Genomic DNA, 56971 nt, shown 5'->3' on the forward strand with positions numbered 1-56971 from the left:
ACCCCTCCGAGATCCGCATGAGTGGCTCCGGTGAAGCCTACGACTTCCTGATGCAGAAGCGTCAGAAGCAGTTCAAGACCATCATCATCGATCCGCGCTACACCGATTCCGCCGTGGGCAAAGAGGACCAGTGGATCGCCATCCGTCCCGGTACCGATGCCGCCCTGTTTGAGGCACTGGCCTTCGAGTGGATCACCAAAGGCCGCGTCAACCAGGCGTTCCTGGACAGCTACTGCGTCGGCTATGACGAGAAGACCATGCCCGCCGGCGTAGGCTATGAAGAGAGCTACAAAGCCTACATCCTGGACAACACCACCATTGGTGATCTAACCCCGGGTGCCAATGCCAAAACGCCGGCCTGGGCCTCCGCCATCACCGGCATCGAAGAGCACATCATCGTGGAACTGGCCCGTGAACTGGCCGACGCCAAAGCGCCCTTCATCCAGATTGCCGCTTCCCTGAACCGTCAGGCCGCCGGTGAAAACAACACCCGGGCCGGTTACATGCTGCCCATCCTGCTGGGCCAACTGGGTCTGCCGGGCACCAACTGCGGTGGCCTGTGTAAGGGTTCCTACCTGACCGCGCCCTTCATGCCCACCGGCTCCAACCCGGTGAAGAAGGCGATCTCCTTCTTCACCTTCACCCAGGCCATCGAAGACGGTGAGAACATGACCGTACTGGCCGACGGTGTTCAAGGTGTGGATCTGGACGAGAACGGCGATGGCAAGCTGGGCAACAGCATCAAGGCGATCATCAACTACGGCGGTAACGCCCTGATCAACCAGCACTCCGACGTCAACAAGACCACCAAGATTATTGCCGATGAGAGCAAGTGCGAATTCATCCTGGTGGTGGATAACTGGATGACCCCGAGCGCCAAGTTCGCCGACATCCTGCTGCCTGATGTTTCCTGGCTGGAGTCCGAAGACCTGATCTACCAGAGCTACTCCGCCGGCGACACCGCCACCCTGGTACAGATGAGCTCCAGTGTTGGCCCCATGTTCGAAGCCCGCCCAATCTATGAGGTGTGTGTCGATCTGGCCAAGCGCATGGGCGTGGAAGCGGAGTTTACCGAGGGTAAGTCACGGGAGGACTGGCTGAACCAGTTCTACGCAGAAGCCAAGGCGGCGACGCCGGATCTGCCGGAGAAAGAGGTGATGCTGACGCAGGGTATCCACCGCAAGTATCTGCCCAACGGCAGCTACATCGTGCTGGAAGATTTCCGCAAGGACCCGGTAGCCAACCCCCTGGGCACCCCGTCCGGTAAGATTGAGATCTACTCCTCTCGTCTGGCCGAGAAAGCCAAGACCTGGCAGCTCAAAGAGGGAGACGTCATCTCCGCCCTGCCCAAGTATGTCCCTACCTGGGAAGGCTATGAGGACACCGAAACCAAGAAGACCTACCCGCTGCAGTTGTTCGGCTACCACACCAAGGGCCGTGCTCACTCCAGCTACCACAACGTCCCCTGGCTGCGCGAAGCGGTACAGGACGCCGTATGGATGAACCCCATCGACGCCAACAAACGCGGGCTGCAGACCGGCGACAAGGTTCACGTATTCAACGATCGCGGCACCATCGAGGTAGAGGTGAAGGTGACCCCACGGATCATGGTTGGCGTGGCGGCTGTGGGCCAGGGTGCCTGGTTCCAGGGCGGCAACGTCGATAAGGGCGGCTGTGTCAACGTACTGACCACCCACCGCACCACCGCGATCACCAAGGGTAACCCCCAGCACACCAACCTGGTTGAAATCCGTAAGGCTTGATAGGAGTTTACAATGAGTACTAATGTTCAATACGGCTTTCACGTCGACACCAGCAAGTGCACCGGTTGCAAAACCTGCCAGATCGCCTGTAAAGACCGCTCCGACCTGCCGGTAGGGGTCAATTGGCGCCGGGTGTACGAATATGGCGGAGGCACCTGGAGTGAGTCAGCCGACGGAACCGTCAGCCAGAATGTGTTCGCCTACTACACCTCTCTGGGCTGCAACCACTGCTCCGAGCCGGTGTGTACCAAGGCCTGCCCTACCGGCGCCATGCACAAACGCCGCGAGGACGGGTTGGTTATGGTGGATGCGACAATTTGCATCGGCTGCGAAAGCTGTGCCCGCGCCTGCCCGTACGATGCCCCTCAGATTGACAGTGCCAAGGGCGTCATGACCAAGTGCGACGGCTGTGCCGATCGCATCAAAGCCGGCAAGCTGCCCAGCTGTGTGGAGTCCTGCCCCATGCGCGCACTGGACTTTGGCCCGATGGAAGAGCTCAAAGCCAAGTATCCGGCCGCCCTGGCCCCCAACTTTGCGCCCATGCCGTCCAGCGACGTCACTTCGCCCAACCTGCTGATCACGCCTAACCGACTGACTCGCCCCAGTGGCAGCAGTGAGGGTGAGGTACTAAATTCAGCCGAAGTGTAAAACGTCAGACCCCAAGGAGGGGAGCCTCGGCTCCCCTTTTTTCCATACAAACAAAGTGAGATAAGGCGATGCTGAATCAGGAACAACTGAGCTGCTACCAGGCACAGGCCAATGTCCTCTACCACGCGCTCTACTTTGAGCCCAGCGAATTTCTCTTGGGGCAGTTCAGAGAAAATGATGTAGCCCAAAGCTGGCCGGAGACGGGCGAGCACTCTCAACGCAGCCGGGGCCTGGCGCTGCTGGAGCAGGCTCTGAAGGAGCCTGACGAAACACTCCTGCCGATGCTGAAGAAAGACTACACCCAGCTTTTTTTGGGGCCAGGTGAACTTACCGCAATCCCCTGGGGATCACCCTACCTTCATGAAAAACGCCTGTTGTGCGGCCCCTCTACCGAGGCCTTTGCCGCATTCTGCCAACACCATGGCATTCAGGTCTCCACCCAAAGCAAAGAGCCCATCGACCACATTGGGCTGATGCTGTCGGTTCTGGGCAGCCTGTTGGCTGAGGAGCTCAAACAGGAAAATGGTGTACCGCTAAAAGTCGCCGAAGACCTGCTGCGAGATCACCTGTTACCCTGGAGCGACCGTTTCTGCGAGCTTATGCTGGCGGGTGCCACCACGCCCTATTATCAAGGTATCGCCCTGCTTATCTCTAGCCTGCTCGATGGACTGACGCAGGAGCTGGATATCTCTCCCCTTTCCCTGCAGCTCTTCCAATAGAGTGCGTTATTGCTGACCGGGTCGTCCGTTTCCCGGTCAGCCTTTTTGTCTAAGCCAACAAGCAAACGCCTGGACACTGGCCTCACACAGTAGGGAGAGCTGTTCCCGCGACGCTTCCCCCCAATCACCGGAGAGCTCCAGCTCGGCGCAGGCCTGGGCCAGGGCGCTCATACCCACCGCCCCTGCGCCGCCCTTCAGGCGGTGAATGGCCCCTTTCCACTGCTCATCTTCACAGGCAAGTAACTGCTCGGCATCCGTTTGGAATCGGTTACACATGGTTGCCAGGGTCTCACCACCCAGTACAGACAGGTCCTGCTCCAGTTGTTTCCGGTTGAGCAGTTCGTGATGACCCTGCTCTTCCCTGGCAAGGCACACTTTAGACTGACCACAGAGCACCGAGGCCAGCTCTTCCAACTTAAGGGGTTTGGCAATAAAGCCATCAAATCCACTGGCAATGAATGCCTCAACCTGTTCGGTGAAGGCATGGGCGGTCATTGCCAGGCAGGGAAGCGTCCGCTCATACTCGAGATGGTGGTGCTCCACCAACTGAGGCCTAAGCAGTTCGCCGCTGATGTCCGGCAGGTTGATGTCCACCAGGGCCAGATCGAATGGCCCCTGCTCCAGGGCTTCCAGAGCCTCCCTGCCGTCTGACGCCAACAGATACCGTTGCCCCAATTTCTCGAGAAATCCACCGATCACCAGTTGGTTGGTGGGATTGTCCTCCACCACCAACAGGTACCCGGCTGGTGGCATCTCTATCTGACTTACCCCCCTCTGAGGCGCCTCACAGGGAAGCAGATCCACCAACAACGTAAAGATGGCACCCTGACCGGTCTGACTGTCGACGGTCAGGGTGCCCCCCATGGCCTCGGCCAGTCGGCGGCTGATTGAGAGACCCAGGCCGGTACCGCCAGGGGTGTGGTGTGCGTCGGCCTGCCGAAAAGGTTCAAAGATCGCTTCCTGACGGCCAGGCTCAATGCCGGGCCCGGTGTCCAGCACCTGGAAACACACCTGGCCTGCCTTGATGGCCAGGGACAGATCGACGCGGCCATGGGAGGTGAACTTCACTGCATTTGAAGCCAGGTTCATCATGATCTGTCGGACCTTAGCGCGATCGCACAGATAGGCTGCAGCCAGGTCATTCTCCACGTTTAACTCAAGCGTCAGCCCTTTGCCCAGGGCAACGGGGCCCAAAGTATCCACCACCTCTTCGGCCAAACTGATGAGATCGTACGGTGCCGCCGCCAGCTCCAACTCGCCCGCTTCAATCTTGGAGTAATCCAACACATCGTTGATCACCTCCAGCAACGATTCGCCGGAACGCTGAATCACCGCCAACTGACCTTTCTGTTTGGTGGTCAGGTTTTCCGATTCCATCAGCTGCGCCATGCCCAGGATGCCGTTCATTGGGGTACGGATCTCATGGCTGATGGTGGCCAGGAAGCTGCTCTTCGCCCGGCTGGCATCCTCGGCATCCTCGGTAGCCTTGGCGGAGACTTTGAGTTGCTCCGCCAGCTTACGGTTCACCAGCGACAACTCAACGGTGCGCTCGGAAACCGTCTGCTCCAGCACTTTATGCTGGTGCCTGAGCTCGGCTTCCGCTTTACGCCGGGCAATGACGTTCTCCTTAAAGGTTTGGATGGCACCGGCCAGGCGACTCAGTTCATCCTCACCCTTGGGTGTCACCTCGACGTTCACCCTACCTTCAGACAGAGACAGCAGTGCACTGGTGTAGTAGTTGATGCGCACCACCACATCCTTCAGCACCACCTGCCACACCAACAGCAGGCCGACCCCCAGTGCCAGAAGACCGAGCACCACCAGGGTGATCTGGGACCAGCGAAACGCTTCATCCGCCTGCTTTCCGGCATCGCTGATGGCGTTGTTGGCTCTAAGCAGCAGGTCGTCCATTCGACTATTAAGCCGGGCAAACTCCTGCTCTACCTGGCCGCTCAACGCCACCAGCCTTGGCGCAAACGTAAGCTGCTGACGCCGAAATTCATAGAGTTCAAGCCCTTCAGCCAGTCGGGTCATCATCGACTCCATCGCCTTGCGGCGCTCAGGATCCCTGACCTCCTGAATCATCAATGGCAGGTAACGACTCAAAACCTCAAACTTTTCCCCAAGCGCGTCAACCGACGGCTGATCGGTTGCCTGGGGCAACAGCACCAACTGCTGGCGAAGACGAACCAGGTTGTACTTGAGTTCACTCATGCGCCGCAGCTGAAGAAGGTCCACTTCGATGAGATCGTCGGCGTGGCGCACTCGCTCCGGCCCGCTCTCATAGAGTCCGATGCTTCGGGCAACGATGGCGGTTTCGGCGTTGGCCAGCTGAGAGTCCACCAGGTCGGCCATATCCAGGGCAACCTGATTGATCCGTTCCAGCCCCTGATTGAAATTGTGCTCCTGGGCCAGCCTTTCACCCACCAGCTGCACCTGCTCCGACAACAGCGCCTCGATCCGTTCACTGGTGGACAACAGGGGGGCACTCACCTGGCTGTTGGGGCCGAACTGATCAAACTCGCCAATATGACGGTTCAGGGCATCCATATCGGTTTTCAATCGCTGCTCGGTACGAATCAGTTCGGCGGGATCGTCCACCTGGGTCAGGAACTGACCGGTAAGCACAATGCGCCCCCCCAACTCGGCCAGGGTTCGACTCTGGTTAAACAGCGGCACCGCCCGCTGCGCCAGGGCGTCATGGCCGGTTTTAAGTTCGGACAGGGAAAGCCACCCGACCAGAGAGGAGAGCACGGACAATGAAGCCAGCGCCAGGAAGGCCAGCAGCAACTTGGCAGTGAGTGAGCGACTAGGCAAAAATCGATTGAGTTTCAAGGCGACAGCAGCATCTCTGATACACTAACTACAGTGTACCCCAAATCAGGTAATGGCCTGTGTTAACCCCATCTCGTGCCGCACTATTTGCCACACTGTTTGTTGCCGCCCAGCAAGGACAGGCTGCCCCCTTCAAAGTGTGCGCTCTCTACCCCCACCTGAAAGACAGCTACTGGATCAGCGTCAACCAGGGCATGGTAGAGCGGGCCAGGGAGTATGGGATGGCGCTAAAGGTGATGGAAGCTGGCGGGTACGCCAACCAGGATACTCAGGTGGAGCAGTTCTACAAGTGCCAAGCCTGGGGCGCCGACCTGGTACTGCTGGGCAGCGTCAGTTATCAAATTGATTCAAGAATCAAAAGCCAGTTGAATAAGACCCCCACTGTGGCGGTCATCAACCAGGTGGAGCCGGATTCGGTGATCGCCACTGTCGGTGTGTCCTGGTATGAAATGGGCAAAAACCTCGGTTTGTATATCAACAACCGCTTTAAGCCTCACAGCCGAGTAAAGACCCTGATCATGTACGGTCCTCGCGGGCGAGGTGGCAACCAGTTTATCAACAAAGGAGTGGGTGACGCCGTCGAGCCAGACCGGCTGCAGGTTGTGGGCGAGCTATACGGTAGCAACAGTGCGGCCGTACAGAGACAGTTGCTTAAAGACTACCTGGCAACCAACCCGGTGCCCGAACTGATCATCGGCGGCGCAGTCTCGACGGAGGTGGCGGTCAACGAACTTCGCCAACCCCTGGCAGAGGGGAAAACCAAGCTCCTGAGCAGCTACCTGACCCACGGCGTCTACCGGGCCCTGCTCAGGGGCAAAATCCTGATGGCCAACTCGGATCAGATGCGGCTTCAGGGCAAGATGTCCATCGACGCGGCTCACCGCTGGCAGCAGGGCGAAACCCTGCCCAAGGTGTTGGGACCCAGTATCATCAGTCTGACCCCGGGCTACCATCTTGATCTGGTGGACGACAGCCTCTCCAGTCCCGGCTTTATGCCGGTCTACGAAGTGACCGCCGACCCGAACAGATAACCTTCACCGTGAACGGTAACGAACAGCGTCGGATACCCCTCCCCCTGCTCCATCTTGGCCCGCAGGCGCCTGACCAGCACATCCACAGTGCGGTCGTTAGGCGCATCGACACGGTGAGAGATCAGATTCAGCAACCGTTCCCTCGGCAGCACCTGTTGTGGGTGAGACACAAAGGCGTGCAGCAACTCAAACTCCGCCTTGGTCAACTTGACCTGCTCACCGCCCCGCCACAACTGACGACTGGCGGTTGAGAAGCGCCATCCGGCAAAATGACACTCGCTGTCGTCACCCAGCGGCTGATCAGGCCCTTTCACCAGACTCATGCGCCACAACAGGTTTTTAACCCTCACCAACAGTTCGCGCATCTCCACCGGTTTGGTGACATAGTCATCGGCCCCCATCTCCAGGCCAACAATTTTATCCACCGAGTCGCATCGCCCGGTCACCAGGATGATGCCGACATTGGACTCGGATCGAAGCATACGGGTGAGCATCATGCCGTCTTCGTCAGGCAGGTTCACGTCCAGCAACAACAGTTCATACTGATTGGCGGCCATCCGCTCCCGCATCTGCGCGGCACTGTCGGCGGTATCCACGATATACCCGGCCTGCTTGAAGTAACCAGCGTGGCGCAGCTGGGTGACCGGGTCATCCTCCACCACCAGAATGCGTTGTCCTGTCTGATTCATCTGTGGGTCCAATGTAATAATCCTGTAAAGGATCTTTATCGCTGGCGGAGGCAGATTCAAGTGGTATGAGCAGAAAGTGGGAGTTGCGGCATAATCGTTTGGTCACAAAAAAGCCGGCCACAAGGGCCGGCTAAGGTTTTCAGCAATGATGATTGTTATGCGCCACTGTCTACCAGGATGGGGTCAACGGTGACTGTTTCGGTTGCTACTGAAATCAAGCTCTTAACACTTTGAGGCTCGGCAGACCACGCAAAGTTGTCTGGAGTCAGAGTGTAACTGCCCTTGGTTTCGCCCTCTACGATGGCGATGTTGCAGGTCTCGCCAGCGCAGTCAAACACCTTGGCTTCGTGACCTGGCAGACCCATCTTATCGGACATATGCTTCCACTCCGCAGGAGCCTGCATGCCCACATACTTCAGGGACACAGTCGCAGTGTCTGCCGCCAGACCGGTGATGGCAGTGCCTTCATCGGTCGCCAGGGTAAAGGTCACCACACCACTGGTGTCGTCTACTGCTACGCCAGCAACCGCAATGGTAGTGGCATCGCCGATGGCAACGGTCTCTTCCTTGGGTGGCTCAACTGGCGGCTTTTCAACATCATTGTTGTTGTCGTCACTGCCACAACCCACCAGGGCGAGGTTAGCCAGAGCTAACGCGATTAATGTTCTTTTCATAAGGATTCTCCTATCGCTATGGCCAACACTTACAGGGTGCCGTGACAGGTATCACATTCCATGTGGGACATCACGGAAGCGGCGCCCATTGGGCTTTCACCCTTGGTGTGGCAGCCCAGACATGCGCTGGTCTCTTCGGTTTCACCTGGGAAGCCAGACAGGTCGGCACCTTCCAGTTCGGCGTTCAGAATTACGGCAATCTGATAGGCCATGGAAGCGGACAGCAGAGTACAGCGAGGTCCCTTGGCGGTAATTGGGATGCCAGCAGCGTCGGACCAACGGGTCAGAGAGGCGTGACACAGCAGGCTGTGGGCTTCGGTCTGAACGCCAACCTTCTCTTCAAAGGTAGCGGCAGTTTCGCCCATGGCGGTCAGGAAGGCTTCGTCGTTGAATGGCAGAGGAGTCTGCTCATAGAAAGCGGAAACCATAGACAGGGTCTTAGGACCTACCTTCTTACCTTCGCTGTCGGTGCTGATCTTCACCCACTTGTAGAACATGCCGGCAGCGTTGTTGTTACCACACACGGTACCCTGGCCGAAGATACCGCCGGAGCCGTATACGGACAGTGCAGTTGGGATGGCAGCCCACTTGGCCTGATCTGGGCCTTCTACGTTGGCCAGAGCGGTTACCAGTGCGTGGAACACCTGGTACATACAACCCTTATCTTTAACATCACCAGCGTAGGCGATCTTGGCCACTTCCATGGGGTCCAGCTTCACATACTGCAGGTTGTTGAAGTCGGCTGGGGTGGGAACCCAAGTCTCGTCAGCGGCGTTAGCAAAAGAAGGTACCAGGGTCGCGCCAGCGGCTACGGTGGTGATACCAATAATGTTTTTCAGTGCGTTTCTACGGTCCATACTCATCATCATTACCTCTTGGTAGGTTTCAGTTGTGTGGCCCTCTTTAGTGGCCTCGGTATCAACTTTAGAAATCTACGCCCCTTGATAATGTGAGCCGGCTCCCGGTAATCTAGGCACTTAAGAACAAACTAATATTTCGACTGCCAAAACTTAAGCCCCCATTCGAACAACATGGAACACCAGCGTTCGCGCCACATGCAAATTAATACACTGCTTATTAGTGGTAATTGGCGATTACCTCCTGAGGAATAAGAGTAATGGATGTGACATCGATCACAGGCAGTCATGATTCACCTTGTTGACCGCGCTAACAGTTTGGAACCAAATCACCAGTGAGCGGAATAGAAAGGGAGTCTGATCACGGTCCTTGTTAAACTTGGTACCTACAATGACTTAAGCAATTGTTTAAATAGATATAGATATCCCCTATGGATTTAGGACAGTACAGATTCATTCCAGATCAGGGTTGCCTGCAACATCTGGAGTCTGGCGAAACCAAGCTGCTGACTCGCAGCGAGCTGCTGGTGTTGACTCAGTTGATTGGAAGCCCTGGGGTGACCCTCAGCAAGCATCAGCTCAGCTGCGGTGACAGCGACGCTCCCCTGATCAGCGAGTCCGCTGTGGTCAAGGCGATCTTCACCATAAGACACACCCTGGGCGAACCCGCGGCCAGCAGCATCCACACTGTACCCAAAGAGGGCTATCAGTTTGTCCCCATGGGCCAGCGCGAATCCGCCCCCGTCAAATCGGAAGGAAAACGCCTGACTCCCAAGGTTGTGCGGAGCATGCAGATACTCAGCGTGGTCGCCGTTTTGCTGGTGTCCATTCCCCTGCTCTACCAGACGCTGAGCCATCATTATCAGACGCCGCCACTGTCTACCTCTGTCCAGGAGGTGCATAACGACTTTGGCCAGGTGATTCAGGTTGAGATTGTCACGAGTTCTCAATCCAATATCGGTGCCATGCAGAAGTACGCGGATTTACTGACCAACCAGTTTTCCGGTTGCGTCTACTCTCCCTGGAAAAAAGTAAAACTGGCCCTCTCCCATGATCAGCAGATGCTCAATATCACCATGTTTGGTGCGGGCAAGAGTCATGACATTAGAAACATGAAGATCAGTGACTTTCGGGCAACGCCTGAGTTCATTAATCCCAGTTGGCTAAAGCAGGTATCAATTTGTGAATAAATCCCATTTCAGACTGATCAATCTGTTCGTACTGCTGCTGCTTGTCGCCGTACTGGTGTCCAATAAACTGGGGACGGGAATGAGCGCCGATTTGACTCTGAACTGCAGAAACGAACTCTACGATCGCACCGCCAATGAGGACGCCAAGCACTATCTGATTGCGGATTTTGTCCTGAAGGATGATCAGGCCAGTATCAGCTATCGTTACTTTGACCGGGATGGTGATGCCAACTCATTGATCTCAATGAGTGGTCATATTATCGATGGTTCTGCCAAGGACAACATCTTTGAAATGGCCATCGATGAGGTGAAAACCGAGTATTATCAGCCCGACGCCGAACCGGTGCCTCATATGCAGTACCTGAACTCATTTGCCAAGAGTAACCTGGCCAATGTTGGGGCTCACAACCTGACACTGAGATTACTGGAACGACACGACGACGAGGGCTACGCCGCAGTCTTCTTTCAACCCTCTAACGCCGTATGCGGTTGTCGGATAGTCGACTGATCTACTTCAGGGTGGGTATAAGTAAAATAAACAACAACATCAAAGCGAACGAAAAAAGGTACAGGCAAAAAAACTGCAAAGCGTTCATCGTGAGCCTCCTTGCCAAAACAATGATGAGGGCCGTGTCTCACGGCCGGCCCATAAGTATAGACCAAAGTCTAAAATCGCAAGTCTGTCACACTCATCTGACCGAAAGCGGCCACTGTTCAGTGGCCGTTTTTCTGCCCATCACACTGCACTTGATCCTGGCTCGGTCCACCTGCAGTCCGAACTCCCACCAAAGTTCAGACACAAAAAAGCGACCCGATAGGTAGCCGTTTATCTGTATATGGAGGCGCGTCCCGGAGTCGAGGGGGTGGGCAAAGATACGGTCCACGGATTTGCAATCCCCTTCGCCTTAGCGAGCCCAATACCAAAAAAGCGGCAACCCTGAGGTTACCGCTTTCTCGTTCAATATGGAGGCGAGCCCCGGAGTCGAGGGGGTGGGCAAAGATACGGTCCACGGATTTGCAATCCCCTTCGCCTTAGCGAGCCCAATACGAAAAAAGCGGCAACCCTGAGGTTACCGCTTTCTCGTTCAATATGGAGGCGCGTCCCGGAGTCGAACCGAGGTCCACGGATTTGCAATCCGCTGCATAGCCACTCTGCCAACGCGCCAAATTCGACCTGTCGTCGAACGCAGCGCATTAAATCAAAACCGGCCCCGAGGTTCAAGGCAATTAGGGAAATTTAGGACAATAAATTTGAACTCAGACAGATATGCGCCATTATTCAACTATATATGACTAATCTGCGGTCAACATTATGAACGTCGTCGCCATGGGCGGAGGGCACGGCCTGAGCCGGGTTTTGCAAGCACTCTCCCCCTACCCCTTGAATCTGTCCGCCATCATCGCCACTACCGACAATGGCGGTTCAACCGGGCGCCTGAGACAGAGTTTCGGTGGCATCGCCTTTGGAGACATCAGGAACTGCCTCAGCAGCCTGGTGGGCGCAGATCATCTGGGCAGGCTCCTGCTGGATTACAGATTCGACGACCAATCCGATCTGAACGGGCACAACCTGGGCAATCTGATGCTGCAGGCGCTGGACAGCCTCTGCGTGCGCCCCAGTGATGCGGTCGAACTGTTGTGCCGGCTGCTGGAGGTCCCCCATGCCCTGATTCCCATGTCAGAGCTGCCCACTCAGTTGAAGGCCGGCTATCGGGACGGCAGCACCAGATTGGGCGAAGTGGAGATTGATGCCGCCTCCACCCTGCCCGCTGAGCTCACACTTCACCCCAAAGTATTGGCCTGCGACGAAGCGGTAGCCCAGCTTGAGCAAGCCGACCTGGTGGTGATTGGACCCGGCAGCATCATTACCAGCCTGGCACCACCTCTATTGGTGGCGGATATACAGCAGACATTGACGAAACGCCAGGTTCCTGTGGTGATGATCGCAAACCTGGCACCGGAGTCCGGTGCCGTGGGAGAGCGCTCGCCAAAGCAACAGAAGGAGCTGTTGCAGACACTGACCGGCATCAAGGTGGACCTGTTGCTGTGCAACGGAGAGTCAGCTGACCCGGACAGTCACACCCAATATCACCCTCTGGCGCCCATGGACTCGCCGTATCACAGCCCGGTGCTGCTTGGCCAAGCCCTGTATGAGATCATTCAGGCTGAATCCAGGCCGTCCAGGTAACCCTGGTACCGGTTGCGGGTCTCAACCAGGCAGGCCACCAGTTCAGGCAACTGCTCCTTGACCAGGTCATCCCCCCCTTTTGCGCGGAGCTCGATGGCAGCAGCCAGTTCGGCCAAGGCCTCTGCACCGAAGGTCAGGGCCGACCCTTTTATGCTGTGGGCCAACTCCTGATACTGATACAACAGACAGGCTTCCTCGACCTGGGTCTTGCGGTATCCCATCTCATCAATAAACACTGTTATCAGCTCCCCCAGCAGATCCTCGCCAGCATCGCAGGCCAGGTTTCGTATGGAGTTTTCATTAAGAATCACTGCCATCATCGCTCCTTGTTTCGGCAATTTCTGCTCCTGAACCACAGTTTGGCATCATCGATGCAAGAATTTTCGCTGTCGTTCCACTCTTGCAGGACAATGGCCTATGCTCCCAACCATCAAACTGGTCCTGGATGGCCGAAATTACGGCGGTATCGAGGCACATGTCTGCCAGCTCTACCACAGGTTGACACTGTCGGGTCGTAAGGTTGAAGTGCTCCTTATCTCATCCTACCCAGAGTCTAGTTTCATTTTGCAACTCAAGATGCAAAAAGTTGCTTTTGTTGAACTAATTGGCTCCAGTTACCAGAAGCTCTCCCAACTGAAGCACCACCACCGCCATGGCATACTCCATGCCCATGGCTACAAGGCATCGATACTGTGCCGCTTGGCGACCCTGGGAAGCGGCCGCCCCTGTGTCACCACCTTCCACAACGGCGATCCGGGTAAGGGCAAACTGGCCTTCTATCTGTGGATGGACCAACTCACATCGCCCCTAAGCCTTAATTTGGCGGTCTCTCGAGCCATTCAGGCCAGAGTGGGCGACAATTGCCGGCTGATCCGAAACTGGGTCAGTCAGCCGACCGCCCTTAAATCCGGATTTGGCCGCCCTTTCTCTCTGGGCTTTGCCGGACGTCTCTGTGCCGATAAGGGGTTTGATCGTTATGTTGCCCTCGCTCGTTCCCTGCCTCAGTATCACTGGCACAGTTTCGGCGATGGCGAATTGGCTCACCTTGTCGAAGGCGGTGGCGTCATTCATCATGGCCAGGTCAACGACCTGCCCCGACGACTGGTGGACCTGGACGCCCTGGTGCTGCCCTCCAGGTACGAAGGACTGCCAATGGTGGCGCTGGAAGCCATGGCGTGCGGCGTTCCGGTGATAGCGTTCGATGTGGGCGACTTGTCTCAGTTGGTGGACAACCAGGTGGGCAGACTGGTCGATGCCGGCGATATGAAAGCCATGGCACAGTCCATCACTGAGATGGCAGCACAGCCGTTGCCCCGACTGCGCACATTGAGTGCCAACGCCAGGACTCGCATCGCCCGCCACTGGAGTGGCCGCAGCAGCCTGGCCCTGTGTCTGAGGCTCTATCGTCAGTGTGGGGCGGACACCGGCAAAATAACGGACGCACCCAGGTCAACCATCAGAGATAAGCAGGCCTGACTATGCCTGCTGCCACACCTGCATCTTGCGATAGATGGTGGAGGGGCTCACCTCCAACAGGTTTGCCGCCTGAGTGATGTTGCCGTTACACCGCTCGATGGCCTCCTCGATGGCCTGGCGTTCAATGTCCGCCAGTGACTGGGGCTCGGGCACCGCAGCGGCAACATCCGGGGTATCTGTCGTGCCAGCCTGCTGATTGGGACGGGCCCACTGAAATTGGGCGGCCCCTTCTGCGCCATCGTCACAGGCAATCCGGTTAAGCGGTGGCGGCAGATCTTCGCTGGCCACCTTACCGCCCGGGTGCATCACCGCCAACTGACGCATCAGATTCTGCAACTGCCGGACATTACCTGGCCAGCCAAATTTGCTCATGATCCACTCCGCCTGCCGACTGAAGCCAACGAAGCGTTTGCCCTCTTCGGCGCCATAGCTTTGCAGGAAGCGTTTTGCCAGCAACAGAATATCGTCGCCACGCTGTCTCAATGGGGGCAGGTGGATGGGTAAAACGTGGAGGCGGTAGTAAAGGTCCTCACGGAAACGGCCCTCCTCCACCTCTTTCCAGGGATCGCGGTTGCTGGCGCAGACGATGCGCACATCCACCTTGATGCGTTCATCGCTGCCGACAGGCTGAATGGTGGCGGTTTGCAGGAACCGCAGCAGTTTTGCCTGAAGATCCAACTCCATCTCGCAGATCTCATCCAGGAACAGGGTGCCACCGTTCGCGGCCATCACTGCCCCCTGGCGCTCTTTCTGAGCGCCGGTAAAGGCCCCTTTCACATGCCCGAACAGCTCACTCTCTACCAACTCCTTTGGTATGGCCGCACAGTTCAGGGGAATAAAAGGACTCTCCCGACGTGCCGACTCCTGGTGCAATGCCTCGGCACACAACTCCTTGCCCGTCCCACTTTCGCCCAGTACAAACACCGTGGCCCGGCTGCGGGCACTGCGCTCTATCATCTGATAAACCGCCTGCATCGAGGTGCTGGCCCCCACGAACTGATGGAAGCTGGCTCTGGCCTGGCGGTTTTCCAGCTGGTCAACCAGGCGGTTGAGGGCGTAGTAATTCAGGGCGTTGTGCACAGTAACCTGCAGGCGCCGAGCTTCCACCGGTTTGGTAACAAAGTCATAGGCGCCGAGTCGCATCGCTTCCACGGCGGTTTCAACGGAGCTGTTGGCGGTGATCACGATCACCGGAACCGTACAACCACTGTTGTGCAGCATCCTGAGCAGGTCGATACCGTCCTGGTCGGGAAGGTGAAGATCGAGAAGGACCAGAGAGGGTAACTGCTTGACCAGGCTCTCTTTGGCCTGGGCGAAGGTGGTGACATGTTCCACCCGGACACTGCTCTCTTTCAGATAGGCTTGGTACACCCGAGCCAGAGACTCGGTGTCTTCAATCAGCAATACACGATGTTGCAAATCCGCCATGGCAAAGCTCCCTCTATGCCTACACAGATAAAATTGTAGGTGACTCAAGGACGCTTTTACTAGGAAGTGACTAAAAAATATTGATTAATTTACCTCCGCGAGGTTCAACAAGGACTTAGCTCCAACGGCCATTGAGAAAGCGGCTTTCCCTCAACCAGATCTGCAGGCGACCAAACCAGGATTTGTGGGACAACCAGCAGAGGCGCCGCGACAGTGAGCTCGCCAGTTCTCGTCCCAATGCGGGCAACGCGCTGCGATTAAGAATCACCCCCATCAGCACGACCCCCTGGTGATTCAATCGAATCTTCAGCCGCTCAAGCTTCTCTTCGTCGTCCCGGCCGCCATCCACCACCAGCAGCACGCCCTGGCAACCGGATATAGCCAGAATGCCCCGCTCATCCAGGGCCGAGCCGGCGTGCACCACCACAGTGCTGAACTCTTGCTGCCACCGAAGCAACGCCTGAACCAGGCTGTTGAGCTGCAGCGGCCTGTCCTGCTGTGGCGCCCCCAGATAGGCCAAACCACTCCGGTCGCCGATGGCAGTGTGAGCGCTGATATCATCCAGGCTCCAGGCGGCAGGCGATTGCTCCGCCAGCCCCACCATCAGCGTGGTCCCCCCCAGTGACTGAAGCCGCGCCGCAAGGGCCTTGCTGACCCAGGCGGCGCTGCCCCCGCCAAGATCGGCCACGGCCAGGCTGGAGACCGCTTTGCGTTCCAGCATGGTGGTCAGGCCCGAAAACGGGTCACGGGTCACAATCATATGGCACCTCCCAGGGCAATAAGCGCAACGATGCTCAACGCATCCCTGACCCCATTGATGAACACGTGCCAGTTTGACTGCTCCTCATTGGGCACGTAAACGGTGTCACCGGGGCGCAACACCGGGATCTGCGCATAGTTGGGTCTCATGACAAACTCCTTGAGATCAAACACCCTGGCCTGAGGTTCACAACAGCTGTGCTGAACGACGATGATCTTCTCGATGTAGGCGTTCTCCTTCGGACCTCCGGCCTCAGCCAGCAGATCCAGCAGGTTCATGGTGTCATCGAAGCTGTAACGTCCCGGCTTGTTGACCGCCCCCATCAGGCGAACCACCTGCTCAGCAGGCTTCTCCAGCCACTGCCTGTCTCTCTGAGGCAGGAAGATGGTGTCCCCCGGCAGCACCTTGGGCAAGACGCTTTCGTCGCCGGTTTCGAAGTAACGCGCCAGGTTTAGCTGAGTCACCCTGGCCTGGCTGCCGTCTCTGTGGGTGATCCGAATCTGACCCAGGTCGGCCTCATCGGTGGGGCCGTCCGCCGCGGCGAGGATGTCCAGGAAACTCAGCTGGGCGGTGAAGGCATAACGCCCGGGAGACTCTACCTGGCCAAAGACATAGATGGAGCTCTCCGGCCCCTGACGGATCCAGGAGGATTTGTTGTCCGTGGGGTCCCAGGGCAGTTCGTTGACTATGACGGTATCCCCTGCCTCCAGATCCGGCAGCGCGGCGTAGCTGCCCCCCTGCTTGATGAACTTGTCCAGGTCGAACAGGCGCTTTTCGCCACTCTCCTTGAGAATCTCAATCTCGGCCAGATTCGCATGCTGCTTAGGGCCCTCCGCATGGGCAAACAGGTCCAGGAAGGACATGGCATCATCCCACTCATACCGGCCCGGTTTGTTCATGGCGCCGACAATTTTGATCGCCCGATCCGACGGGATCTTCAGCCAGGACTTCTCATTCACGTCGGTTTTCTCGGGGACAAAGATGACATCTCCAGGCTCAATGGCAGGCAGCGGGGTCGTTTGTCGGCTCTCGGTGTAAGAGAGCAGATCCACCTCGACCACACTCTGGTTTTGGCGTAACAGGCGGATGTTGCGCGTCTCGGCGAAGCGTGTCGGTCCTCCCGCATTGGCCAACAGGTCCAGGAAGGTCACCTGATCGCCGGTTTCGTAGGCTCCCGGCTGCTGGACCTCACCCATCACATAGACGGTTCTTTGGGTGTTGGACACGACGTCGACCTGAATGGGGACATACACCAGGGTTCCCGGCCCCACCGGCGGCAACGTCTGGGACTCCCCTTCATCCAGGTAGCTTTTCAGGTCAAACAGGTAAGGCACATTGTCGGTGATCACCCGGATATGGCTGACGTCGCCATAGCGGGTCACCCCTTCGGCCCGCATCAGGGCATCCACCAGATTCATCTCGCCCTTAATGGAGAAGGTTCCGGGATTTCGTACTTCGCCAAACAGGGTGATTGCTTCCCGTTTGCCGGCGCCATCTCCCCCCGCGATCAGCGAGCGGGCATCAAAATTCACTTCCACATTGCCGGTGAGCGGCGAAGCCGGGACGAACAGCCTGTCCTCGCTCCTCAGTGCTGGCAGCAGGGTGTCATCCCCGCTGTCCAGATACGCCTTGTAGTCGAAGGGTATGATCTGTTCCTGTCGCTGCACCTGAAGGCGGTCCAACTGGGCACCGGGACGCAGGCCGCCCGCGGCCTCAATCGCCATCTGCACATTTCCGTCTGCCGGCAGTAACACCTCTCCCGGAGCATCCACATAGCCCAGCACCCGAATCAGCAGTTGCGGGGCTTCCAGTTCGAGGTCAAACTGATCCAGGTTGATGTAGACACTGGAGAGCGCCAGTTTCACCGTGGCCTTTGCCTGCTCCAGGGTCTTACCACGCAGGGCCACCCTGCCCGCCTCTGGCAATCGGATCTTTCCCTGATTATCCAGTTGGAAAGGCTGGTCAAAGTCTGGCTCGCCAGGCAACAGCACCATCAGGCTGTCCCCGGGCTTCAGCCGCCGCTCCTCTTCGGCCTGAAGAGGCAGCATCACCAGCACCAACACTAGCAGGCAGAGGTATCTCATCACTCTCTCCTCGACGCATCGTCCCAGTGGCGCAGGGCCACCTGTTCGGAGTCATCCTCATTGGTGGACAGCACCAGAGTGACCCTGCGGTTGGCAAGCCGCCCGGTCGGGGTGGTGTTGTCCCCAACAGGCTGGGATTCTCCTCTGGTCTCCAGGGTCAGCTGATGCTGGCGTACCCCCTGCTTCAGCAGAAACTCGGAGACCGACTGGGCACGGTGGGCGGCCAGGGTGTGGTTGTACTCCTCACTGCCTCGATGATCCGCATGTCCGGTGATCGTCAGGTGCCAGTGAGGGTGTGCCATCAGCTCGGTGGCCAGGTACGCCAACCGCTGTTGAAACTCCGGCAACAGCTCCGCCTGATCATCGGCAAACTGCTCGGAAAAGAGCAGCCGGCTTACCTGGCTGTTACCGAGCTGGCTCAGGGAAGAGGCGGCGACGGGTGACGGGCGATGTGCCTGACAGCCAAGCTTGGCGGTCACATAATTGAGTCGAACCCCGAGGCGATGAACCTGATCCTCAACAACCAACATGGTCTCCGCGGCATCGGCCAACAACCCGTCCGCCAGTTCACCTCTGACCCGGGCCAACAGCAGCTCTGCCTGCATCTGGCGGGCGGGCAAGCAGGCCATGGAACCGCGCAGGCGCAGCAGATCCAGGCCCATCTGCGCCTCCACCGTGCGCTGCCTCAACTGCTGCTGCTCCTGCTGGAAGGCCGGCGAGTTGAGGTAGCTCTCCCAGGGCGTTTTCTCATCGGCCATGCCGCCCTGCCCCTGCTCGGGCCACTGAGCACAGCCACTGAGCAACACAACGACCAACAGCCCTCTCATGCGGCCACCTCACCACCAACGAACGGAATGGCGCGATCCACCCTGAGCATAGTCAGAATGCGCTTAGGTTGGCCGTGTACCCCATGCAGCTGGAGGACACGTTGCTGGCTCTTGAGGCGCTTAAACAGGTAGATGATGGCGCCAATGCCGGAGGAATCGATGAATTCGGTCCGGGACAGATCGACCACCACCAGTTGGCTGCTGTCCTCCAGCAGGTTTTCAAAGCTCTCTTTGATGGGAGCGATGTGGTCGATGTCGAACTGTTGGGGGGCCGCCACTTTGGTGGGTGCCAGTGTCTGATCGAGTTGAATAGCCATGATCACTCTCCCAATAAACGTAAGGGCCGGAACTGTTCCGGCCCTTAGGCTTCAGCAAAGAGAATGCCAACCGTAATAAACATTAATATTCATGCACTTAGTTAAAGCCTCAGAGAGTTCAATGCGTTTTGCAATAACCGTTTTGCAAAATAAGGGGGGCTCCCCCCCTCGTTTTTCCCTGGCGCAGCGCAGCCACAACAGGCCGTTAATGCCCTTTGGCGCCCAGGACCACCATCACGGTTCTCCTGAGGACCTGCCACTCCATGGCGAAGTAAGTGGCGGGCGCCGACAACGCCGCGCCATAGGCATGGTCATAGAGAAGCTTCTGTTTGACGTCCTCCAGGTTGGTGTCACCAGACTGGTGTACCTGCGCCAAGCCGGTTATGCCAGGTTGCAGTTCAAACGTACGCTCCAGGTAGAAGGGTAACTGAGCGTCCAACTCGCCACAGATCCGGGGGTGCTCCGGGCGTGGCCCCACCAGGGAAAGTTCGCCGCTGAGCACCTGAAACAGCTGAGGAAGCTCATCAAGACGCGTGGCCCGGATGAAGCGACCCACCCTGGTCACCCGGCAGTCCCCTTTGGAGGCCCAGCGGGCGCCCTGTTGCTCTGCATCCTGAACCATGGATCGAAACTTGGTCACATAACACAGCTCCGTTCTGTCATCGTATCGGGCCCCAATCCTGAGTTGCCGATAGAATACCGGGCCTGGAGAGTCCAACTTGATCACCAGAGCCACCAGGGGAAACAGTGGCAGGGTCAGCAGCAGCAAGGCACCACCCACCAACAGGTCGACACCACGCTTGAACACGCGAACCATGAGAGGCTGGAATCCACCCTCCACAGTGCTCCATCCGACACGGGTCCCGGTCAATCGGCACCAACACCCCAGTAGAGCCCCGCTAAGGGCGGTCATCACCATGCCGATCCGACTCTTGGGCTTTATCAGGGCGAACGCCACCATGGCCAGTGCCAAGGCCAGCATCGGCCACAGCAAAGGAGCGGTGGCGGGAAACTGGGCGGGCAGCAACAGGGTTAATCCCCCCCAGAGAGGCATCAAAAGGGGCACGAAGGCTCTGAGCCCCTTGCCTGAAAGACCGGCGACGCGCGCCGAAAAGGGCAATATCGGCAAGGTTTTCACCAACGAACCCAGCTGCTGCAGGTTGCCTGCGGCAATGCGCATCCTCTGTGCGAACAGCCGTTCTGACGATCGGGGCGCCACATCTACTGCCCGCATTCTCTGGTCATAACCGCTGCGGTATCCCTGCCTCAACACCCCCATCACCAATTCAAAGTCATCGTTGATGCAATCCGCCTTCAGCTCGGTAATGCACTCACTGCGCAGCAGCAACAAAGCGCCGGGACCGCCCATCACCGCGCCCAGGCTCGCTTCCCCGGCCCGGCAGCGATTCAGCCCCGCCCAATGCCGGGCAAGACGACTGTCGGTACCATGGGTGTACCGGCCAGCCAGGGCCCCCAGATGGGGGTCGCAAAAACGCTGCTCGGCCAGTTGCAGGGTGTCCCGGCCGAGCAGTGCGCTGCAATCGCTTAACAGCACCAGTTCTCCAGGGCGTCCTTTCAGGCGGGCCAGAGCCTGATTCAACCGGTGAACCTTACCCCGATTGTCGGCAAACTCCCGGCTGTGCAGGCGCATCCCGGCCTGGGCAAACCTTGGCTGGAACTGATGAACCACAGAAGCGCTGTTGTCCCGGCAACCGTCAAGCAACACCTCCACCTCGACTTGACATAAGGGTTTGGCGAATCTGATCAGGTTGTTCAGTTTGAAGCCCAGTTCCCGTGCTTCGTTATAGCAGGGGATCACCAGGGTGATGCGATCCACCCTTTGACTCTGCAAATGGGTAAACGCCCCGGTCTTACGGGCGGCCAGCCACCCCATCCACCTGGGGTAGAGCACCAGGTTGATCACCAGCAGAGAGGTAACCACAATCCAGAGAATTAACACCATCATGCTTTCTCCTCCAGCAGGGTCAGATACTGCTGCGCCATGGTGGTATCGCTGCCATGGCTCAGCACAAATCTCCGCAGCACTCCCCGGCTCTGTCGGCTCAACGACAACAACCGGCGTACCGGCCTGAGCCACTCCTCCACCTTGTCTCCGCCGACTATGCACCCCATTTTGGTACATACCATATCGCGACAGTTTCCGACATTGGTGGCGACAACAGGCACCTCACAGGCCTGAGCCTCCAGCAGGGACATGGGCGCCCCTTCATGGTGGCTGGCCAGACAAAAGAGGTCCAGGGCCGGATACCACAGCTCCATCCTCTCAACCTGCCCAAGGAAATGACACCGCTTAGCGACCCCCAAATTCTCGGCCATGGTCTGGAGATTCTCCCGCTCACTGCCCTGCCCGGCAATCACCAGATGCACCTCCTCGGGCAGCCGGGTCAACAAAGTGAGAAGCCTATCGACCCCCTTCACCGGCTCCAGACGACAGGCTGTACCCATCAGCAGCGCCCGCCCTGGCAGGCCAAACTGCCTTCTCGCAGCCTGCTGGTCAGACGGCAGGAAACGCGAGGCGGCAACCCCATTGGGGATCACCTTTTCAATTCTGCACCCCTGCTGCTCATAGGCCCGGGCCACGGCCCGGGCATCGGCCACCATCGCCGGGCGAAACAGGGTTTCGGCTAGGCGAGTCAGTTGCCGCTGACGACCAAGGGTCAGGCTCCAACCATCATGGTGAGTATGAACATGCTCAATACCCAGGCCGATGGCCGCCGCACCGCCGTAGATCAGGGGGCCAATGTGATGGCTGTGCAAGTGAGTCACCTTGTACTGCTTCAGGTAGCGACGCAGTGATTTCACCAGCTCGCTGTCGACACCAGCCCCCTTATTCAGGGCGCTGAAGCGCTTGAGCTGCAACAGCCTGGGCCACTGCTCCATCAGGGTGTCGGCTTCCCCTTCCAGGGAGAGATAGTGCACCTCGAAGTGCTCCTCCAGACGCTCACCCAGCGTCAGAGCCATGGTTTCCAGCCCGCCAACGGCCATTTTTTGCACCAATTGAACCAATACCGGCTTGTTCATCTTTCACCCTCCACAAGGTACTCCGCCAGCACTGGTGCCCCGCTCAGGGCCTCGATCTGCTCGCGTCGATAGATTCGCCTGTCCAACAACAGCCCCAGAACCGCCAGGGCCACCCCAACGCCTGCGCCACCGAACAGCCCCAGAACACCCATGAGCCACCAGGGCATACCAATGGCAGCGGAAGGGTAATTGGGCCGATCGATCACCCTCACCTTCTCTGGTGCTTCAAACCGGCCCAGTTGACCGGTTACGCGCGCCTTTTCGTAGCGCTCCAACAGCTCGCTGTAGAGGGCCCGTTTGCCCTCGGCCAGCCGCTCCAGCTCCGCTAACTGCTGTTCCACTTCGGCACTGCGGCCCATCCGTTCGAGGATGGAGGCCTTATGAGCTTCCAGCACCGTCAATTCTCCCTCCAGGGTCACCACCAGGTTGCTGGAGGCCTGCAGCGATTGAAGTTGAGACACCAGCAGAGGGGCCTGGTTGTCCCCCTCTTCCGGCTTGAAGGTGGTGGCCAGGTGCCAAAGTTCCTCCAGGTGCCGGTCCTCTTCCGACGCGGTTTCCTGGAGCAGTCGCTGCTTCTCCTGCTGAAGCTGATCCAAGCGCGCCTTCACCCCTTTCACTTTGGAGTGACGGTCGGTGTAACGACTCTTGAGCAGCGCCAGTTGCGCCCGGGTGGAGACGATCTGCTTCTCAATCTCACTGACGATGGGGTTGGCCATCTTCAGCTGGCTCTTCAGTTGGCCCCATTGCGCCCGGGCGCCCTCCAGCTCAACCAGTTTGCTGCGGATTTGTGCCTCGGCTTCGAGGAGGGCCATGTTGTTGGCCCCAAGCAGATTGGGAAGCAGGTTGGCGTGCTCCTGCTTGAAGCTTGCCAACTCCCCCTCCACCTTAGCCAGGCTCCTCTCCTGCTGGGACAGTTGCTCAGAGAGGAAGCGCTCTGAGTTGTCCACCGCACGCTGCCCCGGGTCCATCAGCCTCTGTTGAAAGCTCTCGCTGATCAGGCTCAGCAGGTGCTGGGCCTGTTCCGGGGTATCCCAGAGCAGCCGTATGGTGACCAGGGAGTCGCCACTGAGATGCAGGTGGGTCGCAGAAGCCAACCTGCGATAGACCATCTCCTTTTGACTGTCCGCCATGGTGTCCGAGGTCAATCCGGCTTCTCCGGCAACTTCGGCCATGACATAACGGCTGTGCAACAGGGCGCGAAGGCCGTCCAGCCGCTCTTTCAAACGTACCGAGACGGAGAGGTCCTTCAAAAACGGGTTGGACAGGGCCGACTCCTGCAACAGCAATGAGGTTTGACTCTGGTACTTGGCCTTACCAGAAAAGGCATGCAGAGCCAGCACCAGTCCGGTGACCAGGGCCGGAATCACCACCAGGTAGCGCTTCTGCCACAGCTGACAGAGCAGTCGATAGGCAAAGATCAATGCCTGTTCAATAGGCATAGGAGGCTCCAAGCCGGACCTGGTCCGGGGTCGCCGAAGGCAGATAGCTGCCCTCCACCCTGCCCTGGTAACCCATGGCGCGCAGGGCATCCTCCAGTTCCGCCAACCTCTGCTCCGCCACAAAGGCCGAATACCAGGCCGGTGCTTCAGGCAGGGGCCCGAGTACCACACTCATCTTCTGGGCGCGAAACAGCTCATTGGGAAGCTGCCCTTGCAGCCACAGGAGCACTCGGCCGTCCTGTGGCCAGGTCAGTGTGGTCTGAGGGGCCGTTGAGGGTTGTGACAGTGCCCCGTCAGGGGCGGTGGACGCGCACCCGCCGAGGAGTAACAGCAGCACTAAGGGTATCCATTTCATCGGTCTCTCCCGCTGGGCCAGATATCAATGGTCTGCACACCCCGTGCCACTATTATTTAGTCAATTACTTCAACATGTTAAACTGAACCCTATCTAGCCCCTTGCAAACTGCAACAGTCGCAAAAGCTGATCGCCACGGTCTTTCCACCCCTGGCCGATGACTGACATTCGCTGCTCGACCCGAGAGGCAGGATGGATCAGTCGCATCAACACCTGTCCCAGGAACGCCTCCCTGCCCGAGGTGACATCCACCCCAGCCTGCTCCATGGCCGCATCGAACCGGGTGGAGACCACACTGCACCCTGCTGCCAGATATTCTCGCATCTTCAACGGATTACAGGCCTTTATCTGAGGGCAGTCCCTGAAAGGCAGCAGGGCAACATCGAAGTGCTGTGCGTAGGCAGCGAGCCGCTGATGGCTCCTGGGACCCAGCCAATGAACGTTGGGCCGTTGCAACAAGTCACCGGGACAGGCCAGATTAGGGCCAATGAGCACCAGGTTGCATTCAGGCATCAGATCCGCCAGTTCAGCCAGAAGTTCAAAGTCCAGCCAGGGCGCCAGTGCCCCATAGAATCCAACAACCGGCCCGGAGGGAAGATCGGCCGGACGCTCCTGAGGCCTGGAAAAGTGGGTCAGATCCACCCCATGGGGCAGCAGATGACAGGAGTCAGGGCCCAATTTCTGCTGCAGGGCCTGGGAGGCGCAGCACACCAGGTGGGCCTTCTTGAGCAGGCGCCGCTCCAGTGGCGCCACCTTGGAATGATCGACGCCGGAGAGGGCATCAAAGTCATCACCGCAGTAGTAGATCACCTGGCTCTCAGGAAACAGGTCCAGGTACTCCACGGCACTGGGCAGCGCGCACCAGACGTAATCAAACGGGCCGTGTTCGGCCAGTTGAGACTTCAGCACCTGACGATTCAACGACTGTATCCAAGCTTGGCTGGCCAGGGGCCAGAGCTTTGGCGCAATGACGGTAAAGGGCGCCTGCTGGCCTTTGTGTGCGCCGGACGCAAGCCCCTTACTCAATAGCCGGCCAACATCGCTCCATCGAGGTTGTCGCAGACCGATGGAGTTTACCCAGGTGATCTCCACCTGGTGCTGGATCGCCAGGGCCAGGTGCTGGCTGCTTGAGGGGTGGCGGCCCCAGTCTTCACCAAATATCAGCATCCTTGGTTTCATACTGTCTCCTCCAATGGACGAATGACCCGGGCAGGATTGCCCCCTGCCAGCACCCCTTCGGGGAGATCCCGAGTCACCACAGAGCCCGCCGCCACGACAGTGCCGCGCCCTATGGTGACGCCGGCCATCACCATGACGCCAGTGCCCAGCCAGACGTCGCGCTCCAGCACTATCGCCCTCGCCTGGTCCGGACGCTCCGCCTCTCCTGCCGCTCTGGCGTCCGCCTCCAGAGGGTGACCCGCATAGCCCGCCAGCAGCACCCTCGGCGCCAACCGGACATTGTCTCCCAGGACCACACGGGTGCCGCAGGCAATGGTGTTCTGCCACCCTATGTCCACGTTGTCCCCCACCTTGAGGCTTGACCCGGGACGGCCACACAGGGTGGACACACCGCTGACCCGACACCCCCTGCCCAACTCAACCGCCACGGGGCCCAGTATCTGAGGTTGACCCGAATAGAGAAAAATCCCCTCGCCGCCCCGGATCTTGCTCCTGAAAATCGGGGTCCACAGCATAATGCGCCCCATTTCGCGACACACCATTCCGGTTAGGGTCAAGATCCAGTCCAGGGGGCGGTAGAGCAGCGCCAGAGGCGGCACCTGAAAACCCCGGACTCTGTGATACCAGGGGCGCAACTTCTGTTTAAGCGCAGGTGTAAGAAGCATGACTTCCTCCTCGGGAAGGCTCAGGAGCCCTCAGGTAGATTCGACTGCCAGCCCAGACCAGGGCTGCCATGACGTAGAGAGGCCAGGTAAAGGCCTGGGTCAGAAAGGTGGCACTGACGGCAAAGCCGATGAGCCCCGAATAGAGCGCTGACGCCCAACTGAGTGCCTCGGCGTCCCCCCCTGTGGCCAGGGTCCGGTGCAGGCGTCGGGCGCGCCGTATCAGACCCAACACAAAGCCCACAAAAACCATCAATCCCAGGACGCCTGCTTCGGCCAGCACCTGGAACCAGCTGCTGTGCACCGCATGATTACGACCATCCCAATGGGATGAGTGGAAGAAGTAGTTGGAATAGAAGTTATCCAGGCCCACGCCAAACAGCGGGTGTGACACCCCCATGGAGATGGCAGCCTGCCAGGCATAGAGCCTGCCCATGGCGGACTCATCGATGCCACTCTCCCCGGCTCCGCCGCTCTGGCGGTCACTGATCCCGGCCAGACTCATCAAAACCAGCAGAGCCACAGGCGCGAGCAGCCAGGCCCACTTTGGCAGCCGATAGCGAAGCAACATGCTGCAACCGGTGATGGCACACAGCCCCAGCAAACCACCCCGGCTCTGGGTCGCCAGCAGCGCAAAGATCAACGCGGTCAGAGTCGCGATGGCCGGCCATCTCCCCGGCAGGGGCGCCAGTGCCCGGTTGAGGGCAAAACTCATGGGCAGCAGCAGCACCAGGGCCAGATCATTGGGGTCACCCAGCATGGAGCCCCAACTGCGGCCAATGGTGACCCGTGTGCCCTCAACCGTCTCCAACCCATGAGCACTGTTGTACAGCGCCACCGAAGCCACCAGGGCACCGGAGGCGATGATCAGCCAGCCAGCCGTGGCCAACTGCCGGCGGTCCTGAAGCAGCCAGGAGATCGCCAGGCACATCAGCACCACCTTCACCCAGTTTCCACTCCAATAGCCAAATGCCAGGCCAAAGTTGGTCGCCAACAGCATCCCCACGGAGGTCACCGCAAACAGAGCAAGCAGCAACCAGGCTTCGCGGTACAGCAGCATTTTGGCGGATTTGACCACCAGCAATTGCCAGATTAAGACCGCAAGGGACGCCATCGCCAGCAATTGAGGCAGTCGAAGTGACACCAACCTGGGGTCCAACTCATGGAGGCGAAAGGTCGACAAGATCACAAAGGCCAGACAGAAGATCACCGGAACGCGGGCCATCACCAGCATCCCCAAAGCGGCGGCCCAGCCCAGGGCCAGGACCCGCGGTTCTGCCGTTGCCAGCAAAGAAACCGGGATGGCGCACGCCAGCGCAAGCAAGACTCGGTTCATTTTGTCCCTTCCGCCAGAGCGAAGACACGGCCGGTTCCGGATCGCCGGATGAGAATGAGCAGGCTCAAGACGACCACCAGTCCCAACCACAGTGGGGAGCCGACCAATCCCGCCAGCAGAGGCAACAGCGTTGCCACCAGCACGGGGTAAGCGTAAGGCAACTTCATCAAGTGCTGACTAATCAACAGCGTCATCAAAAATTTGGCCACCATCAGCCCGGTGATCAGCCCCACCAGCCCCTGGGCTCCCCAGGCCTGAATCACCAAGGGGATCAGCACCAACGCCGGTACCACCAGCACCAGGTTCAGGCACAGCGGCAGATTCCCCGTGCTGCGGTGATACAGCCCCAGGTTCATCATTGCGGACAGCTGGCGAAACAGTGTCGCAGCCAACAGCCAGGGAAGGATCTCTATGGCCGAATGAAACTCCGGGTCAAACAGGATGACAATCAGAGGGGGCAGTATCAGCGCAGCGAGGGCGATCATCAGCATCAGGCCAACACACGCCAGAGCCACCCAGCGGGCAATCTCATCCCACTGTTGTTGACTGGCCAGCACGTGTCGTTTCGGGCCCCACCAAAGCATGAAAGGTTCCATGGCGTAGGCCGGCAGCAAGCTCAGCTGGGCCATCAGCGCGTAAGCGCCAAGCTGTTCAAGAGAGAGTACCTGGGCCAGCCAGGGGCGTTCATAGCCATTCAGGACAAAGGTGGCCGCCAGAGAGAGCGCCAGGGGAAGACTGTACGCCAGTATCGGCCTGATACTGGGTATTGGACGCAACACCAGGCGCCCCCAGAATCCACCCGCCTCCAGCCCCAGGGCGATGAGGGTGGCCAGGGCGCCGGCGGCCATCATGCCCCCAGGTCCCAGGCCGGTGAGCAGGGCAAACAGGGTCAGGGCCAGATGACACCCGGAATGTAAGGCGATCAGGGCCAGATATCGACCGGACCGGTTGGCCACCCTCAGCAGAACCAGCCGCAATCCCAACAGGGCGCCCAGGGCCAGGTTCACCAACAACCACTGCACCCAGCTCCAACGCAGGTCTCCGGGCATGGAGGTGGACAGCGCCCAAGCCAGCAACGGCGAGATCAGCAACAGAATCACCGCCCAGCGGGCCCCCAGCACAGCCCCCTGATGGCAATTCACACGGCGATAAGCGTAGCGCTGCAGATACTCGGGCAGACCCAGGGCCGCGATGATGCTCCCCAGATTGGCCAGGGCCACCAGCAGCGCCAGCTGACCATACCCCTGGGCCCCCAGAAAGTGGGCGGTTATGGGGATCAGCACCAGACCCACCGCCTTCTGGCTGACACCGGCGATGGCGTAATGGCCGAAGGTGCGCCCCAGCATCACAGCGCCTCCACCAGGGAGGAGAGGCGCCGAGCCTGGTGCTTCAGTTCATAGTGTCGCCTGACCCTCTCGCGCCCCTTCAGACCCAGCTTCGTCCTCTGAGCCTCGGACAGGTTCAGCAAGCCGCGAATTGCCCGCTTCAAAGCCTGGGGATCATCGGGGCGGACCCGAAAGCCGGTACGGGAGGACACCAGCTCCTTAAGGCCCATCAGGCTGGAAGCGATCACCGGCAATCCCATCGCCATCGCCTCTTTGCAGATCAGCGGGCCCGTGTCCCGGTCACCATCTCTGGCCACCCGGTATGGCGCGACCATCGCCAGGTAGTTGCCCCCTTCCCGGGCCAGCCAGCTTTGGGGGCGAGCGCCAAGGAAACGCACTCCGGTGAGGCCCATCGCCCCGGCCAGAGACTGCCACTGCTGTTTCAGGGGGCCCTCTCCGACGACATCCAGTTCAAGATCCGGATCGGCGATCAGCGCCATTGCCATCAGCAGGGTGTCCAGGCCTTTCTTCTCAACCAGGCGTCCTACGAACAGCAGACGCTTTGGCTTCTGAGCAGCTGAGGTACACCCGAACTTTCTGGTGTCGATACCACAAGGCACCAGTGCGGTGATCCCTCCGCAGTGAGGCGAAAACATCTCGCGCATCTCCCGGCACACGGCTATGGAGAGATCGCTGTGGCGCAGTTTCAGCTCCAGATCCGCAGGAGATCGATAGACATCGGCGCCATGGCCGACAAAGGAGACGGTCACCCCAAGCAGCCGCGCTGCCACTATGGCCGCCGCTGCGCTGTGCTGGGCAAAATGGGCATGGATGTGATCGCACCCTTTGGCCTGAGCCGCAATGCGCGCTCCCAACAGCAGTAAGCCCCCAATGCTGAAGCCACTTTGCCTGGCAAGAAACTGCCACAAGCTGGGCCTGAAGGGCGACTTGATCAACTCCGCCCCCAGAGAGAGCGCATCGGTATTCCAGGGAGTGACCATATGGCGCATCCAGTGACGGTGCAGGTCATTGTCGACCTGAGGGCAGGTTTCCAGGGCTATGGGCAGAATCCTGTGACCCAGACCGGCCATGGCGCTCATCTCGTTGACCACAAAGGTTTCAGACAACACGGGAAAACTGGGGATGACGTAGGCGATGCTTTTCATGGACCGCTCCTGGCGTATGTGGGCTGTTGCCTGACACAAACAAGAAGTGGGCCAAAATTTAAGGCACTGATTTAAATGGACTAAATAAGATACCCTTCAGGCTCTTTGCATTCTGCAAAATTCAGAGCCTATGTTGGTCAAACGGCGGTGAACGGCGAACTGCAAATTTTTTTATTCTTTAGATTCAGATGGTTAATCTCCATGGCACTCATCCTGCAGTGCCTCTGGCACCACAAACCACAGGAGTTGCCATATGGAACCCAGTATCTGTGTCGTAATACCCAGCCACAACTGTCTGAACTTCTTACCCCTCGCCCTGGCCTCGGTTTGGACACAGTCGTTGCCCGCCAGAGAGGTGTGGGTCGTGGATGATGGCTCAGACGATGGCACCACCGAGTGGCTTCAGCGGCAAAAGATGATTCACCCCAGGCTGCACAGTCTTCGGCTGGAGGGGGTGGGCTGCTCCGCCGCTCGCAATGCGGCCATCGCCCTGACTCAGTGCGACTGGGTGGCCTTTCTGGATGCGGATGACACCTGGCGCCCGGACAAACTGCGGCAGCAGTGGCAGGCATTGGCGAACAGGCCAGAGGCGGCGATGTGTTTCACCAACTACATGCACGTCAAGCCTGACGGCGAGTCGATCATCGACTGCTTCAGCTTCTGGCCAGACTTCCGCCGCTACGCTCCGGTTCTGCCAAACTACATCACCCCACAGCAGCTGCTGGCGGAAAATGTGGTCGGCACTTCCACGGTGATGGCCAGACGACAGGCGATCGAAGCGGTGGGAGGGTTCGATACCCGGCTGGCATCGGCGTCGGACTGGGAACTCTGGTTGAAAATCGCCAAGGCGTACCCCACCATCGCCCTGCCCGACTGTCACTGCGACTACCTGATGCGGCCAGGCTCCATCTCCATGGCCAGGCTCAAACGGCTGAACGCCATGACCGAAATCCTAAAGCGCCACAAGACCGACTTTGGCCAGCACCCGGCGGCGATTCACAGCGCCGTGGCACGAATCAACCTGGGCTACGCGGAGTGGTATCAGGAGCAAAGGGAGTTTGGCCGGGCACTGATGTATCAGCTCAAGGCACTTTGGAACCGCTACGATGAGAGAGGGGTAAAACGAGTGGGCCGGCTGATGATCCAGATGGTCAGCAGCCGGCCCTGATAGGAGGTGGTTCTGTTACGCCGTTACAGCACGGCGGCGATGGCATCCACCAGGTACTGGATATTGGCTTCAGTCATGCCGGCCACGTTGATGCGGCCTGAACGGACGATGTAGATGGCATACTCCTCCTTCAGTGCCGCCACTTGGTCCGGGTTCAGACCAGAGAAGCTGAACATGCCGTTCTGCTGCTCGATGAAGCTGAAGTCGCCAGCCACACCCGCTTGCTTGAGACGAGCCACAAAGTCGGTGCGCATCTCTTTGATGCGCTGACGCATGCCAGCCAGCTCTTCCAGCCACAGGGCTTTGAGTTCCTCATCCGCCAAGATGGTGGCCACCACCATGGCACCATGGGCCGGCGGATTGGAGTAGTTGGCCCGAATCACCTTCTTGACCTGGGAAAAGGCACGATTGGCTTCATCGCTGTCGCTGGCCACCAGGGTAAAGGCGCCGGTGCGCTCGTTGTAGAGGCCGAAGTTCTTGGAGAAGCTGCTGGCCACCAGCAGTTCAGGCAGACGATCGGCGAACAGGCGCAGACCGGTCGCGTCCTCTTCCACGTCAGTGGCAAAGCCCTGGTAGGCAAAATCAAACAGGGGCAACCAGCCACGGTTTTTGGCCACGTCCGCCAGCTCAGACCACTGAGCCTCGGTGGGATCGATGCCACTGGGGTTGTGGCAGCAGCCGTGGAGGATCACCAGATCGCCGGCTTCGATCCCCTGCAGATCCGCCTTCATGCCAGCGAAGTCCAGGCTCTTGGACTCGGCATCGTAGTAGCGGTAGTAGGCCACTTCGAAGCCGACGGCTTCAAAGATCTGCGCATGGTTGGCCCAGCTGGGGTTGCTGATCCACACCTTGCGGGCGTCCAGGTTGTTCTTGGCGAAGTCCGCCGCCACCCTCAGTGCGCCGGTACCTCCCGGAGCCTGGGCGGTACGCGCTCTTTGACCACTGATGATGGCGCTCTGGGCACCAAACAGCAGAGCCTGAACGGCGGCAGCGTACTCAGGCAACCCGTCGATGGAGAGGTAACTCTTGGTCTTCTGCTGCTCAAGCAGCCTGGCTTCCGCTTTCTTGACGCATTTCAGTACAGGGGTCTGACCTTCGGCGTCCTTATACACACCGACACCAAGGTTCACCTTGTTGGGACGGGGATCGGTTTTAAAGGCCTCGTTCAGGCCAAGAATGGGGTCGGCAGGGGCTTGGGGGATGTTCTCAAACATTATGCAGCTTCTTCGAGGGTAAGTGGTGGCCTAAGTTATATCACCTTACCCGCTTTTTTGGCACCGCCGTCACCCCCGAAGGGCCAAAAAAACAACCCATCAAACGGATTTGATGGGTTATCTATAACTTTTTGAAATCCTGACCATCTCTGGTCGGAGGAGATCAGCCTCTGTCGGCCGTTTCTGACTATTTATGCGCCTGACTGCGTCAACCGATCAGAGGATCCGCTTGAGCAGCAGGTCCGCCCGCACCCGTCGAAGCCGCTTCAGCAACTTTTTCACCGGATCCGGATAACTGTCCAGGCTCTCGAGGGCATCATAGCTGTTCACGCGTTTGGTGTGAGTCAGGATCGCCTCCCGCTCCCGGGTGAACGCCTCGGTGAGCTCCCCCTTGGGATCCTGAATCAGCAGGCCGTTTTCCAGATCCAGGGCCCAGGCCCTGGGATTGAGGTTGTTGCCGGTGAGCAGATAGTAATCATCGTCAATCTGCATCCCCTTAAGATGATAGCTGTGCCCCTCATCCAGCCACAGGCGCAGGTTCAGCAATCCAGCATCGATGGCCCGGCGGTGGCGCTTGGCAAACCGGCGCAGATTCTGCTCATACAGATAGGGCAAGGCGCCCACTGGGCTGAAAGGCTGACCCGGCGGAATGTAGAAATCGTTGGCGGTCTTGTCGCCAACCACCAGGTCTACCTTGATGCCACGCTTCATCAGCTTGGAGATGGCCGCCATCAGTGGCCTGGGCAAGTTGAAATAGGGCGTGCAGATAAACACCCGCTCCCGGGCTTCGCCCAGCAGACGCTCAATGGTTTTGTTCAGCAGGTTTTCCGTGCGGCCCAAACCGGACAGAGGGAAGATCATGGCGCCGTCGCCTTGCTGACCATCCACCTGGTAACGGGCACGGGCCAGTCGCAGACGCAGCTGACGCACCGAGCTCTTGATCTGCTTGAGGGTCGGCAGGGGCGGCGACAACAGGGAGATCACCGCACTGCTGGCGATCAGGTTGTCTCTGATGTAGTTCACCATGCTGTCGGCCAGAGGCTGACTGTGGATCAGGTGATATCGATCGTAGCGGTATTTCTCCTGCTGGTGCAGGTAGACGTTGTTGATGCTGGCACCGCTGTAGTAGACGGTATCGTCGATGACGAACCCCTTAAGGTGCAACACCCCCATCCACTCCCGGTTCTTCACCGGAACACCGTGAATCTCAATCTGGTGAGTGTAACGGGCCGCGGTATCACGATAGAACTGGTCATTGCCTACCTGGGGGCCTTTGCCGATCAGCCCCCGGCGAGAACGATGGAAGTCCACCAGCACGTGAACATCCAGTCCGGGATTGGCCTGTTTGGCCTCATACAACGCATCCAGTACCTCCCTGCCCGCTTCATCGTTCTGCAGATAGAGGGCAGCCAGATAGATGCGTGTCTTGGCAGTTCGTATCCCCTCCAGCAGTCGACTCTTAAAACTGGCGGTGTCCAGCAGGATCTCGAGATTGTCAGCACTGATCGCCGTACCAGGCAACTCGTGCAGCCAGGCGGGGGTCTGTGAGGGCGCCATCTTCATGATAATGACGGTACTCCATAGCATGGGTCATAGGCGTATCCCGGATTACCTTGCACCTGGGGGTGAAGGGGGTAAGTCGGGAGAAACGCGGGTCCGATTTAGCCAAGTAGTAAAGCAAACCCTTGATTGACGGGCAAGAGCAGAGGTTTCAACAGAAGCCTAAATGTTGATTTACTGAACAGAAAAAACGGATTTTGAGCTATGCCAGGACCCACTTGGCTGCGGGACGTCACCCGGCATCCGATTCAGGCGTAAGTAATGGCCACCAGTCCAAGGGCGAGAATTGCCCCCAAAATAGCCGCCGAGCTGATGAGTGCAAACTTCATCTCCTGACTCATGGTCTCTCTCCTTTTCGTTCATGAGCTCAGTGTCATTATTGGCAAGGGGAGTGAAAGGAATCAAGCTGACGGGGTGATGGGGTGAGACCCGGTGCGGCAACCATCCGTCAGATCCAGCAGAATTTGGATTGCCTGCAACCCGTTAAATTTCAGCTGAATGGCCAGATATTTAATGCAATTGGTATTATACTATGCTAGCCGTATCAAGAGCTTAAACAACCTCGTTAGAACTTTACCCAGGGATCATTGGGACGGGAGATGCCGATGGATAACCAACTCCTGCACGACAAGGTGAAAGAGATTGAAGCCTGGCGCCGGTTGGCCCAACCGGCGGAGGGCGAGGCCTTGCTGCATCATATCGGAATGAGCCTGTACCGGCTTCAGGGTTGGCCCTGGGTAGCACTGGCAGAGGTGATTGATTCCCAGGTTCACCTGTTGGCAATCAGCGAAGCCGGCAGCCCCAAGGCCGGGTTCAGCTATCCTGTGGAGGATGCGCCCTGCCGTCTGCTCTACCCCGCAGGAGAGCACGCTGACTTCATGGTGTTCAGCAACAACATGCGTCGATTTGGCCATTGGGGTTTGCTGCAGCAACTGCCGGTGAGGAGCTATCTGGCTCAAAGGCTCAGCGACACCCAGGACCATCGCCAATATCACCTTATTGCCCTGCACAACAATCTGGTGGAGGAGCACAGCCTGCCCAAAACCCTGATGGCCACCTCCGCCCGCCGTCTATCGGCAGAGATCCGCCAGAAAGCCGAGCACCGCGAACTGGCCAGGCTGCAGAAGATTACCCAGCACCCTTCCCTGGCCCTGGCCTTTGTCGACGATCAGCAGCGCCTGGAGTGGGCCTCCCCCGGACTCAGTCATCTGCTTGGCAGTCCGCTCAACGCCATGATCCATCAACCGATCAGCCGGCTGTTTCCCCAGGTCAGCGGGGCCAACCTGGCCATCAGTCGCCAGCAGCCTGTCCACCTGCAACAGATCTGCACCCTGGCAGATGGCCAGAGGGAATCCCTGGTTATCTCCATCCACGGCCTGGCAGAAGGCTTTCTGTTGAACGTAGCTCCCCCCCTGCCCGACGCGCTGTTTACCGCCGAAGAGCAGCCTCAGCAGCTGGCCGGTCGAATCGAGCAGGAGCTGGCCCGGTTGCAGCGCAAAGAGGAGGTCGCGGCCCTGCTGTTTGTCGACTTTGTCAGCCTGGGGGAGGACCCCATCGGTGAGGATCACCTGTCCAGGTTGCTGAATTGGGGCGCCGAACAGCTGCGAAATGTGGTACGCAAAGAGGACTTTGTCAGCCGTCTTGGCGATCAGCTGGTGGTGCTGACCGCCTGTTTCGATCACCATGGTGAGGTGCCCCGAAACCAGCTGACCGCCATCGCCGCCAAGGTGGATGCCCGGCTGAAGCAAGACCCTCCCCTGGAAGCCCTGCCCATCAGCCACAATCTGCGCATCCGCCTTATCACCAGTTGGGACAGTGACATCGATGAGGTGCTGGATGCCAGCCATGCCACGATCTGGCAGCCTCAGGCGGTCTCCGGCCCCCTTCAGCTGGGATCTTAGGCTGGCTGCAAGCAGCCGCCCTTGGGTTCTGCTTAAGCCATAAAAAACGGCGCCACCCGGGCGCCGTTTTTACAAGAAACTGAATCAGAACCAGTCGTTGGGCATGGACATGATCACTTCGGGATCCTGATGGATCACCCGCAGATGGTAGTCGGCCCGAGGCAGCTGACGCTCGAAGAAGTAACGAGCCAGCATCCCCTTACGGGCAACGAAGGACTCTTCCATCTCACCCTCTTCCGCCGCCTTGATCATCTTCAGCCACATCCAGCCATAGATGGCGTAACCTGTGGCGTGCAGGTAATCGGTGGCGGCGCTGTTGACCGCGTCGTTGCGGGTGCTGCTGTTCACCAGTTCGGCGGCCTTCTCCAGCAGCGCGTCAAACAGCCCCAGCAGCTGAGTGCGATAACCAAACCACTGGGCGCTGAGGCCTTCCAGCTCCTGCTCCGCCTGACGCTTCAGCTCGGACAGGGCCTGGCCCTTGTCACCCAGCACCCTGCGGCCCAGCAGATCCAGCGCCTGAATGCCGTTGGTGCCTTCATAGATCTGAGCGATGCGAGCATCGCGAACCAGCTGTTCCACGCCCCATTCCCGGATGTAACCGTGACCGCCAAACACCTGCTGGGCAGCGATGGTGGACTCCAGGCCCTTGTCGGTAAAGAAAGCTTTCGCCAACGGCGTCAACAGGGCAACCTGGGTCGAAGCCTGCTTCTTAACCTCACCCTCACCATGCTTGGCCAGATCCAGCTGCATGCCGGTGTACACTGACAGGGCACGGCCCGCTTCGGTGACCGAGGCGATGTCCAGCAGCATCCGGCGTACGTCGCCGTGCACCACAATAGGATCGGCTTCGCCGCCCAATCCGCGGCCACTGCCTTTGCCTTGCTTGCGTTCACGGGCGTAATCGGCCGCCAGCTGATAGGCCGCTTCACCACAACCCAGCCCCTGGATGCCGATGGAGAGACGCTCATAATTCATCATGGTGAACATGGCGATCAGTCCGCGGTTCACCCGGCCCACCAGATAGCCCTGGGCATTGTCGAAGTTGATGACACAGGTAGCCGAGGCCTTGATGCCCATCTTGTGCTCTACCGCACCACAGCTCACGCCATTGGCTTCGCCGATGCTGCCGCCCTGGTTCACCTTGAATTTGGGCACCAGGAACAGGGAGATGCCGCGACTGCCACCTGGAGCATCGGGCAGTTTGGCAAGCACCAGATGCACCACGTTTTCAGTCAGATCGTGGTCGCCGCCAGTAATGAAGATCTTGGAGCCGGTCAGCAGGTAGCTGCCATCCTCCTGAGCCACCGCCTTGGTGCGCAACTGGCTCAGATCGGAGCCAGACTGTGGTTCGGTCATGTCCATGGCACCGCTCCACTCGCCGGAGTAGAGTTTCGGCAGGTAGGTCTGCTTCAGGTGTTCATCGCCGTGAGCGGCGATACACAGGGCAGCGCCGGCAGTCAGAGAACCGTAGAGTGCGAAGGCATTGGAGGCGGAGTAGACCATCTCGTCGAACAGGACGCCGAGCATTTTGGGCATACCCATGCCGCCATACTCCGGCTCGCCGGACAGGCCCACCCAGCCAGATTCGGCGTAGGTCTGATAGGCCTCCTTGTACCCTTTGGGGGTGTACACCATGCCCTGCTCGAAGCGTACGCCCTCTTCATCACCGTCACGGTTGAGCGGCGCAATCAGGTTTTGAGTGATCTTTGCTCCCTCCTCCAGGATGGCGGCAGCGGTATCCATATCGATGGCATCGCTCAAGGCGGGCACGGACTGCCACACCTCTGACGCCTTAAACACATCCTTGAGCAGAAACTGCATCTCGGTAAGGGGGGCGTTGTATTGCATCTCTTCTTCCTGATTGGGTATTAAACACGAATTTAAAACACCCGTTTAGTTTCAGAGATAATGGCGGGGAGATCAAGGTAATTTGGGGCTATGGAGCAAAATGATTTCTCCATTACCCCTTAGGGATCTGAGGCAGGTTTGATTGCCAGCTGCAAAATGGTGTCGGTCAGTTCCTGGTAACTGAGCTTGCCACGGCTGTCGAACCATTTGTCGGTCCAGGTGATGGCACCGTAGAGCAGTTTACGCAGAACTTTGGGGGATGCTGTGATCAGCCTCTCTTTCCTGGCCTGATAGAGGATCTCCAACCACATCTGTTCATACTCCTCTCTGAGGGCCAGGATGTCCTGCTGGCCACCATCGGACAGGAAGCGCCACTCGTTGATCACCACCGCCATCGCATCCCCCCAGTCGCCATTGAGGGCGTCCAGTTCGCAGGCAATGAGTGCCCTGAGGCGCCCCTGGGTGGTGTGCTCCTCCGCCAGCTCCGAGCGCATTCTCGCCATGGTGTGATGAATCCCTTCTACCATCACCGCTTTAAGAATGGCTTCCTTGTTCTGGTAGTGATGAAACAGACTGCCGGACAGAATGCCCACGGCACTGGCCAGGTCCCGTACTGTCGTACTTTGATACCCTTTTTGCCGGAAGAGTCTTGCTGCCTGGGTTAACAGCCTGCCCCTGGCACTCTGAGGGTCCACCAACACTCCCTGCTCTATCAGTGATTTTTCCACACCCTGAGTCATCTTTTCTCCGCGTTGACCATAGCCGCCCGACTGTCTGGCGCGATGTTTGATTGTTCAGAGAGTAACGTCGACCCCGCAGAGTTGCAAACCAAGCGCTTGCTAGGCTAGGTTAAAAATGCAGCAATACAGACAGCCTACGGACAAGGAGTCCCCATGCATTATCAGAGCATCTACCACCCGGAGCTTTTCCAGGGAGAGGTGATACTGGTCACCGGAGCAGGCAGCGGTATCGGCCGTTGCATCGCCCACGAGCTGGCCTCCCTGGGTGCTCAGGTGGTCCTCATTGGCCGCTCCCCCCACAAACTGGAAAAGGTGTGTGGCGAGATACGCCAAGATGGCGGCCAGGCCAGCCTTTACGCCCTGGATATACGGGATGAACCCGGCGTAGTCCAGACCATAGCGGCAATCCTCAAACAGCACGGCCGCATCGACGGCCTGGTCAATAACGCCGGGGGCCAGTTCCCCTCTCCCCTGGAGCAGATCAGCCTCAAGGGGTTCAGTGCCGTGGTCAATACCAACCTGATTGGCGGATTCCTGATGGCCAGGGAGTGCTACCGTCAATGGATGAAGCAGTCCGGAGGCGCCGTGGTCAACATTACCGCGGATTTTCATAATGGCATGCCCGGTATGGGCCATTCCGGGGCCGCCCGGGCCGGCATGGAGAACTTCAGTAAAACCGCCGCCTGGGAGTGGGGCCACAGCGGCGTGCGGGTCAATTCGGTCGCCCCGGGCTGGGTCGCCTCAAGCGGCCTGGACACCTACGAGGAGCCGATGCGTTCGCTGATCCCCCAGCTGCAGGCCCAGGTCCCCCTGAAGAGGCTGGCCACGGAGGCAGAGGTCTCGGCGGCGGTCACTTTCCTGCTCTCACCAGGCGCGGCCTTCATCAACGGGGCCACCATTAAGGTGGATGGCGGCGCCTCGCTGGGCTCGGCGACCTGGCCAATAGGCCGCAAACAGGCCAGTAACACCCAGCCGTTTGACGGTTTCCACAGGGCCCAGTCCCCAAAGGTGCTTCAGGGGGACAACGATGGGCAGAATTGACAGCCGGCTCAACCTCTCAAATCAGGAGGCCGGGGCCAATCGCCAGGCAATGACCGAGGCGCTGGCCAGGATCCAGCAGATTCTGGACAAGGTTGAGGACGCCGCCGAGTCCGCTCGTGAGCGCTATCAGGCAAGGGGCATGCTGCTGCCGAGGGACAGGTTGGCGCTGCTGCTCGACAGGGACGCCCCCTTCCTGGAGCTGGGGGCTCTGGCCGGATACAAGATGGATGACGACACCGATGGCCGAGGCGCCGGCGGCGGCTGCATCGCCGGCATTGGCCGAATCCAGGGGATCCCCTGTGTGGTGGTGGCGGACAACTACGCCGTCAAGGGGGGCACGGTCTCCCCCATGGGGCTGAAGAAGAAGCTGCGTATGCAACAGATCGCCTTGGAGAACCGACTGCCGCTGGTGACCCTGGCCCAAAGTGGCGGTGCCAACCTCCACTACGCCACCGACACCTTCATCGAAGGCGGGCGTGCTTTTGCCAACCAGGCGCGGCTCTCCGCCGCAGGCATCCCCCAGATCACCCTGGTTCACGGCTCGGCCACCGCCGGCGGTGCCTACCAGCCTGGGTTGTCCGACTGTGTGATCATGGTGAAACGGCAGGCCACCATGTATCTGGCGGGCCCCCATCTGCTCAAAGCTGCCACAGGTGAACAAGCCGACGACGAATCCCTCGGAGGCGCCGAGATGCACCTGTCCCAGGCAGGCAGTGGCGAGTACCTGGCCGAGGATGACAGAGACGCCATCCGCCAGGCCCGGGAACTGCTCCCCCTCCTGTGCCCACGATTCGAACTGGAGGCTTGTCCCGCTGGCGCCCCTCCTTGTTATCAGTCAGACCAGCTGATGGCCATAGTCCCCGACGATCCCAAGCGTCCCTATGACGTCAGGGAACTGCTGGCCCGCCTGGCAGATGGGTCCGACTTTATCGAGTTCAAGGCCCAGTTCGACGCCCAGACCCTGTGCGGTCACATCGCCATCGAGGGGCAGAAACTCGGCGTCATCGGCAACAACGGTCCCATCACCGCCAAAGGCGCCTGCAAGGCCGCCCAGTTCATTCAGTTGTGCCAGCAGGCGGGACTGCCCCTGCTGTTTATTCACAACACCACCGGGTTCATGGTGGGGACCGATGCAGAGCAAAGCGGCATCATCAAGCACGGATCCAAACTGATCCAGGCGGTGGCCAACGCCACCGTTCCCAAGCTCAGCCTGATGGTGGGCGGCTCTTATGGCGCCGGCAACTACGCCATGTGCGGTCGAGGCCTGGATCCCCGCTTCATCCTGGCCTGGCCCAACAGCCGAACCGCAGTGATGGGGCCCGCCCAGGCCGGTCAGGTTCTTCGCAGCGTATCCCAGGCGCGTATGGTCAAAGCCGGCCAGGTGGACGAAGAGAAGCTGGATGCGCTGCAACAACAGACCGAAGCCATGATGGAGGCCGCTTCCACCCCGGTGGCCTGCAGCGCCCGTTTGTGGGATGACGCCATCATCGATCCCAGAGACACTCGCCACCACCTGGCCATGCTGCTGCACCTGTGCCTCACCACCCCTAACCGGGAAGGCGGCAGCAACAGTTTCGGCGTCAGTCGCTTCTGACCCCAGAGCCCAATCAATGAGGAGAACAGAGGATGTTTACCCAGGAACACGAGCAACTCAGGCAAACGGTCCGTCAGTTTGTGGCCCAGGAGATCAATCCCCATGTGGAGCAGTGGGAGCGCGACGGCATCTACCCGGCTCGGGAGGTATTGGGCAAACTTGGGACGCTGGGTCTGCTTGGCATCACCAAGCCCCCCACCTTCGGAGGGCTGGGCCTGGACTACAGCTATCAGGTGGTGTTTGCCGAGGAGATTGGTGCGGCGCTCTGCGGCGGCGTGCCGCTGTCCATCGGCGTGCAGACCGACATGGCCACCCCGGCCCTGGCCAGGTTTGGCTCCGATGAACTGCGAACCCGCTACCTGGCCCCGGCCATTGCCGGTGAGATGGTGGCCGCCATCGCGGTCAGCGAACCCCATGCCGGATCCGACGTCTCCGCCATCAAAACCACGGCACGCAGCGACGGGGACCACTATGTGATCAACGGCACCAAGATGTGGATCACCAACGCCACCCAGGCGGATTTCCTCTGCCTGCTGGCCAACACCTCCGACGGTCCGGCCCACAAAAATAAATCCCTGATCATCGTCCCCATGGACACCCCGGGGATCAGCCTCTCCCCCAGGCTGGATAAGCTGGGGATGCGAAGCTCTGACACCGCCCAGATCTTTTTCGACGACGTCCGGGTACCCAAGTCCCATCTCATCGGTGAGGAGGGCGCCGGCTTCACTCTGCAGATGATGCAATTTCAGGAGGAGCGGCTGTTTGGCGGCGCCATGTGCATCCGCATGCTGGAGAACTGCATCAACCAGACCATAGAGTACGCCGGTCACCGGGCCGCGTTTGGCCAGAGCATCCTGGATAATCAGTCGGTCCACTTCCGCCTGGCGGAGCTGCAAACCGAAGTGGAGTGCCTGCGGGCCCTGGTGTACCGAGCCACCGCCGCCCACGTCGCCGGCGAGGAGGTGACCACCCTGGCCTCCATGGCCAAGCTCAAGGGAGGCCGCCTCTGTCGTGAGGTGACCGATGCCTGCCTGCAGTACTGGGGGGGCATGGGCTTTATGTGGGACAACCCGGTGGCCCGTGCCTATCGTGATCAGCGATTGTGCTCCATCGGTGGCGGCGCCGACGAGGTGATGCTGGGGATCATTTGCAAAGCCATGGGCACCCTGCCCCAACGTCGCTGAGGTAACGCCATGGGATTCAATACACTGTTGGTGGCCAACCGGGGCGAGATCGCCGCACGTATCCTCTCCAGTGCCAGAGGCCAGGGGTACCGCACCGTGGCGGTCTACTCCGAGGCTGATGCCGACTCGCCGGTGTTGGAATTGGCCGATGAAGCCTACTGCCTGGGCGAAGCACCCGCCGCCGACTCCTACCTCAATGTGGACGCCATCATCAGGGCGGCCCAATGCACCGGAGCCGATGCCATTCACCCCGGCTATGGCTTCCTGTCGGAACAGGCGGAGTTTGCCCGCCGATGCCGTCAGGAGGGGCTCACTTTTATCGGCCCCTCGGCGGAGGTGATCGGCCTGATGGGGGACAAGGCCAGAGCCAAGGCGGCCGCCCTGGAGGCAGGCGTTCCCTGCATTCCGGGGTATCAGGGAGACGATCAGAGTCTGGCCAGATTGACCGACGAAGCCCTGGCCATCGGCCTGCCGGTGATGATCAAGGCCGCCGCCGGCGGGGGCGGCAAAGGGATGAGGCTGGCCCACTCTGAGGAGGAGCTCCCGGGATTGATCGAACTGGCCCGCTCGGAGTCACTAAAAGCATTTGGCTGTGACCGGTTGATCGTGGAGGCCGCCCTCCCCCAGGTGCGTCACATCGAACTACAGATCTTTAGCGACAGCCTTGGCAACCACATCTATCTGGGGGAGCGGGACTGCTCGTTGCAGCGACGTCATCAGAAAGTGATCGAGGAGGCCCCGGCGCCGGGGCTCAGCCAGGCTCTGCGCCGGCGTATGGGCCAGGCGGCGATCGCCCTGGCCCGCTACTGTGGCTATCTGGGCGCAGGCACCGTGGAGTTTCTGGTCACCGACGACGAAGCCTTCTACTTCCTTGAGATGAACACCCGACTCCAGGTGGAACACCCGATCACAGAGATGATCACCGGCCAGGATCTGGTGGCCTGGCAGATCGCCGTGGCCGAAGGTCGGCCCCTGCCTCTGACCCAGCAGCAGCTAACACTGACCGGCTGCGCCGTGGAAGCACGCCTCTATGCTGAGGACCCCAGTCAGGGGTATTTGCCCGCCACCGGAACGATACGCCACTGGGCAGCGCCTTGTGGCACGCATCTGCGGGTGGACCATGCCCTGAAGCAGGGGATGAGCGTCAGCACACATTATGATCCCCTGCTGGCCAAAGTCATCGCCTGGGGCGCCGACCGCGCCACCGCACTAAGGCGGCTGGGCCAAGCCCTGGAGCACACCCAGTTGCTGGGGGTCACCACCAACCAGGGTTACCTGAGCCGACTGCTGGCCGACCCGGTGATTCAAGCCGGCAAAACGGACACCAGCTGGCTGGATCGCCATCCACAGGCCTGCGCCCCTCCGCTGCCGCCACCCTGGCTCTGGGCGCTGGCCTCGGTGATTTTCTGCGGCAACAGCCCCCCCTGTCGATCCCTGAACCTGAGTCTGGACTATGGTAAGGAGAGCAACACCTTATCTCTGCGCCCCCAGGGAGAAGCCACCTGGGTGGGCCTGAACGATGACCGCTTTACCATCAGGGTACTCAGTCGGGGGCCGGGGACACTGGTCTGCCAGATCGACGACCACCGTCGCACCCTGGCGTTCACACAGGAGCCTGACACGGTCACCCTGAGCTGGCAGGGGCAAGGCTTTAGGTTTACCGACCGGACATTGGCAGCCCCCGCCAGCGCCGCGGCGGATGGCGACGGACAGGTTCGGGCCCTGATGGATGGTTGTATCCAATCGGTGTTGGTGCAGGAAGGGGATTGGGTCGAGACGGATCAGCCTCTGTTGACTCTGGAGGCGATGAAGATGGAACTGCCCCTGAACGCCGGGCGCTCGGGCAGAGTCGTGCAACTGGCGGTCAGCGTCGGCGAACAGGTAAAAACCAACCAGTTATTGATCACTATCGAGGATTAGGGAGAAATCATGTTAAATCTGAAAGGAAAAGTCTATGTGATCACCGGAGCCAGCCGGGGCATTGGCCGGGCCATGGCCCTGAAGCTCGCCTCCCATGGTGCCGCCATCGTGGTGGCCGCCAAGTCGGATAAGCCCCACCCCAAGTTGCCCGGAACCATCCACAGCGTGTGCGATGAAATTCTGGCCCTGGGTCAGCAGGCCATCGCCGTTCAACTGGATGTCCGCCAAGAGGCGTCGGTACAACAACTGGCGGAAAGGGTCGACGCGGAGTTTGGCCGCCTCGATGGGCTTATCAACAATGCGGGCGCCATCCGTCTGACCAATGTGGAGCGCACGCCGGTGCGCAAATATGACCTGATGTTTCAGGTCAACAACCGAGCCGTACTGCTGTGTGCTCAGTCCCTGGTGCCGCTGATTCGCAAAAGCGGAGGCGGTCACATCCTGAACCTCTCTCCGCCCATCAACCTGGATCCCAAATGGTTCAAGGACTACGGTCCCTACACCACCACCAAATACGGCATGTCCATGCTGACTTTGGGCATGGCCGAGGAGTTCCGCCAGGACAAGATCGCCGTCAATTCACTGTGGCCCCGAACCACCATCGCCACCGATGCGGTGAAATATGAGGCCGGTGGCGAGCAGCTGTTTCCTGTCAGCCGTACCCCGCAGATCATGGCAGACGCCGCCTACACCATATTGAGCCAGCCTCCAGAGGAACTCACCGGTGAACTGCTGGTCGATGAAGATCTGCTTCGCCGCTTTGGCCAGACCCAGTTTGATCACTACGCCTACCAGGAGGGCGCCACCCAATTTTTCACCGACCTGTTTCTGGATGAGTCATGAGCAGAGAGCAGATAGCCCAAAGTGTGTTCCGTTTCGTCGATAGGCACATCAGTCCCAATCTGGAGCAGTGGGAGCAGCAGGGGCGGTTGCCCAGAGAACTTTATCAGCTAGCCGGCGAGGCCGGCCTGCTGGGACTGGGCTATCCGGAAGAGCTGGGGGGAACGCCCGCCACCGTCGATGAGACCCTGGCTCTGACCCGGGAGTTGATGCGCACCGGCTGCGGCGGCCTGGTGGCTGGCCTGTTGAGTCACAGCATCGCCCTCCCCCCTCTGGTCGCCGGTGGCTCAGAGGAACTCAAGCGTGAGCTGGTGCCCCCGGTGCTCCAGGGCAATCGAATCGCCGCCCTGGCGGTCACCGAACCCGGGGGCGGCAGTGACGTCGCCGCCATCACCACCCGGGCAGAGCTGTGCAGCGATCACTATGTGGTCACCGGCGCCAAAACCTTCATCACCAGTGGGTGTCAGGCGGACCTGTTCACCCTGGCGGTTCGGACCGGCGGCGAAGGTGCGGGCGGCGTGTCGCTGCTGATGGTGGAGGCCGATACGCCCGGGCTCTCCCGCAGCAGCCCGTTGAAGAAGATGGGCTGGCACGCCAGCGACACCGCCGAAATCTACCTGGATCACATTCGGGTTCCGGCAAACAGGCTGGTGGGAGAAGAGGGGCAGGGATTTGCACTGCTGATGGCCAATTTCGTTCGCGAGAGGCTAAACCTGGCGGTGATGGCCAACACCACCTCGGAACTGGCACTGGAGAAAGCCGCCGCCTACGCCAGCATACGCAACACCTTTGGCTCGCCCCTGATCGACAAGGCGGTGATACGCCACAAACTGGCAGAGATGGCCACCCGCCTCGAAGCCAGCATCTGCCTGACCGAAAAAGCGGCACGAAAGATGGACGCCGGAGACAACTGCGCCATGGAGAGCGCCATGGCCAAGAACATGGCCACGGACAGCTGCGATTTCATCACCCATCAGGGGGTGCAGATCCTGGGTGGACTGGGGTACATGCGGGAAGCGGGCATGGAGAGGCTGGCCAGAGACGGCCGGCTGCTCTCCATAGGCGGAGGCACCCGGGAGATCATGAATGAGATCATCGCCAAATGCCTGCTTGAGCAGTAACCCGAAAAGCTACATTAGGGGGGAGACACTGTGGGGGGCCGCGCTCAGCATCAGGGTGGCGTCCCCCAACTGTTCCGGCGTCAGCAACAGCTTGCCATCCACCACTGGTGGCACACTGCCCTTCCCCTTCACCGAAACCTGGGTGCCTTCATCCAGCGTCAGGGTTACCCCTTTAACCTCAGGCTGCAGCCAACCAAAACCCACGCCGGCGTAGGAGCGCATCAACGCGTTCATCTGATCGCGGATCTCCGCCAGCTCGTCTGCGGTGAAGCTCTTCTGCTCCAGCACTTCCGCCTGAATCTGCATGGCGAAATCGCAGTGCTGCTCATTCTCCAGCTCCAGCTGAATCAAGGCAGCGTTTTCACGCAGGTCGCGGTCAAACGGCAGCAGCAGCTGTTGGTCCGGCCCCACCAGCAACGGCAACGCCCGTTCGTGGCGGAGAATGCGACCATCCAGCACCCGACAGGGAGTGCCCTGCTCGCGGTTGTTGAAGTAGAACACCAGCTTAAGCTTGTTGATCTGGGGCTGATACAGCTTGTCCATGCGATCGAAAAAGCCCTTGTAGTCCAGGGTCAGCGCCCCGGCAGAGAATGGCATCGCCAGGCTGGCGGCCAACAACATCCCTGTAATCGGTTTCATTACATATACCTTTTATTGGTTTCCAGCATACTCAACAACTCATCCACGTACGCCTCTTTGCGCTCGGAGTAGCGAATCAGCCCGGGAATCAGGCTGGCTGCGGTCACCTCCATCTGGGCATCACGCAGCTGAGAACGGATCTGACGCAGTTCCTGGTATGCCGGATTGGTGTTGAGATTGTTCAGGTAGGAGCTGACCGACTCCTCGACGGAGTCAAACTTGGCCACCTCATGGTTGCGACCGTCTTCCCGCCCCAGGGGAACCAGGCCACAGCCGGCGCGAAAGCACCACTGACCGAAGAAATTCAGCCCCTCTCGGGCAAACCGGGAACTGCCCCAGCCGGTTTCGTTGGCAGCCTGAACCAGGACCATCTCAACCGGCACGGTATCAACCCGGGCCAGCAGGGGCTCCAGAGTCTCAGTGGAGATCTGGCGCAGCTCATAACCATACTTCTGGGCAATCCGCTCCGCTTTGGCCCCCTGGGCGCCGCTGATGGTCAGCCCTTTATCCAGACGCTGCTTCAGCTGCAACAGAAACTGTCGCTGACCGTTAATTTCCAGATTCACCTGCTCCACCGTCGGACGAAGGTAACTGAAGAAGGCACGCTTCTTCTGTTTTACGTCGGCGATTTCGGCAAAATCCGGCAGGTCACTGACCGGTTTATTGGCCTGAACCGGCAAACTGGCCACCTGGGGTCGCTCCTCCTCGATCTGGGTTTCAATCCAGAGCATGACCAGGGCGACCAGGCCCAGTGCGATAATGACGCCAGCTAAGGGTCTCATAGGGATTCTCCTTAGGCCTCGAAGTGGCCCTTGCCGTCACCGTCGGTGGTCGTGTCGGATTTCACCTCAGACTCGCCATCGGTCACGAACAGGTGTTTGTAGAGCACACCCTTGAGCTGGAAAAAGAAGGGGATCATCCAACACAGTGCCACCAGGGTCACCACCGCCGCCAGCAATTGAGTCATCCCATCGATGGCCTCACCCTGAGCCTGGCCGCCCATCACCATCGCCAGGGGCCAGAATGCGGTCACCAGCCCCAGCACTGCCAGGGAGTAGGCCCCAAAAGCGGGCAACAGATGCTTCAGCATCACCCTGGCGCTGTCGATGATGGCCCGAACCGGGTTGCTGCGGTTCATGACATAGTAGAGGTTTGCCTGGCTGAGCAACACCATCAGGCCCAATCCGAGCATAAAGAACAGGGCGAAGCCCAGTTGGCCAACCATGCCGGTCAGCAAACTGATCAACAACAGGGGGGCTGTCAGAGGGAGGACCCGGAGCATGTCAGACGCGCTGGACGGGCGCCCCAGTGCACGCTGCAGGCCAATAAAAGCCAGGCCCGCTTCCACCGGAGCAGTGATCACCACCATCACCAGTTGAAGCATCATAAAGCCCTCGGAAGCGGAGGCATCTTCTACGCTGATGGTGACCGGCATTCCCATGAGGTTTTCGATGATCCAACGGAACAGAAAGAACACCAGGGCCATAGCAATGCCACTGGCTACGGTGGCGTACAGAAGAGGTCGAATGTCTTGCCGGACCAGGGAAAAGGTCTCACGCAGGACGGAAACTAAATTCAAAGAGTGCATTAAAAACGGGCGTAGCTCGCTAAAAACAACAGGTTAATCCAACATTATACCCGGGAATACACGCCGGCGTAATCCCTGTTACAGCAAAGTTGCAGTCCGTGTCAGCCAGGGTTCAGTAACCCTCCTCAGATCTTCCCGGCAACGCTGCTGTTTCTAAGGGAGTTTATTGCGCAGCGTGATCTGGCGCACATCGTGAGAATGCGCGCAAAATACCTTGGTTTTACAGCGAAAACATTGCTTGGCGTTTTGCCTTTGAACCACTAGAATTCGCCGCCTTAATTTGCTTTTTTAACCAAGCCGCACTGGCGCCTTGAACTGGAATCGCCCATGAGTCACTCCACTCAAGAGACCCTGGTCCGCCTGGACTCTGTTACCAAGTCCTATGACGGCAACAGAACCATCATCGACAACCTGTCCCTGGACATTTTTGACGGCGAGTTCGTCACTCTGCTGGGCCCTTCCGGCTGCGGCAAAACCACCGTGCTGAGACTGATCGCCGGCCTGGAGGAGTGCAGCGTCGGCCGCATCCTTCTGGGAGGGCAGGAGATCACCCACCTGGGTCCCGAGCAGCGTAACGTCAATACCGTATTCCAGAGCTACGCCCTGTTCCCCCATATGACGGTGTTCGACAACGTCGCCTTTGGGCTGCGCACCGCCAAAGTGCCGGAAGCGGAGATCAAACAGCGGGTGATCGACGCCCTGAAGATGGTGCAGCTCGACGCCATGGCGTCGCGTAAGCCGGATCAGCTCTCTGGCGGTCAGCAGCAGCGCATCGCCATCGCCCGGGCGGTGGTCAATCGCCCCAAGGTGCTGCTTCTCGACGAAAGCCTCAGTGCCCTGGACTACAAACTGCGCAAGCAGATGCAGATCGAACTGAAGCAGTTGCAGCGCAAGCTGGGGATCACCTTTATCTTCGTCACCCATGATCAGGAGGAAGCCCTGTCCATGTCAGACCGCATCCTGGTGATGCGCGACGGGGTGGTGGTGCAGACCGGAACCCCCAAAGAGATCTATGAGACACCCGCCAACCGCTTCGTGGCCGAGTTTATCGGCGAGTCCAACCTGTTCCCGGCCAAGGTGCTGGAGCCCATGGATGAGCGTCACTACCGCTGCGACATCAGCGGCAAGACCTATCCTGTATACAGCGAACAGCCTTTGGACGTGGGCAGCATGATCAACGTCCTGCTGCGGCCTGAAGACCTGCGTCTCGAGGAGATCCCGGCCGGCGGTGACAGCCAGTACCTTACCGGCACCGTTACCGAACGCACCTATAAAGGGATGACGCTGGATTCGGTGATCGCCCTGGAGAACGGCCAGCAGATTCAGGTATCCGAGTTCTTTAACGAAGACGACCCCGATGTGGACCATAGCCTGGGCCAGCGGGTCGCCGTGACCTGGGTGCCCAGTTGGGAGGTGGTCCTGCCCTATGACGGCCAGTAACAAGTTCAAGTGGTTCTCCATCGGACTCATCAGCCTGTGGCTGGTGAGCTTCGTACTGGTCCCCAATCTGATGGTGCTGGTCGCCAGTTTCCTCACGTCCGACATTCACGACCTGGTGATCTTCAAGTTCACCTGGGAGAACTACGGTCAGCTGATCGACCCCATCTACGCCAAAGTGGTAGGCTACTCCGTCTATCTTGCCGGCATCACCACACTACTTTGCTTGCTTATCGGCTACCCTGCCGCCTGGTTTATCGCCCAGTTCAGCCCCAGGGTGCGCGGCATTCTGCTGTTTATGGTGATTGTCCCCTTCTGGACCAATTCGCTGATCCGCACCTATGCCATCAAGATCATCCTGGGCACCCGCGGCGTCCTCAACTGGGGCCTGCTGGAGCTGGGGATCATCGACACCCCGATGCGGCTGATGTACACCCAGGCCGCGGTACTCATCGGCATGGTCTACATTCTGCTGCCCTTTATGATTCTGCCTCTGTTCTCCAGCATCGAGAAACTGCCCGGCAGTTACCTCGAAGCGGCACGGGATCTCGGCGCCAGCAAACTGCGCATCTTCCGCACCATAGTGCTGCCTCTGACCCTGCCCGGCATCATCGCCGGCAGTCTGATGGTGTTCCTGCCCGCCATGGGGATGTTCTACATCTCCGATCTGCTGGAGGGGGCGAAAAACCCGCTGATTGGCAACCTGATCAAGGACCAGATCCTGGTGGCCCAGAACTGGCCCTTCGGCGCCTCATTGAGTGTGGCCCTGCTGGCGATGATGGCGGTGATGCTGTTTGTCTACCACAAGGTGGGTCAGATGCTGCGCCGCAAGGAGGAGCTCGATGTCTAAGTTTCTGAAATGGGGCTTCCTTGGCCTGCTGTTTACCTACCTGTACGCCCCCATCGCCGTGCTGGTGGCCAACTCCTTCAATGCCCACAAGTACGGCATCAAGTGGATGGGGCTGACCGGCAAGTGGTATCAGGCGCTGATCGACAACGCCGGCCTGATGGAAGCGGCCCGTCACTCCCTGACCATCGCGGTGTTCTCCGCCACCCTGGCCACCGCCATCGGCACCCTGGCCGCCGTGGCCCTGTTCCGCTACCGCTTCCGCGGCAAGATGGCGCTCAATGGCATGCTGTTTGTGGTGATGACCTCCCCTGACATCGTCATGGCGGTCTCCCTGCTGGCGCTGTTCGTCAGCTTCGGGGTGGCCCTGGGCTTCTGGTCCCTGCTGATGGCCCACATCACCTTCTGCCTGCCCTTCGTGGTGGTGACCGTGTTTGCCCGGTTCAAGGGGTTCGACAACGCCATCTTGGAGGCGGCCCGGGATCTCGGGGCCAGCGAATGGCGCATCTTTCGCAAGATCATCCTGCCACTGGCGGCCCCGGCCATCTTCGCCGGCTGGCTGCTAAGCTTCACCCTGTCTCTGGATGACGTGATCATCAGCTCCTTCGTGACCGGCCCGGCCTATGAAATTCTGCCGCTGAAGATCTATTCCATGGTGAAGGTGGGCGTCTCCCCCGAGGTGAACGCCCTGGCCACCCTGATGCTTATCCTGTCGCTGCTGCTGGTTGCCGCAGCGCAGTTGATACTGAAACGAAAAACGGCGTAAGCTTCGCTTGCGTAATATTTACCAACACCGTTGATTTGAGGAAACAAAAACAATGATCCGCACCCTGGCTAAATCCGCGTCTGCTGCGCTTATCGCCCTGTGCAGCTTCGCCTCCCAGGCGGCCAACGACGTTGTCTACTTCTACAACTGGTCTGAATACATTCCAGAGGGTCTGCTGACCGAATTCGAGAAAGAGACCGGCATCAAGGTGATCTACACCACCTACGACTCCAACGAAGCGATGCACGCCAAGTTGAAGCTGACCGGCGCCAAGGGCTACGACATCGTGGTGCCCTCCACCTATTTCGTTGCCAAGATGCGTGACGAGGGCCTGCTGCAGCCCATCGACCAGTCCAAGCTGTCCAACTTCAAGCACCTGGATCCTGTGATGCTGGACAAGGCTTACGATCCCGGCAACCAGTACTCCATCCCTTACGTTTGGGGCGCCACCGGCATCGGCATCAACACCGATTTCGTCGACCCGGCCACCATTACCGGCTGGAAAGATCTGTGGGATCCCAAGTGGAAAGGTCAGTTGATGCTGATGAACGACCAGCGCGAAGTGTTCCACATGGCCCTGCGCATCCTGGGTTACTCCGCCAACTCCACCGATCCCAAAGAGCTGGAGGAAGCCTATCAGTACCTGAAGAAACTGATGCCCAACGCCCTGGTGTTCAACTCCGACACCCCTTCCCTGCCCTACATGGCCGGTGAAGTATCCCTGGGGATGATCTGGAACGGCTCTGCGTTCGAGGCCAACAAGAACGACCCGGCCATCACCATGATCTACCCCAAGGAAGGCGCCATCTTCTGGATGGACAACCTGTCCATCCCTGCCGGCGCCGAGAACGTGGACGCGGCGCACAAGCTGATCAACTTCCTGCTGCGCCCCGACGTGGCCGCCAAGGTGTGTGAAGAGGTGGGCTACCCCACCCCCAACAAAACCGCCAAGGAGATGCTGGACCCAGCGTTTGCCAACAACCCCATCGTCTACCCACCAGAGGAGGTCATCGAAGCCGGTGAGTTCCAGTCCGATGTGGGCGAAGCGGTGCGTATCTACGACAAGTACTGGCAGAAGCTGCGTACCGGCAACTAAGCCGCTGGCATTCTGCACAAAGCAAACGCCGCTGTTCAGCGGCGTTTTTTATGCCGTTGAGACCATACCTTGACTCGGACGCCTCTGCTTGAGCATCAACAAAATGGCGTATCCGCCCATGGCCGCCAGCAGGTGTTTCAGGGTGTGACCGCTGATCCAGCCTGCTGTAGCTCCAAACACTGCCCCATCGTAGAGCTCGGCAACCTTGGCCAGCAGGTAACAGCCGAAGCACACCAGCAGCAGCCACTGATGGGAATAACCAGACGGGAAAAGAACAACAACCAGGGGGATGATCAGCACAGGCATCAACTGAACCCAGACATAGAGCCAGAGATCCTCTCGCCAATACCAGTAGCTCACGGACGCCAGACCCAAAACCAGTGCAGGCACCAGTAAAGTAGCCACACGGGCATGCAGATGCTCACTCAGCAGGGCCACCAGCACCCCCATAAACCCCAAGGCCATGGGCAATCGGTCCCAAACCAGGGTGGCGTCACTGGGACGCCAGTGATAATAAGCGGATCCCAAGCCAACCAGCACCAGGCTGACAAACACAGCCGGCCAGGCCCCCCGGCACGCTTCGAGCCGACCTCTGACGAAATGAATCACGCCCAGGACGCCGACCAGGGAAAAAGCCAGGCTGGACAGCACATCCAGCCCATTGGGTATGCCCAGCACCTCTCTGGTATCGGCGAAGTCATGATAAGACGGGTCCTGCTGAATCGGCGCCAGTCCCACCAACAGCACAAAGGGGACCAGCATCACGGCGGCCAATACCCCAAGTCGCCATGGCTGATGCTGTTTACCCAGCCGGGTCGGCTCTGTCGTTGCCATAACACCTCTGTTGTTGCCAACGGCTGACCCGATAAGTATAGAGTTCGGCGCCCCCTACTCCTCCAGATGCTGCTTGCGGGGCAGTTGATGAATCAGCCAGTAGGCGACGCTCATGCCCAGCACCACCACACCGATGGCGAACACGTACATGACGTCGGTCTGCTCCATATCGATGATGATTACCTTACGTGCGATGGCCATCAGCGCCGTGGCCATGACGATCTTCACGTGTATCACGTTCTCCCTCAGGTAGATGGTGATGTTGATGAAGATCTCTATGGCAATAAGCACCGCCATAAAGGCGCCGAAGGTGGCCAGCATGTCTGAGATGGTCAGGATGAAATAAGGCGGCGCCATCAGCTTCTCATACAAAGTCCAGCCAACGTCGATCACCCCCATGACAATCACAAACACCATCAGAATCGACAGGGCTCGCACCGACCAATGGATGATCCGTTGCAGTTCAAACTGCATCCTGTCCTGGGGATCGATCTGCATCTGCATCTCCTGTTACTCCAACACCGGAGAGTGGAACCCCTCAGGCTTGATGGTGAGCACCGAGCAACGCACGTTGTCCAGCATCCGTTCGGCGGTATTGCCCATGATGAAACCGGAGAGGTTGCTGCGGCACAAGGTGCCCATCACCAGAAGCTCCACCTTCTCCCGCTCCACCAGGCTGGGGATCTGGCTTTGGGCATCCCCCTCAGGCAGCGCCAGGCTTACCTTGTTAAGGCTCAGGCCCAGTCGCTCCGTCAGCGCCTCCAGCCTCAGACGTCTTTGGTACTCCTCCTCCTGAGCCACCTTGGCGATCTCAGTGTCGTTGTACCTGGCCCAGCTTCTCAGGTAACCCTCCGCATCCAGCTTCCAGGCGTGGCAAATACGAAGTTCGGCGTCATAGTGCTCCGCCAGCTCCTTGGCCTTGGAGATGATGCGCTCATTCAGATGCACCACCTCAAGATCGCTGCTGACCACATCCACAGCCGCGGCAATGCGCCTGACACCCTGACACAGGCAGGGCCTGGCCACCCACACTGGCACATCCGATTTACGCATCAGGTGTCGGGTGGTACTGCCGTACTGGCAGGTCGACGCTTTGTGACTGCGAGAGGCATCCAGACCAATGACACTGGCATTGATGCTGGACGCATACTTGATGATTTCGATGAAAGGCTTACCGCTGAGCACCTCAATGTGTACCCGAAGCTTGGGGTGCTTGTCGGTCAGGGAACTGGCGATATCGATCAACTGTTTTCGCTGCTCCTCGATGGAGCGCTTAAGCAGATCCAGCAGTGAGATGTTGCCAACACCCAGCATCTGGAACTGTTCAACCACCGACAGCAGCCGGACTGGGGCGCCGGTCTTGTCGGCAAAGGACACCAGCTCATCCAGCGCGGGGCTGGGGGTCTGGCCAGGGGCGATGGGGATAAGAATGTTGGTTCGTGCCATGGTTCTCTCCAGGTTGCGCCTAACTGGAGGTCACTATGCACCGGCTCAAGCATTATCTAAACTAAATGTTTTACATGCTGAGCATAGGCTTTTATCAATGCCAAAACTGGAACTGAGTAAACAGTTGATGATTCGCGGCGTCAGCCTGCGTCAACTGCAGGTGTTTTTGGCGGTGTACCAGCACCACTCCATCACCGAGGCCGCCAAGGGCCTGCATCTGACCCAGCCCACGGTCTCCATTCAGCTGAAGAAGCTCAGCGAACAGCTGAGAACCCCTCTGTATCAGGTACATCACAAGAAGATGGTATTCACCGAAAGTGCGGCCATCCTCGCCAATTATGCCAGTGAAATGCTGCGAAATGCCGAATTGCTGGAGATGGAGCTGGCCAACCTGAGGGAGCTGAAATCCGGCACACTGAAAATTGCCGTGGTCACCACAGCCCAGTATTTCATTCCCCACATCGTCGGGCCCTTTCTGCGGCAACACCCCTTCGTGGATATGCAGTTGACCGTGGTGAACCGCCAGCAGATTCTTGAGCGTCTCAACCGCGGGCTGGACGACATCTATGTGGTCAGTCACCTGCCCGAGTCTCCGCCCATTCACAGCCAGGAGTTTCTGGAAAACCCGCTCTATCTGGTGGCCGAAGCCCATCACCCCTTGATGGCGCACCCAAATTTGAAGCTCAATGACATCGCCAATGAGCCCTTTATCCTGCGGGAACCCGGCTCCGGCACACGCCTGGCGTTGGAAAAAAACCTCAGGGAACTGGGTGTCCAGCTCAACATACGGATGGTGATAGAGAGCAATGAAGCGATCCGCGAGTGTGTGGCGGCGGGACTGGGGGTGTCCATCCTGTCTGAGCATGCGCTCAAACTGGGGAGCGACGACAGGCTAAAGATCCTGCCGGTCAAAGAGCTGCCCATAGTCACCCACTGGCACTTCGTCTGGCCACAACACAGAAACACTTCCATCGTGGCCCGCGCCTTTATCGACTACCTGGGCAATGACTATCTGGCCCCCCACTCCCAGCTCAGCGCTTCGTCACCTTAAGTTACGCCTTCCTCGCTTTCCCAAATCCGTAGTTATGATGGGCCAAGGCGGTGCCCAGAGCACTCGTCAGGCAAAGATAGGGAATCCAGAGCAGCGCGATGCCATTGAGCACATCCGGTTCGGTCAAAACCAGCAGATTGAACATGAACAGCGCGCATGACGCCCCCATGCCAATCAAATAGGCGATTCGGGTTTTGATGAACGCCCCCGCCAGGCCACCAGACACCATGCAAACTGCAGCCAGTATCAGGGCTGTTACTGGCATAGCGAAAGGCAGCATAAAAGACAGAACGAGTAACGAATCCATGTTGGCTCCCAAAACGGTGGCAACCGCCTCCACTCAACGGCCTTAAGTCCAACATAGAGTGATATCGATTCCTCGGCCAGTCCTGGCGAACCCCGAGCTAACCAAACAACCCGGGCGCCAGTTCCATGACCTTGGCCTGAATCCCCTGCTTCAGTGCCAGGGGCGCACGCGCCGGGTGGCCCACCTGAAATGGCGGCGCCGGGTCGTATTCCAGCAGCAGTTCCATGGCCGCGCCCTGCTGCTTTCCCGCAATCTCCCCTATCAGGTAGAGGGCAAAATCCAGCCCGGCAGTAATCCCGCCGCCACTGATGCGATCTCGGTCGTGGACGATGCGTCGGGACTCAAAGGTGACATTGGGAAACGCTTTTAGGGCGTCGGCATAGGCCCAGTGAATGGCCGTCCGGTAGCCATCCAGCAAACCGGTTTGGGCCAGGATCAGGGCGCCGGTGCACACCGAGGTGACGTACTTAGCCGCTCGCCCTGACCGGCGCAAAAAGTCGACCACCTCCTCATCCTGCATCTGGTCCGATGGATTGGCACCACCTGGCACAATCAGAACATCTATGGGCGGGGTGTCGGCAAACCCGTAATTTGGCAGCAGACTGACATTGGCGTCACTGGGCAGCGGGCTGGGGGTCTTGGCAAAGGTGAAAACGTTAAACAGGCCGCTGACCGCCAAGACCTGCAGAGGGGCGTAGGCGTCCATCATGGTCATGCCTGGGAACAGGAAAATCCCGATATTGAGCTTGCCTTGTTCCAGGGGGGTGGCGAGTCCGCCATCGCCGACAGAGTGTGAGCTAGTGTTCATGGTGATCTCCGCTAACTGATGTGCTGCGAAC

53 protein-coding genes and 1 tRNA gene (1 of these 54 only partly in view) are annotated in these 56971 nt (G+C 59.1%); 21 read left to right on the forward strand and 33 right to left on the reverse strand.

What is annotated here, in order from left to right:
- The 3 genes from G505_RS0104735 to G505_RS0104745 all read left to right on the forward strand — a co-directional run.
- Positions 1-1763 carry the 3' portion of a DMSO/selenate family reductase complex A subunit gene (locus G505_RS0104735; RefSeq protein ID WP_028108534.1) on the forward strand. 658 nt of this gene lie to the left of the window's left edge, so only the last 1763 of its 2421 coding nucleotides appear in the window; its start codon lies off the left edge, out of view; it ends in the stop codon at positions 1761-1763.
- A gap of 12 nt (positions 1764-1775) precedes the next feature.
- Positions 1776-2411 carry a DMSO/selenate family reductase complex B subunit gene (locus tag G505_RS0104740; protein WP_028108535.1) on the forward strand — a complete coding sequence of 212 codons (636 nt, stop codon included), beginning with the start codon at positions 1776-1778 and terminating at the stop codon, positions 2409-2411.
- Positions 2412-2479: 68 nt separating this feature from the next.
- Positions 2480-3130 (forward strand): TorD/DmsD family molecular chaperone, encoded by a 651-nt coding sequence (locus G505_RS0104745; RefSeq protein WP_028108536.1) that lies wholly within the window; start codon positions 2480-2482, stop codon positions 3128-3130.
- A 36-nt stretch (positions 3131-3166) separates the two neighbouring features.
- Here G505_RS0104745 and torS read toward each other — a convergent pair whose 3' ends face one another.
- The gene (gene torS, locus G505_RS0104750; RefSeq protein WP_028108537.1) at positions 3167-5947 is read right to left on the reverse strand and encodes a TMAO reductase system sensor histidine kinase/response regulator TorS; all 2781 of its coding nucleotides are present in this window, start codon (positions 5945-5947) and stop codon (positions 3167-3169) included.
- Between the two features lie 77 nt (positions 5948-6024).
- On the opposite strand from torS, the gene torT reads away from it, so the two are divergent.
- Positions 6025-6996, forward strand: coding sequence for a TMAO reductase system periplasmic protein TorT (torT, locus tag G505_RS20585; RefSeq protein ID WP_051215891.1), 972 nt, complete (start codon positions 6025-6027; stop codon positions 6994-6996).
- Here the strand turns inward: torT and torR are convergent.
- The 3 genes from torR to G505_RS0104770 form a co-directional block, all read right to left on the reverse strand.
- Positions 6966-7685, reverse strand: a complete 720-nt coding sequence (gene torR, locus G505_RS0104760; protein ID WP_035385079.1) for a two-component system response regulator TorR — start codon at positions 7683-7685, stop codon at positions 6966-6968. The genes torT and torR overlap by 31 nt on opposite strands.
- Before the next feature lie 155 nt (positions 7686-7840).
- Positions 7841-8359, reverse strand: a complete 519-nt coding sequence (locus tag G505_RS22325) for a hypothetical protein (RefSeq protein WP_051215892.1) — start codon at positions 8357-8359, stop codon at positions 7841-7843.
- 29 nt (positions 8360-8388) lie between these two features.
- Entirely contained in the window at positions 8389-9222 is an 834-nt protein-coding gene (locus G505_RS0104770) for a hypothetical protein (RefSeq protein WP_028108539.1), read from the reverse strand.
- Between the two features lie 425 nt (positions 9223-9647).
- Between G505_RS0104770 and G505_RS0104775 the strand changes: the two genes are divergently transcribed.
- Together G505_RS0104775 and G505_RS0104780 are read left to right on the forward strand one after the other, a co-directional pair.
- Entirely contained in the window at positions 9648-10406 is a 759-nt protein-coding gene (locus tag G505_RS0104775) for a winged helix-turn-helix domain-containing protein (protein ID WP_028108540.1), read from the forward strand.
- On the forward strand, positions 10399-10914 hold the full coding sequence (locus tag G505_RS0104780) for a hypothetical protein (protein ID WP_028108541.1): 516 nt from the start codon (positions 10399-10401) through the stop codon (positions 10912-10914). Before G505_RS0104775 ends, G505_RS0104780 begins: the two co-directional genes overlap by 8 nt.
- Positions 10915-11497: 583 nt before the next feature.
- Here G505_RS0104780 and G505_RS0104790 read toward each other — a convergent pair.
- Positions 11498-11571: transfer RNA gene (locus tag G505_RS0104790), tRNA-Cys, on the reverse strand.
- A 147-nt stretch (positions 11572-11718) separates the two neighbouring features.
- On the opposite strand from G505_RS0104790, the gene G505_RS0104795 reads away from it, so the two are divergent.
- Entirely contained in the window at positions 11719-12594 is an 876-nt protein-coding gene (locus tag G505_RS0104795; RefSeq protein WP_035385080.1) for a gluconeogenesis factor YvcK family protein, read from the forward strand.
- On the opposite strand, the gene G505_RS0104800 is transcribed toward G505_RS0104795, so the two are convergent.
- Entirely contained in the window at positions 12567-12911 is a 345-nt protein-coding gene (locus tag G505_RS0104800) for an Hpt domain-containing protein (RefSeq protein WP_028108543.1), read from the reverse strand. The two genes, G505_RS0104795 and G505_RS0104800, sit on opposite strands and share 28 nt — an antisense overlap.
- 100 nt (positions 12912-13011) lie before the next feature.
- Here G505_RS0104800 and G505_RS0104805 point away from each other — a divergent pair, with 100 nt between their 5' ends.
- Positions 13012-14070, forward strand: a complete 1059-nt coding sequence (locus G505_RS0104805) for a glycosyltransferase family 4 protein (RefSeq protein WP_028108544.1) — start codon at positions 13012-13014, stop codon at positions 14068-14070.
- On the opposite strand, the gene G505_RS0104810 is transcribed toward G505_RS0104805, so the two are convergent.
- The 14 genes from G505_RS0104810 to G505_RS0104875 form a co-directional block, all read right to left on the reverse strand.
- A complete protein-coding gene (locus tag G505_RS0104810; protein ID WP_028108545.1) occupies positions 14071-15498 on the reverse strand; it encodes a sigma-54-dependent transcriptional regulator in 1428 nt (475 codons plus the stop codon).
- 115 nt (positions 15499-15613) lie between these two features.
- Entirely contained in the window at positions 15614-16258 is a 645-nt protein-coding gene (locus tag G505_RS0104815; protein WP_028108546.1) for a P-loop NTPase family protein, read from the reverse strand.
- On the reverse strand, positions 16255-18342 hold the full coding sequence (locus G505_RS0104820) for an SLBB domain-containing protein (protein WP_028108547.1): 2088 nt from the start codon (positions 18340-18342) through the stop codon (positions 16255-16257). Before G505_RS0104820 ends, G505_RS0104815 begins: the two co-directional genes overlap by 4 nt.
- Positions 18342-19169: an OmpA family protein gene (locus tag G505_RS0104825; RefSeq protein ID WP_028108548.1), complete on the reverse strand. Its 828-nt coding sequence runs from the start codon at positions 19167-19169 to the stop codon at positions 18342-18344. Before G505_RS0104825 ends, G505_RS0104820 begins: the two co-directional genes overlap by 1 nt.
- Positions 19166-19486, reverse strand: coding sequence for an STAS domain-containing protein (locus G505_RS0104830; protein WP_051215895.1), 321 nt, complete (start codon positions 19484-19486; stop codon positions 19166-19168). The genes G505_RS0104825 and G505_RS0104830 overlap by 4 nt, the downstream gene beginning before the upstream one ends.
- Before the next feature lie 205 nt (positions 19487-19691).
- Positions 19692-21452, reverse strand: coding sequence for a sugar transferase (locus G505_RS0104835; protein WP_028108550.1), 1761 nt, complete (start codon positions 21450-21452; stop codon positions 19692-19694).
- A complete protein-coding gene (locus tag G505_RS0104840; RefSeq protein WP_028108551.1) occupies positions 21449-22528 on the reverse strand; it encodes a glycosyltransferase in 1080 nt (359 codons plus the stop codon). The genes G505_RS0104835 and G505_RS0104840 overlap by 4 nt, the downstream gene beginning before the upstream one ends.
- On the reverse strand, positions 22525-23967 hold the full coding sequence (locus tag G505_RS0104845; protein ID WP_028108552.1) for a hypothetical protein: 1443 nt from the start codon (positions 23965-23967) through the stop codon (positions 22525-22527). The genes G505_RS0104840 and G505_RS0104845 overlap by 4 nt, the downstream gene beginning before the upstream one ends.
- Positions 23957-24322, reverse strand: a complete 366-nt coding sequence (locus G505_RS0104850) for a hypothetical protein (RefSeq protein ID WP_157509039.1) — start codon at positions 24320-24322, stop codon at positions 23957-23959. Before G505_RS0104850 ends, G505_RS0104845 begins: the two co-directional genes overlap by 11 nt.
- A gap of 93 nt (positions 24323-24415) precedes the next feature.
- Positions 24416-25501 (reverse strand): glycosyltransferase, encoded by a 1086-nt coding sequence (locus tag G505_RS0104855; RefSeq protein WP_028108554.1) that lies wholly within the window; start codon positions 25499-25501, stop codon positions 24416-24418.
- Positions 25498-26166 (reverse strand): acyltransferase, encoded by a 669-nt coding sequence (locus tag G505_RS23445; RefSeq protein WP_051215897.1) that lies wholly within the window; start codon positions 26164-26166, stop codon positions 25498-25500. The genes G505_RS0104855 and G505_RS23445 overlap by 4 nt, the downstream gene beginning before the upstream one ends.
- The gene (locus G505_RS20600) at positions 26144-27499 is read right to left on the reverse strand and encodes an O-antigen ligase family protein (protein WP_084643840.1); all 1356 of its coding nucleotides are present in this window, start codon (positions 27497-27499) and stop codon (positions 26144-26146) included. Before G505_RS20600 ends, G505_RS23445 begins: the two co-directional genes overlap by 23 nt.
- The gene (locus tag G505_RS0104870; protein ID WP_028108555.1) at positions 27496-28845 is read right to left on the reverse strand and encodes a lipopolysaccharide biosynthesis protein; all 1350 of its coding nucleotides are present in this window, start codon (positions 28843-28845) and stop codon (positions 27496-27498) included. The genes G505_RS20600 and G505_RS0104870 overlap by 4 nt, the downstream gene beginning before the upstream one ends.
- The gene (locus G505_RS0104875; protein WP_028108556.1) at positions 28845-29990 is read right to left on the reverse strand and encodes a glycosyltransferase; all 1146 of its coding nucleotides are present in this window, start codon (positions 29988-29990) and stop codon (positions 28845-28847) included. Before G505_RS0104875 ends, G505_RS0104870 begins: the two co-directional genes overlap by 1 nt.
- Positions 29991-30243: 253 nt before the next feature.
- Here G505_RS0104875 and G505_RS20605 point away from each other — a divergent pair, with 253 nt between their 5' ends.
- Positions 30244-31158: a glycosyltransferase family 2 protein gene (locus G505_RS20605; protein WP_051215899.1), complete on the forward strand. Its 915-nt coding sequence runs from the start codon at positions 30244-30246 to the stop codon at positions 31156-31158.
- A 23-nt stretch (positions 31159-31181) separates the two neighbouring features.
- On the opposite strand, the gene G505_RS0104885 is transcribed toward G505_RS20605, so the two are convergent.
- From G505_RS0104885 to cydH, 3 genes are all read right to left on the reverse strand, one after another.
- Positions 31182-32375 (reverse strand): amino acid aminotransferase, encoded by a 1194-nt coding sequence (locus G505_RS0104885; RefSeq protein ID WP_342662880.1) that lies wholly within the window; start codon positions 32373-32375, stop codon positions 31182-31184.
- A gap of 213 nt (positions 32376-32588) precedes the next feature.
- The gene (pssA, locus tag G505_RS0104890; RefSeq protein WP_028108558.1) at positions 32589-33929 is read right to left on the reverse strand and encodes a CDP-diacylglycerol--serine O-phosphatidyltransferase; all 1341 of its coding nucleotides are present in this window, start codon (positions 33927-33929) and stop codon (positions 32589-32591) included.
- 251 nt (positions 33930-34180) lie between these two features.
- Positions 34181-34273: a cytochrome bd-I oxidase subunit CydH gene (cydH, locus tag G505_RS22985; RefSeq protein WP_157509044.1), complete on the reverse strand. Its 93-nt coding sequence runs from the start codon at positions 34271-34273 to the stop codon at positions 34181-34183.
- 264 nt (positions 34274-34537) lie between these two features.
- Between cydH and G505_RS0104900 the strand changes: the two genes are divergently transcribed.
- The gene (locus G505_RS0104900; protein WP_028108559.1) at positions 34538-35833 is read left to right on the forward strand and encodes a nucleotidyl cyclase domain-containing protein; all 1296 of its coding nucleotides are present in this window, start codon (positions 34538-34540) and stop codon (positions 35831-35833) included.
- Positions 35834-35917: 84 nt separating this feature from the next.
- Here G505_RS0104900 and G505_RS0104905 read toward each other — a convergent pair whose 3' ends face one another.
- Together G505_RS0104905 and G505_RS0104910 are read right to left on the reverse strand one after the other, a co-directional pair.
- Complete coding sequence (locus G505_RS0104905) at positions 35918-37681, reverse strand: acyl-CoA dehydrogenase family protein (protein ID WP_028108560.1); 1764 nt, start codon at positions 37679-37681, stop codon at positions 35918-35920.
- A gap of 119 nt (positions 37682-37800) precedes the next feature.
- Positions 37801-38421 (reverse strand): TetR/AcrR family transcriptional regulator, encoded by a 621-nt coding sequence (locus G505_RS0104910; protein ID WP_028108561.1) that lies wholly within the window; start codon positions 38419-38421, stop codon positions 37801-37803.
- Between the two features lie 153 nt (positions 38422-38574).
- Between G505_RS0104910 and G505_RS0104915 the strand changes: the two genes are divergently transcribed.
- The 6 genes from G505_RS0104915 to G505_RS0104940 are packed head-to-tail and all read left to right on the forward strand — an operon-like array spanning position 38575 to position 46121.
- Positions 38575-39462 (forward strand): SDR family oxidoreductase, encoded by an 888-nt coding sequence (locus G505_RS0104915; RefSeq protein WP_028108562.1) that lies wholly within the window; start codon positions 38575-38577, stop codon positions 39460-39462.
- Positions 39449-41056 carry an acyl-CoA carboxylase subunit beta gene (locus G505_RS0104920; RefSeq protein ID WP_028108563.1) on the forward strand — a complete coding sequence of 536 codons (1608 nt, stop codon included), beginning with the start codon at positions 39449-39451 and terminating at the stop codon, positions 41054-41056. Before G505_RS0104915 ends, G505_RS0104920 begins: the two co-directional genes overlap by 14 nt.
- Before the next feature lie 32 nt (positions 41057-41088).
- Positions 41089-42240: an acyl-CoA dehydrogenase family protein gene (locus G505_RS0104925; RefSeq protein ID WP_028108564.1), complete on the forward strand. Its 1152-nt coding sequence runs from the start codon at positions 41089-41091 to the stop codon at positions 42238-42240.
- A gap of 9 nt (positions 42241-42249) precedes the next feature.
- On the forward strand, positions 42250-44160 hold the full coding sequence (locus tag G505_RS0104930) for an acetyl/propionyl/methylcrotonyl-CoA carboxylase subunit alpha (RefSeq protein ID WP_028108565.1): 1911 nt from the start codon (positions 42250-42252) through the stop codon (positions 44158-44160).
- A 9-nt stretch (positions 44161-44169) separates the two neighbouring features.
- The gene (locus tag G505_RS0104935; RefSeq protein ID WP_028108566.1) at positions 44170-45003 is read left to right on the forward strand and encodes an SDR family oxidoreductase; all 834 of its coding nucleotides are present in this window, start codon (positions 44170-44172) and stop codon (positions 45001-45003) included.
- Entirely contained in the window at positions 45000-46121 is a 1122-nt protein-coding gene (locus G505_RS0104940) for an acyl-CoA dehydrogenase family protein (RefSeq protein WP_028108567.1), read from the forward strand. The genes G505_RS0104935 and G505_RS0104940 overlap by 4 nt, the downstream gene beginning before the upstream one ends.
- A gap of 9 nt (positions 46122-46130) precedes the next feature.
- Here the strand turns inward: G505_RS0104940 and G505_RS0104945 are convergent, their stop codons facing one another.
- Genes G505_RS0104945 through G505_RS0104955 form a run of 3 tightly spaced genes read right to left on the reverse strand, consistent with a single transcriptional unit; the run spans position 46131 to position 48339 of the window.
- Positions 46131-46760: a DUF2987 domain-containing protein gene (locus G505_RS0104945; RefSeq protein WP_028108568.1), complete on the reverse strand. Its 630-nt coding sequence runs from the start codon at positions 46758-46760 to the stop codon at positions 46131-46133.
- Positions 46760-47542, reverse strand: coding sequence for a glucosaminidase domain-containing protein (locus G505_RS0104950; protein ID WP_035385081.1), 783 nt, complete (start codon positions 47540-47542; stop codon positions 46760-46762). The genes G505_RS0104945 and G505_RS0104950 overlap by 1 nt, the downstream gene beginning before the upstream one ends.
- Positions 47543-47553: 11 nt before the next feature.
- Positions 47554-48339 (reverse strand): hypothetical protein, encoded by a 786-nt coding sequence (locus G505_RS0104955; RefSeq protein ID WP_157509046.1) that lies wholly within the window; start codon positions 48337-48339, stop codon positions 47554-47556.
- A 336-nt stretch (positions 48340-48675) separates the two neighbouring features.
- Here G505_RS0104955 and potA point away from each other — a divergent pair, with 336 nt between their 5' ends.
- Genes potA through G505_RS0104975 form a run of 4 tightly spaced genes read left to right on the forward strand, consistent with a single transcriptional unit; the run spans position 48676 to position 52494 of the window.
- Positions 48676-49788 carry a spermidine/putrescine ABC transporter ATP-binding protein PotA gene (potA, locus tag G505_RS0104960; protein ID WP_028108571.1) on the forward strand — a complete coding sequence of 371 codons (1113 nt, stop codon included), beginning with the start codon at positions 48676-48678 and terminating at the stop codon, positions 49786-49788.
- Positions 49775-50635 carry a spermidine/putrescine ABC transporter permease PotB gene (potB, locus tag G505_RS0104965; RefSeq protein WP_028108572.1) on the forward strand — a complete coding sequence of 287 codons (861 nt, stop codon included), beginning with the start codon at positions 49775-49777 and terminating at the stop codon, positions 50633-50635. The genes potA and potB overlap by 14 nt, the downstream gene beginning before the upstream one ends.
- A complete protein-coding gene (gene potC / locus G505_RS0104970; RefSeq protein ID WP_028108573.1) occupies positions 50628-51398 on the forward strand; it encodes a spermidine/putrescine ABC transporter permease PotC in 771 nt (256 codons plus the stop codon). Before potB ends, potC begins: the two co-directional genes overlap by 8 nt.
- Before the next feature lie 52 nt (positions 51399-51450).
- Complete coding sequence (locus tag G505_RS0104975) at positions 51451-52494, forward strand: extracellular solute-binding protein (RefSeq protein ID WP_028108574.1); 1044 nt, start codon at positions 51451-51453, stop codon at positions 52492-52494.
- Positions 52495-52542: 48 nt separating this feature from the next.
- Here G505_RS0104975 and G505_RS0104980 read toward each other — a convergent pair whose 3' ends face one another.
- The 3 genes from G505_RS0104980 to G505_RS0104990 are packed head-to-tail and all read right to left on the reverse strand — an operon-like array spanning position 52543 to position 54774.
- Entirely contained in the window at positions 52543-53328 is a 786-nt protein-coding gene (locus G505_RS0104980; protein ID WP_084643842.1) for a hypothetical protein, read from the reverse strand.
- A gap of 54 nt (positions 53329-53382) precedes the next feature.
- Complete coding sequence (locus tag G505_RS0104985; RefSeq protein WP_028108576.1) at positions 53383-53826, reverse strand: phosphate-starvation-inducible PsiE family protein; 444 nt, start codon at positions 53824-53826, stop codon at positions 53383-53385.
- 12 nt (positions 53827-53838) lie between these two features.
- Complete coding sequence (locus G505_RS0104990; RefSeq protein ID WP_028108577.1) at positions 53839-54774, reverse strand: universal stress protein; 936 nt, start codon at positions 54772-54774, stop codon at positions 53839-53841.
- A 97-nt stretch (positions 54775-54871) separates the two neighbouring features.
- Between G505_RS0104990 and G505_RS0104995 the strand changes: the two genes are divergently transcribed.
- Positions 54872-55825, forward strand: coding sequence for a LysR family transcriptional regulator (locus G505_RS0104995; RefSeq protein ID WP_051215901.1), 954 nt, complete (start codon positions 54872-54874; stop codon positions 55823-55825).
- A gap of 1 nt (position 55826) precedes the next feature.
- Here the strand turns inward: G505_RS0104995 and G505_RS0105000 are convergent, their stop codons facing one another.
- Together G505_RS0105000 and G505_RS20610 are read right to left on the reverse strand one after the other, a co-directional pair.
- Positions 55827-56132: a hypothetical protein gene (locus G505_RS0105000; protein ID WP_028108579.1), complete on the reverse strand. Its 306-nt coding sequence runs from the start codon at positions 56130-56132 to the stop codon at positions 55827-55829.
- A 97-nt stretch (positions 56133-56229) separates the two neighbouring features.
- Positions 56230-56940 carry a DJ-1/PfpI family protein gene (locus tag G505_RS20610; protein ID WP_051215902.1) on the reverse strand — a complete coding sequence of 237 codons (711 nt, stop codon included), beginning with the start codon at positions 56938-56940 and terminating at the stop codon, positions 56230-56232.
- Positions 56941-56971 lie beyond the last annotated feature (31 nt).

This window comes from Ferrimonas futtsuensis DSM 18154, from assembly GCF_000422645.1.
Taxonomy (GTDB): Bacteria; Pseudomonadota; Gammaproteobacteria; order Enterobacterales; family Shewanellaceae; genus Ferrimonas; species Ferrimonas futtsuensis.

What these genes read in the sequence shown, in the direction of transcription:
- G505_RS0104740 (WP_028108535.1), top strand. Translation starts at nt 1,776, where the DNA reads ATGAGTACTAATGTTCAATACGGCTTTCACGTCGACACCAGCAAGTGC.
- G505_RS0104745 (WP_028108536.1), top strand. Translation starts at nt 2,480, where the DNA reads ATGCTGAATCAGGAACAACTGAGCTGCTACCAGGCACAGGCCAATGTC.
- torR (WP_035385079.1), bottom strand. Translation starts at nt 7,685, where the DNA reads ATGAATCAGACAGGACAACGCATTCTGGTGGTGGAGGATGACCCGGTC.
- G505_RS22325 (WP_051215892.1), bottom strand. Translation starts at nt 8,359, where the DNA reads ATGAAAAGAACATTAATCGCGTTAGCTCTGGCTAACCTCGCCCTGGTG.
- G505_RS0104770 (WP_028108539.1), bottom strand. Translation starts at nt 9,222, where the DNA reads ATGAGTATGGACCGTAGAAACGCACTGAAAAACATTATTGGTATCACC.
- G505_RS0104775 (WP_028108540.1), top strand. Translation starts at nt 9,648, where the DNA reads ATGGATTTAGGACAGTACAGATTCATTCCAGATCAGGGTTGCCTGCAA.
- G505_RS0104795 (WP_035385080.1), top strand. Translation starts at nt 11,719, where the DNA reads ATGAACGTCGTCGCCATGGGCGGAGGGCACGGCCTGAGCCGGGTTTTG.
- G505_RS0104800 (WP_028108543.1), bottom strand. Translation starts at nt 12,911, where the DNA reads ATGGCAGTGATTCTTAATGAAAACTCCATACGAAACCTGGCCTGCGAT.
- G505_RS0104805 (WP_028108544.1), top strand. Translation starts at nt 13,012, where the DNA reads ATGCTCCCAACCATCAAACTGGTCCTGGATGGCCGAAATTACGGCGGT.
- G505_RS0104810 (WP_028108545.1), bottom strand. Translation starts at nt 15,498, where the DNA reads ATGGCGGATTTGCAACATCGTGTATTGCTGATTGAAGACACCGAGTCT.
- G505_RS0104815 (WP_028108546.1), bottom strand. Translation starts at nt 16,258, where the DNA reads ATGATTGTGACCCGTGACCCGTTTTCGGGCCTGACCACCATGCTGGAA.
- G505_RS0104820 (WP_028108547.1), bottom strand. Translation starts at nt 18,342, where the DNA reads ATGAGATACCTCTGCCTGCTAGTGTTGGTGCTGGTGATGCTGCCTCTT.
- G505_RS0104825 (WP_028108548.1), bottom strand. Translation starts at nt 19,169, where the DNA reads ATGAGAGGGCTGTTGGTCGTTGTGTTGCTCAGTGGCTGTGCTCAGTGG.
- G505_RS0104830 (WP_051215895.1), bottom strand. Translation starts at nt 19,486, where the DNA reads ATGGCTATTCAACTCGATCAGACACTGGCACCCACCAAAGTGGCGGCC.
- G505_RS0104835 (WP_028108550.1), bottom strand. Translation starts at nt 21,452, where the DNA reads ATGATGGTGTTAATTCTCTGGATTGTGGTTACCTCTCTGCTGGTGATC.
- G505_RS0104840 (WP_028108551.1), bottom strand. Translation starts at nt 22,528, where the DNA reads ATGAACAAGCCGGTATTGGTTCAATTGGTGCAAAAAATGGCCGTTGGC.
- G505_RS0104845 (WP_028108552.1), bottom strand. Translation starts at nt 23,967, where the DNA reads ATGCCTATTGAACAGGCATTGATCTTTGCCTATCGACTGCTCTGTCAG.
- G505_RS0104850 (WP_157509039.1), bottom strand. Translation starts at nt 24,322, where the DNA reads ATGAAATGGATACCCTTAGTGCTGCTGTTACTCCTCGGCGGGTGCGCG.
- G505_RS0104855 (WP_028108554.1), bottom strand. Translation starts at nt 25,501, where the DNA reads ATGAAACCAAGGATGCTGATATTTGGTGAAGACTGGGGCCGCCACCCC.
- G505_RS23445 (WP_051215897.1), bottom strand. Translation starts at nt 26,166, where the DNA reads ATGCTTCTTACACCTGCGCTTAAACAGAAGTTGCGCCCCTGGTATCAC.
- G505_RS20600 (WP_084643840.1), bottom strand. Translation starts at nt 27,499, where the DNA reads ATGAACCGAGTCTTGCTTGCGCTGGCGTGCGCCATCCCGGTTTCTTTG.
- G505_RS0104870 (WP_028108555.1), bottom strand. Translation starts at nt 28,845, where the DNA reads ATGCTGGGGCGCACCTTCGGCCATTACGCCATCGCCGGTGTCAGCCAG.
- G505_RS0104875 (WP_028108556.1), bottom strand. Translation starts at nt 29,990, where the DNA reads ATGAAAAGCATCGCCTACGTCATCCCCAGTTTTCCCGTGTTGTCTGAA.
- G505_RS20605 (WP_051215899.1), top strand. Translation starts at nt 30,244, where the DNA reads ATGGAACCCAGTATCTGTGTCGTAATACCCAGCCACAACTGTCTGAAC.
- pssA (WP_028108558.1), bottom strand. Translation starts at nt 33,929, where the DNA reads ATGGCGCCCTCACAGACCCCCGCCTGGCTGCACGAGTTGCCTGGTACG.
- cydH (WP_157509044.1), bottom strand. Translation starts at nt 34,273, where the DNA reads ATGAGTCAGGAGATGAAGTTTGCACTCATCAGCTCGGCGGCTATTTTG.
- G505_RS0104900 (WP_028108559.1), top strand. Translation starts at nt 34,538, where the DNA reads ATGGATAACCAACTCCTGCACGACAAGGTGAAAGAGATTGAAGCCTGG.
- G505_RS0104905 (WP_028108560.1), bottom strand. Translation starts at nt 37,681, where the DNA reads ATGCAATACAACGCCCCCCTTACCGAGATGCAGTTTCTGCTCAAGGAT.
- G505_RS0104910 (WP_028108561.1), bottom strand. Translation starts at nt 38,421, where the DNA reads ATGACTCAGGGTGTGGAAAAATCACTGATAGAGCAGGGAGTGTTGGTG.
- G505_RS0104915 (WP_028108562.1), top strand. Translation starts at nt 38,575, where the DNA reads ATGCATTATCAGAGCATCTACCACCCGGAGCTTTTCCAGGGAGAGGTG.
- G505_RS0104920 (WP_028108563.1), top strand. Translation starts at nt 39,449, where the DNA reads ATGGGCAGAATTGACAGCCGGCTCAACCTCTCAAATCAGGAGGCCGGG.
- G505_RS0104925 (WP_028108564.1), top strand. Translation starts at nt 41,089, where the DNA reads ATGTTTACCCAGGAACACGAGCAACTCAGGCAAACGGTCCGTCAGTTT.
- G505_RS0104930 (WP_028108565.1), top strand. Translation starts at nt 42,250, where the DNA reads ATGGGATTCAATACACTGTTGGTGGCCAACCGGGGCGAGATCGCCGCA.
- G505_RS0104935 (WP_028108566.1), top strand. Translation starts at nt 44,170, where the DNA reads ATGTTAAATCTGAAAGGAAAAGTCTATGTGATCACCGGAGCCAGCCGG.
- G505_RS0104940 (WP_028108567.1), top strand. Translation starts at nt 45,000, where the DNA reads ATGAGCAGAGAGCAGATAGCCCAAAGTGTGTTCCGTTTCGTCGATAGG.
- G505_RS0104945 (WP_028108568.1), bottom strand. Translation starts at nt 46,760, where the DNA reads ATGAAACCGATTACAGGGATGTTGTTGGCCGCCAGCCTGGCGATGCCA.
- G505_RS0104950 (WP_035385081.1), bottom strand. Translation starts at nt 47,542, where the DNA reads ATGAGACCCTTAGCTGGCGTCATTATCGCACTGGGCCTGGTCGCCCTG.
- potA (WP_028108571.1), top strand. Translation starts at nt 48,676, where the DNA reads ATGAGTCACTCCACTCAAGAGACCCTGGTCCGCCTGGACTCTGTTACC.
- potB (WP_028108572.1), top strand. Translation starts at nt 49,775, where the DNA reads ATGACGGCCAGTAACAAGTTCAAGTGGTTCTCCATCGGACTCATCAGC.
- potC (WP_028108573.1), top strand. Translation starts at nt 50,628, where the DNA reads ATGTCTAAGTTTCTGAAATGGGGCTTCCTTGGCCTGCTGTTTACCTAC.
- G505_RS0104975 (WP_028108574.1), top strand. Translation starts at nt 51,451, where the DNA reads ATGATCCGCACCCTGGCTAAATCCGCGTCTGCTGCGCTTATCGCCCTG.
- G505_RS0104980 (WP_084643842.1), bottom strand. Translation starts at nt 53,328, where the DNA reads ATGGCAACGACAGAGCCGACCCGGCTGGGTAAACAGCATCAGCCATGG.
- G505_RS0104985 (WP_028108576.1), bottom strand. Translation starts at nt 53,826, where the DNA reads ATGCAGATCGATCCCCAGGACAGGATGCAGTTTGAACTGCAACGGATC.
- G505_RS0104990 (WP_028108577.1), bottom strand. Translation starts at nt 54,774, where the DNA reads ATGGCACGAACCAACATTCTTATCCCCATCGCCCCTGGCCAGACCCCC.
- G505_RS0104995 (WP_051215901.1), top strand. Translation starts at nt 54,872, where the DNA reads ATGCCAAAACTGGAACTGAGTAAACAGTTGATGATTCGCGGCGTCAGC.
- G505_RS0105000 (WP_028108579.1), bottom strand. Translation starts at nt 56,132, where the DNA reads ATGGATTCGTTACTCGTTCTGTCTTTTATGCTGCCTTTCGCTATGCCA.
- G505_RS20610 (WP_051215902.1), bottom strand. Translation starts at nt 56,940, where the DNA reads ATGAACACTAGCTCACACTCTGTCGGCGATGGCGGACTCGCCACCCCC.